The sequence below is a fragment of the Prosthecobacter sp. genome, assembly GCF_044236155.1.
Taxonomy (GTDB): domain Bacteria; phylum Verrucomicrobiota; class Verrucomicrobiia; order Verrucomicrobiales; family Verrucomicrobiaceae; genus Prosthecobacter.
Genome location: NZ_JBIIHA010000001.1, coordinates 286,871 through 344,541 on the forward strand (window position 1 = coordinate 286,871; position 57,671 = coordinate 344,541).

A 57,671-nucleotide genomic window follows, 5' to 3' on the forward strand; every position below is an offset into this window, starting at 1 on the left:
TGGCGAGATCGACATGAACGGCCGCATCTTCTCCCACGCCGATGCCCAGGCGGTTGCCCGCGCTTTCGAGCATCACCACCAGCCTCGCGAGCCGGTCACGCTCGAAGAAGTGCGATTCGCTGATCGCCCAGGGCAGCAAGGCCATGCCGTGGCTCATTTTGAAGTCCACCACGGTCTCATCCTTCGGCATGGCGGGCGCCACGAGAGCGCCGGTGTTGTCTCCGTGCAGCACCATGAACTCACCCATCATCGCATCGCCCGCGCTGCATCCGGCGATCACGCCTCCGCGGGCCAGCAAACGCTTCATCGCATGCCATTCCGGGGTCTCGCGTTCATTCGGGCGATAGCGCTGGATGATCCGCGCCTGGCTGCCGCCGGTGAAAAGGATGCCGGTGGCGTTGTCGATGGCCTCCACCGTTTCTTCCGTCGAGGTCTCGCGAGTGATCACACCCACCTGCACATCCGGCGACCAAGCCCGGAGAGCGCTCGTTTTGCCGACGATCTCGGATTTCACCTCCGCGCCCTGCTCCGTGGCCGCGGTCGCGATCAGCACGCGAGGTTTGCCCTTGGCTGAGGCGAGCTTCAAAAAGCATTCATAGACCCCGCGGAGGTCATCATCGAGCCCGCCGCCCACGATGAGGAGATGCCCGGCTTTTTCACGGCGGATGTTGGGTGACTGGCAACTGACAAGGAAAAGGGCGGCGCAGAGGCCGAGACGAAAAAGAAGCTTGGAAAGGATCATCTAGTAGTAGCGCTCCAGTTTGCGCCGGCTGTCGCGATCAAGCCGGGCGACATCCGGGATGAGGTAGCGCGTGCCCGCCTTGTCGATGATGACGAGGCGGGTGCCTCCGAGGTTTTGAATGCTTTCATCCGTCTCGATGCGGAAGACGGTGGGGCCGCGGTCGGTCTCGACATGCCAGTCGTGACCGTCATTGGCCCGCTTGATGGTGGTGATGGATCGAATGACCGGAACGAAGTCGCGTTTCGCGAGCGCGGTTTCGAGCACCTGGCGCTGCTCCGTCTCCAGCGAGGCCGGATCTTCCACGCAGGCCAGCTCTCGACCGCCTTCGCCGACGAGGGAAATCCAGTGCTGCGGCTCGGTGAGAGGAAAAAGACGCACCGGGCGCACATTTTCATGCCGCGTGCCGGCGGCATCGGTGAGCGTGAGAGACTGGCCGGAGAGGGAGAGCTTCATGCGTGGTTCACCTCCTCCATGGCGGCATGCAGGCGGGCGTAGGTGCCGCCGCTTTTCATGAGCGTGTCATGCATGCCGGTTTCGCTGATGACCCCGTTTTCGAGCACGACGAGGCGGTTGGCCTTCCGCAGCGTGCCGAGACGATGCGCGATGGCGATGGTGGTGCGGCCTTTGACGAGGTGATCGAGCGCGGCCTGGATCTCACGCTCCGTTTCGGTGTCCACGGAAGACGTGGCCTCATCGAGAATGAGGATGGCTGGATCGACCAAAAGGGCCCGCGCGATGCTGATGCGCTGCCTTTCGCCGCCGCTCAGCTGCTGGCCGCGCTCGCCGACCATCGAGTCATAACCATCCGCGAGCTTCAAAATGAAGTCGTGCGCCCTCGCCGCCTTCGCCGCGGCGATGATTTCGGCCCGCGTGGCATCCGGGCGGCCATACGCGATGTTTTCCGCGATGGTGCCAAAGAACAGATACGGCTCCTGCAACACGAGACCGAGGTTCCGGCGGTAGTCCATGACATCGATTTCGCGCAAATCGTTGCCATCGACGATGATCGCGCCCTCGCTGACATCGAAGAAGCGGCACACGAGATTGATGAGCGTGGTTTTTCCCGCGCCGCTGGGGCCCACGAGGCCGATCATTTCGCCGGGAGCAATCTTGAGGCTGAATCCACGGATGATCTGGCGGTTGCCGTGACGGAATTTGATGTCGCGGAACTCGATCTCGCCGCGCAGACGTCCCACCTGGCGCGTGTCCTTGTTCACCGGCATGTCCGGTTTCACATCGAGGATCTCAAACACGCGGTGCGCACTCGATGCCGCACGCTGCGCGGAGGCCACGAAGCGGCTCATCGAGTCCAGACGGCCGTAAAACTTGCCCACATAAAGCACAAAGCCAGTCAGCACGCCGACGGTTGTGTGCTCGTGTGCCACGCACCAGGCTCCCACGGACCACACGACTAGCAGGCCGATGTCGGTGAGGAAATAGATTGTCGGCTCAAAGAACGACCAGGTGCGGTTCACGCGGTCATTCGTGTCGAAGATGTGCTGGTCCTGCTGGCGGAAGCGCTCGATCTCCCGCTTCTCCTGCGCGAAGGCCTTCACCACACGCACGCCGGGGATGGTGTCGGTCAGCACGCTGTTCATCGCGCTCCAGGCGCGGCTGGCCGCAGCGAAACCGCCACGCAGCCGGACGCGCACCCATTGCACCAGCCAGGCCACGACCGGCAGCGGCCCCAGCGCGGCGAAGGCCAGCATCGGATTGATCGAAAACATCACCGCCGCGGTGAAGACAATCGTCAGCATGTCGCAGGCGAAGTCGATGAAGTTGATCGAGATGAAGAGCGAGATGTTGTCCGTGTCCGAGCCGATGCGGGAGATCAGGTCGCCGGTGCGCTTCTTGTTGAAGTAGCCGAGCGAGAGCGTTTGCAGGTGCTCAAAGGTGGCGCGGCGCATCTGGCTGGTCACTCGCTCCGCCAGCCGGGCGACGACGTAGGTCGTGGCCCACTTCAGCATCCAGGTGAGCACCGCCGCGCCGAGCAATCCGCCGACAAAGCGATACACGCGTGCCGTGTTGATCTCCTGCGTGGCGCTTTGCAGTGGAATGAGCACGTCATCGACGAGCGACATCGTGAGCCAGGGACCGATCAAGCCCGCGCCGGTGCTCGCCACGGTCAATCCGAGGCCGCAAAGCATCAAACCGATCCACGGGCGTGAAAAGCCGAGCAGGCGCAAAAGCGGCTTCGAGGCGAGTTTGGGCTCGCTGGCCGGCTCGGTGGCAAAAAGCTCTTCTTCGTCGTCTTCACCTGCCTCGTCCGTTTGCCCGCTGGAGCCTCGCAGCTCGCGAAAGCGGGCGATGAAGGCCTCAATGTCCTTCAACAAGCCGGAAGTCAGCCGCCAATGCCACGCGTCCGAACTGCTCGTTTGCAGATGCAACGCCGCGGTGGGCCCCATTTCCTCCAACACGAGGTCTTGGACATCCTCGAGCTTCCATTCGCGAAACGACGCGGCCTCCACGTGCACCAGCCGCAGGTTTGTCAGCACGATCAGCCCAGCGTGAAAGTGCAGATTCCAGTCGAGGTCCGTCTGCAGCTTCGCGACCATGCGCTCTCCCGGAGCCAGCCGCGATTCGGCATGCTGGAAAAGAGTTGGAGAGGCGTCTCGAAGGTCGTGAGGCAAGGGGTGGCGTATGGAGCGACGATTCCCGGTGAAGTCAAACCGGCTGAAAGAAATCTGCCGAAACGCCGTTTGGCGGCGCGAATCCGTCCTTGACGCCTCGTCAGGACAAGGATTCTTCCGCGCCCCCTCTTCCTGCTTGTCCTCCGAATCCTCATCCAGCGAGCCCCGCACGACTCTCGTGCGGAAAATCAATGCCCTCCGCGGGCCGAACATCTGGGCGCGTGACACCATGCTCGAGTGTCGCGTCGAGTTCCCTGAGATTCCCGCTTTCGTGCCGAACTGGACGGACTGGCTCGTCTCGTGGCTTCCAGCACTGGAGCCAGCATTCAAAGAAGCCGCGAAGCCGGACGCGGACACGCTCGCCAGGCTGCTTGCGGACATCACGCTGCATCTCCAGAGCCGGACCGACCTCCAAGTGAGTTTTGGCAAGGTGATGCCGACTTCCGAGGCCCGCGTGCTACGCATCATCACGCAATTTGACGAGGAGGCCGTCGCCAGGGCCGCGTTTGAGCTCGCACGACGGCTCATCGACGCCGCGCTGCACGGCGAGACGATGGATGTGAACGCTGCCATCGAAAACCTGCGTGATCTCGCGCACGACATCTGCCTGGGGCCGAGCACTCGGGCGATGGTCGATGCGGCGAAGCTGCGCGGCATTCCGGTGCGTCGTTTGACGGAAGGCAGCCTCGTGCAGCTCGGCTGGGGCTCGAAGCAGAAGAAAATCCTCGCCGCCGCCACCAGCGAGACCAGCGCCATCGCGGAGGACATCGTGCAGGACAAGGATCTCACGCGCCGCCTTCTTAACGAAGTGGGCCTGCCCGTGCCGCAGGGCCGCCCCGTGCGCTCCGCCGAGGATGCGTGGGCCGCCGCGAATGAAATCGGACTGCCGGTGGTCGTGAAGCCACGCGATGGCAATCAGGGCCGCGGCGTGGCGTTGAATCTTTTCACCCGCGAGCAGGTCATCAAGGCCTACGAGGCTGCGAAGGAGGAAAGTGACTCCGTGCTCGTGGAGCAATTCGCCGAAGGTGAGGACTACCGCGTACTCGTGATCGGCAAGCAACTCATCGCCGCCTCGCGCCGCATGCCCGCGCATGTCATCGGCGATGGCGTGCAGACCATTCAGGAGCTCATCGCCGAGAAAAACCGCGATCCGCGCCGTGCCGCCGATCACGCGGCCGCTTTGAGCAAGATTCGCATCGACGCCGTGGCCATGCAGGTGCTCGCCGAGCAGGACGTGACGCCGGATTCCGTGCCTGCAAAGGGCCGCATGATCCTCATCCGTCGCAATGCGAACCTCAGCACCGGCGGCACCGCGGCCGATTGCACGCCCGAGGTGCATCCCACCATCTGCGCCGCCGCCGTCGAGGCCGCGCAAACCGTGGGCCTCGACATCTGCGGCATCGACATGATCGCGCCGGACATCTCCGCGCCGCTCAGCCCGCGCAATGGCGTCATCATCGAGCTGAATGCCCGCCCCGGCCTGCGCATGCATTTGTATCCTTCCGAGGGCGAGCCGCGCTCCGTGGGCAAGGCGGTGATCGATACCATGTTCGCGCCGGATTGCAGCGGACGCATTCCCATCGTCGCGGTGACCGGCGTGAATGGCAAAACGACCACCACACGCTTCGTCGCCCATCTCATGCGCACGAACGGCTGGCGCACCGGCCTCACCAGCACCGACGGCGTCTTCGTCGATGATCGGAAGATCGACAGCGGCGACTGCAGCGGACCGAAAAGCGCTCGCAGCATCCTGGCGTATCCGCTTTGCGATGCCGCCGCGCTGGAAACCGCCCGCGGTGGCATCCTGCGTGAAGGCCTCGCCTTTGATCATTGCGATGTCGCCATCGTCACGAACATCGGCTGCGGCGACCACCTTGGCATCAACGAGATCGACACGCCGGAGCAGCTCGCCGAGGTGAAGCAGTGCATCGTGGCCGCCGTCCCCGCGCATGGCACCGCCGTTTTGAACGCCGCCGATCCGCTCGTCGTGAAAATGGCCGAGACTTATCCGCGGCGGACCATCTTCTTCGCTCTCGATGCGGAAAACGCCGTCATCGTCCGCCACCGCTTCCAAGGTGAGCGTGTCCTCTTCGCTCGCGATGGTCAGATCATCCGTGCCGAAGGTCCACGCGAGGAGGTCTTCATGCCGCTGGATGAGGTGCCGCTGACCCGCGGAGGCAAAATCGGCTTCCAAGTCGAAAACACCCTCGCCGCCATCGCCGCCATGTGGGCGCTTGGCGTGGATGACGAGGTCATCCGAAAAGGTTGCCGCACCTTCGTGCCGAGCCTCGATCAGAACGCCGGACGCTTCAACGTGCTCGATTTGAAGGGCGTGACCGTCATCGTCGATTACGGGCACAATGTGGACGCGCTCAAGGCACTGCTCGAAGGCCTGCGCCAGTTCCCGAACGAACGCCGTCTCGTGGTTTACACTTCCGCTGGGGACCGTCGTGACGCCGACATCATCGAGCAGGGCCGCCTCCTCGCCGCCGAGTTCGATGAAGCCTGGCTTTACGAGGGCGACTACGTCCGCGGCCGCGAATCCGGCGAAATCATGCGCCTCCTCGCCAGCGGTCTCGAAGGCTCCTCACGCGTCGAATCCATCCTCGGCCACCTCAAAGCCGTCGATCTCGCCCTCGCCTCCGCCCAGCCCGGTGACCTCGTCATGATCCAAGCAGACACTGCGGACGAAACCGTGCAGCATTTGAAGGCAAAGCACGGCGCGCGCTGATTATCCGCTGGAGGCGGGATGAAATGCTTGCCAGATCGCTCTGCTTTCGGCTAGTAGAGGCCCTCCTCCATGACCACCACCACCGCCATTCTTGCCAGCATCGGTTGCGGCTATCTTTGCGGCTCTGTGCCGTTTGGCTACCTCGCCGGGAAACTGAAGGGCATCGACATCCGCCAGCATGGTAGCGGCAACATTGGAGCCACGAATGCGATTCGCGTCCTGGGGAAGGGGATCGGCATCCCGGTCTTTATTCTCGATGTGATCAAGGGATGGCTGCCGGTGTGGCTGGCGGCTGGCTGGCTCGCCCAAACCGGTGCGGATGTCGAGGTGGTCACCGTGGGCAAGGTGCTGACCGGTTTTGCGGCCGTGCTCGGCCACATGTTCACCTTCTGGCTCGGCTTCAAAGGCGGGAAGGGCATCGCCACCACCTGCGGTGTGCTGGCGGGCATCTCGCTGGCCGGCATGATTGGCGGCTGGATCGGATTTTTAACTTTCCTATTCGCATTCCGCTATGTTTCGCTCGGTTCGCTGGCCGCCGCGGTCGGTGTGCCCACGGGGATGGCGGTGCAGATGCATCGTGAGGGCCGCTGGGACTATGTGCTGCTTGGATTCGGCATTGTGGTCATGATTTTGGCCTTTGTCCGTCATCGCTCGAACATCCAGCGCCTTCTCGCCGGCACCGAGAGCAAGGCATTCACCAAGAAAAGGCCGCAGGCATGATCCAGTCCGCCACAGTCATCGGCGCCGGGAGTTGGGGCACCGCGCTTGCATCCGTGTTGTCGCTGCGCGGCCTGGAAGTGCAGTTCTGGGGCCGCGATGCAGAATTGATGGCGCAGATCCGCGAAATGCGCCGCAACGAGCGCTACCTGCCCGGTCTGCAACTGCCTGAAAACATCACCGTAAGCTCGGATCTCGCGGCCTTGCAGCCCGCGGACATTCTCGTGTTTGTGGTTCCCTCCAAGGCCATGCGGACCACCGCGGAACTCGTTGCCAAGAGCAAGGCGGCGTCGAAGGCTCGCGTGCTGGTCTCCTGCGCGAAGGGCATCGAACTCGAAACCGGCCGCCGCATGAGCGAGATGATCGGCGAATCGATCCCCGGCGTCCCGCTGGCCGTATTGACGGGGCCGAATCATGCCGAAGAAGTGGCGAACCGGCTCGCCACCGCCGCCGTCGTGGCCTGTGCGGATGACGAGATCGCCAAGGCGGTGCAACATTGCTTCACGCTGCCGTTTTTCCGCACCTACACCACGGATGACATCACCGGCGCCGAGTGGGCCGGAGCGATGAAAAATCCGTATGCCATCGCCGCCGGCATCGCCCTTGGCTTGAAGCTCGGCGACAACGCCATCGCCGCGCTCGTCACGCGAGCCCTTGCCGAGATGGTCCGTCTCGGCGTGGCTGAAGGCGGCAGGATCGAGACGTTTTACGGCCTCAGTGGTGTCGGAGATCTGATGGCGACGTGTTACTCCGAGCACAGTCGGAATCATCGCGTGGGTTTGTTGCTGGGCCAGGGCAGGCCGTTGGATGAGATCATCGCCAGCACACGCATGGTCGCCGAAGGTGTGCTGAACACCGCTAGCCTCCACCGGGCCGCGAAGGAGAAAAACGTGCGCACGCCGCTGCTCGACGAGATTTACGCCGTCCTTCACCAGGGCAAGCCCGCAAAAGAAGGCATGAAGGCGCTTCTCTCGCGTGATCCGCGTCCGGAGGCGGATTGATCATGCGGTCGGCAGCACCTGCGGCTTCAGCACCGCCACCTGCATGGGTTCGAGCACGGTCTTGAGCTTCTCAAATATCGCGTCGTCCTCGTAAGTGCCCACGATGGCGCCGCCGCTGCCCGTGAACTTAGCGCTGGCTCCCACGCTGCGTGCTGCTTCAACCATGTCCACATTGCCCTGGCTAAGTTTGCAGATGCGGCGTCGGAGATTGAAGTTCTCATTCAAAATCGGACCAATCTCGCGTCCGCGTCCGGCCACAAGCAGGTCGCGCACCTGCTGGGCGTAGCCGGCCCAGGTATTCATCGCATTGACCACCTCACTGTCGCCGATGTTCCATCGCGCGCGCAGATCGTTGTGAAGCACCTCGGTGCCCTCGCTGAGACGTGTCGTGTAAGCCACATAGACCGGAGGTAGCGAGGCGGGGTCGAGTTCCTCATAGAGGCCGTGGCCGTGCTTTGCGATGTGATCCCGGTCGAAGTTCATGAACACGACCCCCTCGTAGTTCTGGATCACGCGGTCCTGCAGTCCAGCCGGGATGCCGAGTTCCTCATTCTCCACCGCCAGCACGAGGCTGGGGATGAGCTGTTTTGGAATCTCCACGCCGTAGAATTCCATCAAGGCGCGCCAGCAGGCCGTGATGATCGCGCTGGAGCCGGCCATGCCCACCTGCGGCGGGATGTTTGTGCGGTAGCGCAGCGTGAAGTTGCGGTCGTGCATCGGGATGCCGTGCTTCTGGCAGTATTCGAAGAAGCGCTTCACGCCCGCCTTCAGCAGGCGGATGCCACCGTAGTAACCGAACTGCCGCACGTTGCGCGTCAGGTCTGCGATGCTGTCGAACACAGAATCATCCCGATCACTTGGTGAAATCCGCAACTCGGGCGACTCGAACAAGGTCACCTCCGCCCAGAAGTCGCGGATGATGAAGGAGATTGTCTTGCCGAAGTAACCGTCCGAAGGATTGCCGATCAGGCCGGCACGGGCAAAAGCTTTCTTTTTGAGCAGCATGGCTGGGTGGTCAGGTTGGAGGGGTAGAAAAGCTACGAGGAGCTCCTTCCGCTGACAAGATCAAACGCACGTTGATTCGGCCCTGATTCGAGGCCAAAAGCATTTCCAAACAATGTCCGATCCAAACGGCTACGAACTCCTCGACAGCGGCGCGTTTCAGAAGCTCGAACGCTTCGGAGGCGTCGTGCTGTCCCGCCCCTGTGCCCAGGCGGTCTGGCGGCAGACGCTTCCGAAGACTGACTGGCAGAAAGTGACCGCCACCTTCTTCCGCGACGGCGGCAACCAGTGGCGCGGACGCGACAAGCTGCCCGAGACATGGACCATCGAGGTCGATGGCACGAAGTTTCAGCTCAGCTCCACCGACTTCGGACATCTTGGAATCTTTCCTGAGCAGCGCGACCAGTGGCGGCGCATCCGTGAAACCTGTGCTGCCTATCGCAAAAAGCACGATCGCGCGCCGCGGGTGCTGAATCTCTTCGCCTACTCCGGCGGCAGCACGCTCGCAGCGGCGCATGCGGGCGCGGAGGTCTGCCATGTGGACGCTTCTAAGGGCATGGTGGACTGGGCACGCAAAAATGCCGCGCTCAACAGTCTCGACGACAAGCCAGTCCGCTGGATCGTCGATGATGTGACGAAATTTCTCGAGCGCGAGCATCGTCGCGAGCGGCAATACGACTTGCTCATCCTGGATCCTCCCAGCTATGGCCGTGGCGCGAAGGGGGAGGTCTTCAAAATTGAAAACGACCTGCCGCCGCTCCTCGCGCTGCTCGGCAAACTGCTCTCACCCGAGCCGCTCGGTGTCCTGCTGTCGTGCCACACGCCGGAACTGACGCCCATCTCGCTGCACCACCTGCTGCTGCAGCAATTTGGCCGGAATGGCGGCATGCTGGAGCACGGTGAGATGCAGCTCCGCGGCACAAAGGACGTTCTGCCCGTTCCCAGCGGCAGTTTTTGCTGGTGGCTCGCGTGATTGAGCATTCGACATTCCGCATTCGTCATTCGACATTTTGCCAATGCTTTCCTTTCTCCTCCGCCGCGCCCTCAGCAGCGTGATCGTGATCTTTTGTGTGATCTCGATCACGTTTGTCCTGGCCCGCATCACGAAAGGCGGCCCGTTTGACAAGGAGAAGGAGCCGCCGCCGCACATCAAGGAGGCGCTGCTCACGCGCTACAAGCTCAACGGCACCGTGTGGGATCAATACACCGCTTATGTCGGCTCGCTCGCGCGCTTCGACCTCGGTTTGTCCACGCGTTACCGCGACTGGCGTGTGTCGGAGCTTTTGCGGCAGAAAATGCCGAACTCCTTCGCGCTCGGCACGCTGGCATTTGTGATCGCCAGCGGCGCTGGCGTGCTGCTCGGCAGCCTGGCGGCGATGAGGAAAGACACATGGATCGACCGCACGGCCATGTTCGCCGCGTTGCTGAGCATTTCGATCCCGTCGTTCATCAGCGGCCCGTTTTTGATCGCCGTGGTCGCGTTGTGGCTTGGCTGGCTGCCGGTGGGCGGCTGGGGGACGGCAAGCCAGATGGTCCTGCCCGCGGTCTGCCTCGCCGCGCCTTACGTCGCCTATGTCGCCCGCTTGATGCGCAACAGCCTGCTCGATGTCTTGAAGAGCGATTTCCTGCGCACCGCGCGCGCCAAAGGCCTCTCGGAGACACAGGCCGTGGCCGGCCATGCGGTCAAAGTGGCCATCCTGCCCGTTGTCACCTTCCTCGGCCCGCTCGCCGCTCATCTGCTCACCGGATCAATGATCGTGGAAAGTGTTTTCAACATCTCCGGGGCCGGCATGATCTTCGTGAACTCGATCCAGAACCGCGATGTCTTCCTGCTCGGCGGCGCGGTCATCGTTTACTGCGTTCTGCTCGTGCTTTTCAACCTGCTGGTGGATGTGATCTACACGCTGCTGGACAAACGCATCAAACTGTATGCCTGATGCCGCCGCCCCAGCACGAATCGCCCGGCCGGACGGCTGGCAGATCCTGCGGCGAAACCGCGCCGCGATGATGGCGCTCTGGTTTCTCGCCGCGCTTTCGCTCATCGCCATCATCGTGCCGGTTCTGCTGCCGGCATCGCTGAAAATCACCAGCAGCGCCTCCTTCACGCCGCCCTCGGCGCAGCATGTCCTCGGCTCGGATGTGAACGGCCAGGACATGCTCTACCGTCTGCTCTCCGGAGCCCGTGTCTCGCTCGGCGTTGGTGTGGTCGGCGCGCTCATCAGCCTCGTCATCGGCACGCTCTACGGCATGATCAGCGGCTATGCGGGCGGGCGTGTCGATGCGTTCATGATGCGCGCCATCGAGGTGCTGCAGTCCGTGCCGCGCATCCTTTTCATCATGATCCTCATCGCCGCGCTCGATGATTATGTGAAGGAATGGGTTGATGGCTGGCGTCTTGCCGCGCAGGCGCACGACTGGCCCCGGTTTGCATCCGCCATGAGTGACTTGAAGGCCTATTCGAAGGTGCTGGTGATGATTGTTTCGCTCGGACTCGTCGAATGGCTCACCATGGCGCGCATTGTGCGCGGCCAGGTGCTCGTGTTGCGCGAGATGACTTTTGTTACCGCATCGAAAGCGATGGGGCAGGGGAGCTGGGGCGTGTTGCGGCGTCATCTGCTGCCAAATCTCAGCACCATCATCCTCACCTACCTCACGCTGACGATTCCCGCCGTCATTCTCGACGAATCCTTTCTCAGCTTCCTCGGTCTCGGTATCGAGGATCCCGCCGCGAGCTGGGGCTCTCTGCTCAAGGACGGCGCGCAGGTCATCAACCCGCTCGAAAGCAAATGGTGGCTCCTCGTTTTTCCCGCCCTCCTCATGTCCGCCAGTCTGCTCGCGCTCAACTTCCTCGGTGACGGCCTGCGCGACGCGTTCGACCCGAAGAGCGCGGAGTAGGCTGCCAAACATCGAAAGCGCCGGCAAAACAAACCTGCCACAGGCCGTATCAAGCTCCATGTTCCGGCATGTCCTCTGGTTTGCTGTCTTAATCACCACCTCATGGGCTGGTGACGATGCGCTGGCCACGAAGGTGGACGCTCTGATGGCAGTGAGGGGCACGCAGGCTGACGATGCCACGTTTCTGCGCCGCGTGTGGCTCGATTTTGATGGTGGCATTCCCACGGCGGCCGAGGCACGTGCCTTTTTGGCCGACAAGGCGAAGGACAAGCGCGCAAAGCTCATCGAGCGGCTCATGAACGCATCCCGTTTCGCCACGCGCATGGCGGACGCGTTTCATGTGATGCTCATGGAGCGTCGCGGCGAAAATGACGCGTGGAAGGCCTGGCTGACGGAGTGTTTCAAAACGAACAAGCCTTGGGACGCGATGGTGCGTGAGATGCTGGCACCGGATTTTCTCGACGAGAAGAAGCGCGGCGCGGGCTACTTCATCACGCGGCGGCTGGAGAAGGTCGGGCAGCAGGACACGGACTATCCGGGGCTCACGCGCGATGTCGGCCGCATGTTCATGGGTATCGACTTGCAGTGTTGCCAGTGCCACCGGCATCTCAGTGTCGATGATTACAAGCAGATCGACTTCAACGGCCTCTTCGCCGTCTATCAAAACCTCAAGCTGCAAACCGCCGACGAGAAGCACAAGACGCCGTGGGTCAGCGAGGGCCTCATCGCCGCGAAATACGAGTTCGTCTCCGTTTTGACGGATAAAAAAGGCCAGACAGCGCCTCGCGTCCCATTTGGCGAGGAGGTGATGATTCCCGCCTCCACGGGCGACGACGCTTGGCTGGTCAAACCTGACCGCAAAACCAAAGAAGTCGGCCAGCCGAAGTTCAGTCCGCTGCGGGAGATCGCCACGCGCCTGCCAGCGCCGGAGAACGCGCTATTTGCCAAAAACATCGCCAACCGCGTCTGGTGGCTGCTCACGGGCAAAGGCATCGTCGAGCCGCTCGATCTCCACCACACCGAGAATCCGCCTGCGCATCCCGAATTGCTCGATCTGCTCGGCAAATCGCTCACCGAGCACCACTTCGACCTGCGCTGGCTCATCCGCGAGATCGCGCTCACGAAGCACTACCAGCGCGCCGATGCCACGCAGCGTCATCTCATCGCCGAACAGCAGTTGCGCGCCTTTCTCACCGCTACCGGCGAAGCCGAACGCCTCGAAAAGAACACGAAGCCTGATGTGAATGTCGATGCGGCCAAATACAGCCTCGCCGACTTCCAAAAAGCCTTCGCCGCCGCGCTGGCAAATCCCGCGAAGGAGCCCGAGCTCGCGGCGAACCCCTCGCTGCGCAGTGCGCTCTTCCTCCGCAACAGCGATCACGTGCAGTGGGCGCTGAAGCCGCGCGCAGGCAATCTCATCGACCGCCTCGCGAAGCTACCCGATCCCACCGAGGAGTTGTATCTCACCGTCCTCACACGTCTGCCTGAGGCGGATGAAACGAAACAGCTCCACGACTGGCTGGCCAAACGCAGCAACAACAAGCAGCAGGCCCTGAGCGATTCTGCGTGGGCGCTTTTCAGCTCGACCGAGTTCTTTGTGAATCACTAAGGCAGGCTTTCTGAGCCGTGGTGGGATAATGATTGCCCTTTGGCGGCATTTTTGATATTTCCCGCAGATCATTCGCTCAGCATGAATGTCTCCGTCTTCATCGCGTTGGCTGGTTTTGTCTCGTTAGCACGGGCGGAGGTGGGTTTGAGCCCGGATCGTTGGATTGATCTCGCGGGCCATCGCGATGCGGTCAGAGAGTCGGTGTGGCTGCCTGCTGGCGGCGGGCAACTGCTCACCGCAGACTGGGGTGGGCAGATCATGCTGTGGGATGTTCCTCGGGGGCATAATCTGGACACCATGAGCGTCGGTCCCGGCTTCGTGCGCTCCTTGCAGGTGATTGATGGCGGGAATCGCTTTGTCGCATGCACCAACGGCAAGTGGGTCGTCGGAACCACGCAGCCGCTGGCGTTGCAGCATTCGCAGAAGGCTCCCAGTTACTACTACGCTGTCACAGCGAGCCCTGACGGGCAAAACATCGCCGCGCTCGTCGCTGGCAAGCACGTCGATCTGTTCTCCGCGCGAGATGGCAGTCCGCAGGGCGGCTTTGACCTGTCGGAAACAGTCGAGACGCTCGCCTATCTGCCAGACGGACGTCTGCTGATCCCGTCCACGAAGAATGAGTTTTCAACCTTCAACGGTCTCAAACCCGCTGAGGCGCTGAAACTGCCCGGCAGCGTCGGTCGTGTCGCGCGAATGGTGGTATCTCCCGATGGCAAAAACCTCGCGCTGATCACGCGCGCCGAGTTGTTTGTGATTCCACTCACGCCAGGCCAGTCGCCGCTGCAGATCAGCCCGCAGGCTGGCACGTTGCCCTCATTGAGCTGGCTGGGAAATGCTCAGATCCTCACGGCGAGTGATGACGGCATGCTCCAGCGATTTGATGCCATCTCCGGGCGCAAGCTGGATGAGGTGCGATTTGAGAAGGGGCAGTGCAGTACCGTGGCGGGCAGTGGCGAGGGCGACTGGATCGCGATGGGCGGCAGCACGTATTCGGACCCGAGCGCCCGACCTTCCCGCCAGATGACGGGAGACAACCGCGTGCGCGTGCTGGCGCTTCAAGAGAAGGTGCCTGTGGTAGCGGCGAAGGCCACCACACCGCCGCCGCCTGCTGCCGGGGCTGCGACTTCTGTCAGCGCGGGTTACGTTGCCGCTCTGGAGAAGGAGATGCAGCAAGCCGCTTCCCAGGAGGACCTCTACCTGGCGCTGCTTTTCAAACAGGAGCGCGACCTCGTCCTCAACCGTGCCGCCCTGCCAACACCTGCGCATGAGGCGCTGCGGGCACTCCGCGCCCGATTTGTTCCATGATTCGATTCGCCGCCATTCTTGCCTGCCTGCTTGCTCTAAACGTGCGGGCCGAGGAGTTCATTACCACACGCGAGGAGGTCGATCTGTTTGCCGATCAGCCGTGTGAGCTGACGTGGGACATCCACGCTCTTCCAGAGAGCAAGGTGGTCATCCGGGGGCAGGTTTTCCAGGCTTCATCGAGCCTCGCCGTGCCGTTGAAGGACTTGAACTTTGAACTGCCTGCGCAGGTCAAAGCAGGAGAAATCGCCACCCAGGCGCGCCAGACCCTGTCACTGCCGAAAGCCGCTCGCGTGGCCGTTTTCATCGTGAAATGGCAATCGGGTGACGCAGCGGGCAATGTCGTCGTCCGCATTTTTCCCGAGCGCGTGTTGCCGGTGTATCCACCCGTCACGATCGACGAGCACGAGGCGCTCCAGCCGCTCCGCACGGCCTTTGAGGCCGACAAGATCGTCCCGAGCACCGATTGGAAAGGCATCCGCTTCACCCGGGCGAAATCCTCCGCCGAGATCGAGCCGCTCAAGTCGCAGGCTCTCGCTGCGGACCAGTGCCACGTGGTTTTCGCTGATCTTCCCGGCCTGCGTGGCACCACGCTCGTCAAACCTGCTGGAGCGGGCCGCCTCATCATCGTGCCCACGGCCTTCCTGACCCGTTTTCCAACCTCGCCCCTCGTTCAACAAACCATCCTCGACCTCAGCAAACCATGAAAACACGCCTCATCCTCCTCGTCGGCAGCCTGCTGTCATTCGTTTCACTCACCGCTGCTGAGCCGGCACCGCTCAGTGTTGCTGTGCTAGGACTCGGCGCGGCCAAAGACGCCGAGGCGGAGGCCGAAAAGCTCACGCTGCTGCTCGGTATGCACTTGTCGGCCAATCCTGAGCTGCAAATGGTCGAGCGCGCCGAAATCGACAAAGTGCTCGGCGAGCAGGAGCTCTCGCTCACCGGCACGATCGACAATGCCACCGCAGCAAAGATCGGCCACATCACCGGTGCGCAGGTGCTGGTCAGCGGACGACTCATGACCGTCGGTGGGAAGCGGATGGCGGTGGCGAAAGTGATCGGCGTCGAGACCAGCCGAGTCGTTTCAGTTTCGGGCGAGTTTGCCGACGCCAATGGCATTGATGCAGCGGCGAAGAAGATGAGCGATGACATCGCCGCACGCCTGCGTGATCCAAAGGCGGCCTTCACCGCGCAGGAGGAGACCTGGGAGGCGATGATCGCCCGTCTGAAGAAAACGCTGCCAGCCGGAGGTGCGCGCCCGAGTGTGCGGATCGCCATTCCAGAGGAGCACATCTCCCGCCGCGTGCCAGATCCCGCCGCGCAGACCGAAGTTCAGCGTGTTTTGCAGGAACTTGGCTTCAAGCTCGTCGAAAGCGGCCCCGCCGACTACACCATCGAGGGAGAGGCATTTAGCGAACGCGCCGGGCAGCGTGGTCAGATGATCTTCTGCAAAGCCCGCCTCGAAGTGAAGGTCGCCGACGCCAAACGCGAAAAAATCCATGTCGATCGCCAGACCAGCGCCGCTGTCGATCTCGCCGAGAACATCGCCGGCAAATCCGCGCTGCAAAAAGCGGGCCGCAGTGTCGCTGACCGCCTTGTCACCGGATTCTTCGCCAAGCTGTGATGAAAAAGGCCTTCATCGCGTTCGCAATGCTCGTCGGCATTGCTTGGGGAGATATTTACCGCCCGGATGGCATCTGGAAGGCCGCGTGCATGGGCGATGTCGCTGCTGTGCGAGCGCTTTTGGCCAAAGGCTCGGATATCAACGCCCGGGATCCGCGTGGCTTCACGCCACTGATGCACGCGCTGAACACCTTTCAGACGCAGATCGTCCCGGAATTGCTGAAACTCGGCGCGGATGCCAACGCGCGCGATTTCGACGGCGTCACGGCGCTCTCGATCTGCGCTCGTAACGCGGACGCGGCCACGATGCGGCTGCTGATCGCCGCAGGAGGCAAGATTGACGCCAAAGACCTTGCTCAGAACGGAGTAGCGCGCGTGGCGCTGCTTTATGGCACAGCGGAGGTTTTCCAACTGGTCCTCGATGCGGGTTTTGATGTGAACACGGCGCTGGAGATCAGCGACGGATACGACCATATCAAACCGCTCCATGTGGCGGCGGGTGGTGGCAACACGCCTGTCGTCGAACTGCTCATCAAGAACGGCGCGGACATCAACGCGCTGTCCGGGCAGTATCGCAATCCGCCTCTTATCAGTGCTGTGCGTGGAGATCACCCGGCCGTGATTCGGAAACTCATCGAGCTCGGCGCAAAAACCGACCACGTGAACACTCTCGGCAACGGTGCCTTTCATTTTGCGTCCTACTTGCCGACTCCACAGTGTTTTGAGCTTCTCCTGGCAGCGAACGCTCCGCTCGCGGGCAAGCAGGCTGAAATCCTGCGCGATGCCTGGCACTGGGGCGATGCCGGTGTTCTGCAAAAACTCGCCGCGAAGGGGCTGAAACCGCCTGCGGACGATCCCGTGGCGGCCTTGCTGGCCGCCATTCGCAAAAGCGACCTCTTCGAGGTGAAGCGCCTGTGCGCGACCGGCTTTTATCATTTCGACAAAGACGCGCATTGCGTGCTCGCGCCCGCGGCAGCCGTGGGAAACCGGGCCATCCTCAATGAGCTGCACACACACGCCGGCAATGGGAAGCATCTCAGTTGTGCCGATGCTGCCAAGCTCACGCAGCTTCATCACACGGTGATCGGCGGTCATGCGGACGCCATGGAGTTCTATCTCAAGAACAAGACCAAGGTGGATGTGGCAGACTACGCTGGCCGCACGCCGCTCATGATGGCCGCCATGCTCGGCCGCGTGGAAATGATCGAGCGTTTGGTGCAGGCGGGCGCGCGGAAGACAGCCTTTGACGAGCGCCGCCACAACGCGCTCGATCTCGCGCTGTTGCACGGTCAGACAAAAGCCGCTGCAGCGCTGAAGGCGCATGGCCTGAGCCCGACTCCAGAGGTCGAACCCGTGGCGGAGGAGCCCGCCCTGCCTCCCGTCCCGAAAACCAACGGCACTCTGCCGCTGCTGACCGCTGCGCTCACGCCACTGAGCACGACGCATGAGGCCTGGCATCAAAGCATCGACGCGACGCATGATTTTGCCGCCCTCCTGCAGGCACAGCTCGAAAACGAAAGCGGTGTGAAGTGGGTGGAGCGCACCGAGATCGACCGTGCGGAGAAAGAGCTCACGCTGAACGGCAGCGGCCTGATTTCTCCTGCACAGAGTCTCGCCATCGGCCATTGGGTGAAGGCGGATGTGCTCCTCACGGGCAGTCTCAGTCCCGATGAGGGACTGGGCCGCCAGATCACGCTGCGGGTGATCGACGCGCTGCGTGGCGATGTGCTGGCGCGGCGAAAGTTTCCCATCCAGCAGCCACCCGCTGCTCCATTCACGATCACACCCGAGGTGCTGCAGCAGGCAGGGAAAGCGGCGCGTGAGATGCTCTCGGAGGCACGCCTCCGGCTCGCCGCGACACGCCAGCAGACGGTGGTGGCACCGCTGTTCATCGGCAACCGCACCCAGCACACTTCACGTCTCGATCTGCAGGCTGCGCGCTTGATCGAGGTGTTCCAAGCCGCCGCGAGTGGCAAGAAACTGCGCATTTTGAATCTCCATGGAACGTCGGACGCTCATTCGGAGGCAGAACTCGCGGTCAGCGGTCTCGCACAGCTCGAAGGCAATGCCTGGCAAAAAGTGGCGGATCATTATCTCTGGGGCTGGATCGAGGAAACGGGCCCTCTCACCACGCCCTTTGCCGAAATGCCTGTGAAGATCACCTTTGAGCTGTCAGGCGGTCAGAAGTTCAGCGCCGACACCACGGTGCCACAGCTCGAAACCGCAGCGAAAAAGCTCGCAGACGAGGTTTTGAGCGCGTTGCCTGCCGCTGAAGCCACAGACGGCCGTAAAGCGGCCAAGGTGTTGTTTGATCACGCTACGGAGTGGATCGCAGGACAGGGCAACATGCCGCTCGGTGGCGTCATTCCCGCCTGGACGCTGAACCGCTGGCGACAAAGCGTGAAGCTGCTCGACGCGGCGCGATTCTTCGCTCCGGACGATGGCAAGATCGCTGCGCGCTGGCTTATCGAGCGCTGGAACAAGGCGGTGTACTTCAGCCCCTCGCGCGAGACGGCCACGCCGCATCATTTCTGGAGTCTCTGGCAGCGAAAGGCGGACTGGGATGCGCATGTGGCGCGTTTCGGTTTCAAGGACTTCCCGGCGTATGAATTCGAACTGGCAGGGAAGCTCCCCTTCGCCTCCGGCAAGGGTGCAGCTGACTATCCGAAGCGCTGCTGGCACGGGCTCATTTCGGAGATCGTTCGTTTTCTCTCCAACAACAACACGTCGATACCGGACGGCCTGCCGCCGGACGTGCGGCAACGCTGGCTGCGGGAGATGAGTGTCGAGAGCACACGCCGCTTCATGAAGCTCGTCGGCGACCCCGATGTGAAACAGCCGCTGCCGTTTGAGGACTACTTCATTGGCAAAGTGGACCTGTATCTGCCTTTGGATGCACGACTGGAGGTGGCGAAAGCCGCGTTCGCGGAGGCGCGGAAGGAAAAGGCGGGTGAGAATCCCGGCTATGTGATCGACATCCGGAATCACCTGCTGCGCCATTTTGACGAGGCTGGTCAGCGCGATGCTGGGCTGGCCGCGCTTTCACTGGCGGGCATCCGTGTGACGGGAAACAACCTGCCGCTGATGGAGAGCGCCAAAAGCCCACCCCCAGCTTCTCCGACGCCGATGGCTGCCAAACCTGCCACGGCAAAATCACCGCGCTTCGATGTGAAGATCGAGCCTTTGCCGCTGACCGGCCCCTGGGGAGACTCGCGCAACTATCGTGTCGAGGCCGCCTTCTCCGCCGGTGCATTTGCTTTGCTGAATCTGCAGTATCAGCCGCATCGCCAGTTTGGTAACGAAACCATGATCGCCGCCTGGGTGCCACCGGGGGCCAAACTCCTGCCACTCGAGCCATCGCCGTTCAAAGAGCAGTTTCGCGTCGATTTTTTCGCCGAAGCACCAGGCGTGCTGTGGATGAGCGACCCGAATCGTGGCATGAGCCGCATTCATCTTCCCACGAAGCGCCTTCACACCTTCAAAGCCTCCGACGGCGTGCCTTTCAGCCACGGCACACACGGTGCCTATGCGGGGGATGAATTTTTCGTCTCCGGGGAAAAGCAGCCAGACCAGCCGGTCATCGCCGCTTATCACGCGCAGCGCGGCTGGCGGCTTGTCCCGACGGACTGGAAGATGACAACCGTCAGGCGACTCGCGGGCTATGGCAGGCACTTGTACTGCCGCTCGGATGTCAACGGACGCGCGTTCAGCCTGCGCGTCCATGACACGATGTCGGAAACATGGACCGTTTTATCCGCGCCAGCCTCCCACAGCGGCGGCAAGGCCGATGCCGAGGGACTCTGGGTCATGGCCGATCAAAACGTCTCCCACATTCCACCCGATGGCAGCGCGCCGGTGTCGATTTCGCTGCCAGCCGATCTCCTCGGCCACAACTACGCCATGCTGGAGCACGATGGCGAGTGGTTGTGGATCGCGGCGGAGTATTTTCGTCCAGCGGTTCCCCCGCAGACCGGGCAGAGACGTGAAAACTATTTGCTGGCCGTCCACAAGCCGACCCGCAGCTATCGCGGCTGCATTGATCTGCCCGCTGACTCGAGCCTCACCGGCCTGATCGTGACTCCGCAGGCCCTTTACGCAGTCAGCCGCCGCCCAGGTGGCAAGGATATCGACGGCAACGACCTGCCGCCCCCGATTTTGTCCATCGATCGTGCGGCATTGCTGCGCCAGGCGGCCGCCCGGTGAACGAATTCCGCTGCCACGCCGTATTGGCACCATGCTCTGCACGCCACGCGATCACACCTTCTCCCGCCGAGCCTTCCTCGGCGGCGGGTTGGGAATGCTGGCGTCGCCGCTTTTCGCGGAGGCGATGAAGAAGCGGGATTTGCAGGTGCTGTTTGTGTGGCTGGACGGTGGTTTGTCGCAGCTTGAGTCGTGGGACCCGAAACCGAACACCGAGTTCGGCGGGCCCTTCCGCAGCATCAAGACCAGCGTGCCTGGCGTGCACTTCAGTGAGTTGATGCCAAAGCTGGCGAAGCAGGCGCACAAGCTCTGCGTGGTGCGCAGCATGTCCACGAAGGACAACGCGCACTCCTCCGGCGTGGACCGCATTCAGCGCGGTGATCCGAAAAACCGCGGCGTGCCGTATCCGCACTTCGGCGCGGGCGTGGCGAAGCTGCTGGGGCCCGGCGCGAGCGGATTGCCGCCGTATGTATGGATCAAACCGGGCAGCGGTGGCTTCAAAGCGGAGGACGCGGGCTTCCTCGGGCCGAAATACGGCTCGCTGGCCTTCGGCGATGGCAAACCGCCGGAAAACCTCCTGCGCCATGCCGAGGTGAGCGCCGACCAGGACGCGGCTCGCAATGAACTGCGTGCAATGCTCGACAAACGCTTCGCTGCGAAGCATGACAAGCGTGTCGTCGAGGCCAACGCGTCCGTCTTCGACATGGCGGAGAAGTTGATGGCCCGTGCGGACATCTTTGACACATCCAAGCTGCCGGAGCGCGATCGCGACCGCTATGGGCGTCACGACTTCGGCCAGCACATGCTCGTGGCGCGGCAGATGCTGGAGGCGGGTGTGCGCTTCGTGAAAGTGACGAGTTACGGCTGGGACACACATGGGGACCACTTCAATTCGCAGACCACGATGATCCCGAAGTTCGACCAGGCCTTCAGCTCGATCCTGGAGGATCTGGAAGCCAGCGGGCTGCTCACGACGACGCTCGTGCTTTGTTTGAGTGAATTCGGCCGCACGCCACGCATCAACGGCCATGTGGGTCGCGACCACTGGCCGGAGGCGTGGAGCATCGCCATGGCGGGCCACGGCGTGAAACATGGTGCTGTCATTGGAGAAACGAATGACAAGGGCACGGAGGTGAAATCGCGGCCCTACGACATCGGAGCGGCGTTCCACACCTGGTATCAGGCGCTCGGCATTGACTCGCACAAAGTGGAGTTCGATAACGCCGGGCAGCCGCTACCCATCGCGCATGATGAGATGATGGCGATCAAGGAGGCGCTGGCATGAAACTGGAGCCGAAACAGGTCGCCGAGTTCAAATCGGAGCGTCAAATCAGCGCGGCTCGATTCAGCCCGGATGGCGCGTTGCTCGCGTCGGTGGGATATGAGCCTGTGGTGCGGCGCTGGACCTTTGATGGCAAGAATCTGACGCCGTTGGGCCCATTGGCTGGTTTTCACGGTTACACGACCGCGCTGGCGTTTCATCCGAAGGAACCGCGTTTGTTCGCGGCGGACTCTTGGGGGCAGTTGGCGTGTTTTGAAGGCGAGAAAGTCGTCTGGCGGCTCGAAACAGCTCACGACGGCTGGTTGCGGCAAATCGCGACTTCAATCGATGGCGGTCGAATCGTGACCTGTGGCAAAGATGGCTTCGTTCGCGTGTGGAATGCCGCTGATGGCAAGATGTTGGCCGAATACCAGGTGGGCGAAGATGTGTATGCGCTGACGATGAACCATGAGATCACGTTTGGCGACATGCGCGGGCGGATTGAGACCTGGGACGCGGCCTTGAAGAAGAAACTGCGCTCGTTTGATGCCTCGGTCCTCTACAAGCTGGATCGCATTCAGGATCTCGGCGGCTTGCGAGTCCTGCTGCACATCGACGGCGGCAGAACTTTGCTCGCGGCGGGAACGACGCCGCAAAATGGCGCCACGCCGCAGAGCATTCCGACGATTTTGTTCTTCGACACGGCCACGGGCAAACTCACGAAGACTGTCACGCATGGCACGAACAAGGAAGGCTATGTTCACGATCTTGTGCAGCATGCTTCTGGCTGCTTGATGGCGGTGAGTTCTGGCACGCCGGGTAGTGGGCAGCTTTTTCTGCTCGATCCGGCGGAGAATGAGGCGTTTCACGAGAACAAGAAGATGGCAAACTGTCACGCCCTGGCACTGCATCCCGATGGCAGGCATTTCGTGGTCACGTCAACCAACCGGGACAGCAATGGCAACGGCAAGTCGCTGGCGAAGGATGGCAGCTACAAGACGAACGCATCGCCGCTGCATCTGTTTGAGGTGTGAAACGGTGCGGCGGACTTCAGAACCTTCCGCCTTTTTGTACCTGGGCATTTTCTGCGGCTTTGATGAGCATTTGCAGATGCTCGTCGTGGGGGTGGATGGCCGCAGCCTCATGGTAGTGGTCCAGTGCACGGTGCGGCAGCCCTGCTTGGTAATACACGAGGCCCAGGGCCTTCCGGGCCTGCAGATCGTGAGGCATGACAGCGAGGATGCCGCGGAAAACAGAGACTGCTTCATCATAGCGCCCCACGCTGGCGAGTCCTAGCCCCAGAGTGAATGCAACCGGGGGCTTGCTGCCTGCAGTGTTGTCCATTTGAATCATTTTGACCGTGTTCTCCAAGGACTCCTTGGGCCTGTTGAGCCGCAGCAGAGAGTTGGAGAGATTCAGCAGACCGTTTTGGAAACGAGGCTCGATCTTGAGCGCGGCCTTGTAGCATTCGACAGCCTTTTCCTCTTTGCCGCCCTCCGAGTAGGCCGCGCCCAGATTGCCCCAAGTGCGGTATTTGTTGGGACTTTTCGCCACGGTATCCTCCCAGAGGCTTTCGCGGGTGCGCCACACTTCGTTGCGCAGGCAGGTGGACCATGCGAGCGCGGCCACCCAGACTGTGAGAAGACCGGACGCCAGGATTTGCGCGTGACGCCATGAACTTTTTCGAACCCAATCGAGCAGGCATGCGATGAGCACGAAAATGCCGATGGATGGCAGGTAGGAACGATGGTCGGCCATGAGGTCCGGCAGCGGCACGAGGCCGGAGGAGGTCGATACCGTGATGAAAAACCACAGCACGAACACGAACATCAAGCGCGAGCGACTGTCGTCGCGCTGCCTGCGCCACCACAGCCAGGAACCTGCGAGCAGGGAGAGAAGCACGAGTCCGCAAAGGATCACGGACTGTTCGAACAAGGAACGATGCAGCGGCCACTCGGGATCGATGTTCAGGCCGGAGGGCCAGAAGATGCGGCGCAGGTAGGTGGCGAGGACGGTCACTTGGGTGACCAGGTAGTGCCAGTGGCTCAGAGGAGCATCGCGTGAGTTCACGATGTGGAAGGCATTTGCGAGGCTGAAGGAGTCACCATGCAGGGCTGCCGAGGCCATCAGGACCTGGATGGGAATGAGAGGCAGGCACACTAGCAGCGGCCACGCCCGTCTGGCTGCGGCGAGCATGGGCGTGCCGAGCACGAGATAGTCGAGAAGCACAGACATGAGCGGAGCTGTGAAGGTGCATTCCTTGCTCAGCATGCCGGCCAGCACGGCGAGCACCGAGGCAGCAGTCCAAAGCGGGGCACCTCTTCTTGAAGTCGCCTCCAGGGAGTTGAAATAACACCAGAGGGTCAGCAGGAAAAACAGCGTGCTCAGCGAGGTGAAGCGCTGGATGATGTAGGTGACGGATTCGGTGGCCAGGGGATGCGCCGCAAACAAAAAGGCGGCCGCTGCAGGGATGAACAGGGCGGAGCGAGGTCCGGGCTCACGCTTCTTCAGCAGCACACGCAGCAGCGCATAGATGAGGAGTGAATTGAGCGCATGGACCAGGATGTTCACTGCCCGGAACCAGCGCGGGTTGAATTGATCCAGCAGGTAGTTGAGATGAAACGTGGCGTAGGCAACAGGACGCAGCACAAAATTCACGGAGAGGTCCGGATCTGAATTGGCGAGCAAGGGGAGTCGCACGAATTCCGTGAAGCGGGTCGGGTAGCTGAAGCTTGTGCTGTCTCTGAAGAGTGCGTTGTCCTTCAGGTACGTGTGGTCGTCGAAGACCATCGGGAAATCGGCCGTCCACACATACAAGGACGCGCACAACGCCATGAGCGCTATGGCGACAAGCACATGGGGCATTCGCTTCTCTTGCGGAGGGGGCTGAGTCGCTGCCGAATCACACGGCGGCGCGGATGTGATGGCATCAACAGCAGACAAGGTGACGACAGTCTTCTGCTGGCGTTGTTTCTTGGATGAACGGCTGGTGCGCTTGGACATGAGGTTTTGATGGATTTACCTCATTTTGCACCGAAACGGCGTCTTCAGGCAAAGGACACAAAGTGTCGCGACCACCGCCACACGCTGCCCTTTGCCTCAGGAGCCGTGATCTCGCACCCACTGGCCGGCGCGCAGATAAAGCTCCGCCGCGCTGCGCAGGTGCAGCTTCTCCTTGATGCGGGCACGGTAGGTCTCGACTGTGGATTCGCCGAGCCCGAGGGTCTGGGCGATCTCTCGTGTGCTCCTGCCTCGGCCAAGCATCTGGAAGACCTCCAGCTCGCGGTCCGCCAGCGTTTCCAGGCCTTCCAGTTCAGGCGGGGTGCGCCTTTGAGTCAGACGGTCAAGAAGTTTGGCCGTCATCTGCTTGCTGGCGTAAACCTCACCCTTCATCACGCAGCGGATGGCTTTCAGCACTTCCGTGGAGGCCTCATTTTTGGTGATGTAGCCTTTTGCCCCGGCTCGCAGGGCACGCTCGGCATACAACTCCTCGTCATGCATGGAAAGCACGAGCACGTTGACCGCCAGGTCCTGGGCCTTGAGGTCTTTGAGGAGCTCGAGGCCGCTTGAGCCTCTCAGCGTGATGTCCACGATGGCGATGTCGGGCTTGGTCTCATGCACCAGCCGCATGGCGTCGCGGATGTTGTCAGCCTCGCCGCATACGGACATGCCGAGGTCGCGGTTGATCAACTGGACGAGGTGGTCTCTGAACATGGGATGATCCTCGACGAGCAGGACTTTGCAGCGGTTCGCGGATTTGGTTTCGTTGTTTGGCATGGTCTGCTCAGGCTGAATGTTGGACAGGAAGACGACAAAGGACACGTGTGCCCCCCTCCGGAGCGTCTTGGAAATCGAGCAGCGCGCCGAGTGCCTGCGCCCTGTAGCGCATGGTTCGCAGTCCCATGCCATCGGCTTTGCCGGCCTTGTGACGGGTCATGCCGGAGCCGTTGTCATCGATCTTGAGGATGAGCATGTCATCGGCGAGATCCAGGCTGATGGCGATGCGCGTGGCTTTGCCATGACGCACGGCGTTTGCCACCGCCTCCTGGGCGATGCGATAGAGGTGCATGGATGCCTCCGGGTCTGCGAGATGAGATTCGACGCCTTCCGTGACTTCGATGGTGACACCGGTGAGCCTGCCAGTCATTCGTGCGAGATCTGACAAGGCTGCTGCGAGTCCGCTGCGATCCACATGCACAGGAAAAATGCCCCGTGCGAGGTTTCGTGCCTCCAGCACCGCCTGCTGGATGGAATCTTCGATCATGGCCGCGTCCCGCGCCTCGGTGACATTCTTTGCCTGCAGGTCCTCTGTCAGCACACGTGCTGCGCAGCCGATGGCCGCGAGGTGCTGGCAAAGTCCGTCATGCAAGTCCTGGCCGATGCGTTGCTGCTCGTGCTCGCTGACGCTCACGATGTCATGTTCGAGCTGCCGGCGCTCTTCCAGCATGCGGATGTGCGCCTCGTCGGCCTCCTGCCGGTTTCGCACGGCCATGACCGCGAAAACGACGACGCAGAAATAGAATTCGCGGTTCATCAGCGCCCATGCATAGCCGAGCTGTGTCTCGTAGGGATGATCAGTTTCATTGGCCAGCCACCAGGCAACGCCGGCCAAAGCCGAGATGATCAGACCGGCTGTTGCGCCCGACCACCACACCGCCAGGATGATCGGGAAGGCATAAAAGATGAACAGACTTACCTCCCAGCCGGTGATGTCATCCAGCCAGCCCATGAGCAGGGTCAGCAACACGGGAAGCAACAAACTCACCCACATCGGCCGCGCCCGCATCCAGCGGGTGATCTTGGAGGGGAAGTCCTCCACAGCCTTGCTCGACTCCTCAGTGAGCGGGGATATCAATGAAACTGCTTTCATAGCCTTTCATTAACACGTTTCACCTCGCGCAGGAAGTCCTGGTAGTCACGGATGTAGTCCTGCGGTTCATAAGCCTGCGAGGCCAGCACCATCAGCACTGAATCTTGGGAGTGCAGATGCGTTGTGGCCCAGATCATGGGCGGCACGAGAACACCGAACGTCGGGCGGTTCAGGCAGAACTCCTCGCGATTTTCTCCGTCATCCACACGCAGATGGCATTCTCCGTGGGTGCAGATGAGAAACTGGCCGCAAAGGCGGTGCGCATGCTCCCCACGGGTTTGGTCATCTGGGATGGCGTAGGTGAAAAAGCAACGCTGGGGCTGAAACGGTAGTTCTTGCGCGAAATCCACCACAGCGAGGTGGCCGCGGTCGTGATCCTGCACATGACGCAACTCATGCAGACGCACGCCGCGCACGGAACAGGTTTCGATGATGGCTTCACGAATCATGCGGCTCCTGGAAGTTGGTTGATGACTCGGCGCACATAGCTTTGCGGTTTGCCGGAAACCGTCATGAAAGCCCGGCCAAGATACTCACCCATGATTCCAAGCATGAGCAACTGGGCTCCGGAAAAGACTGCCAGCGCTCCCATCAGCGATCCCCAGCCCGCCTGCCGTGTTCCGAAAATGAGCATCTCTGCCAGAACCTCCGCCAGAATGACCACCCCGAAGGCGCAGAGCACCAGGCCGAGAAGGCTGGTGATCCGCAGCGGCATGATGCTGAAATCAAACAGCAGGCTCAGCGCCAGCCGCGCCAGTTTGCGCGGTGTGTAGCTGCTTTTGCCGTCGTGCCGCTCCGCGTGCTCCACTGTCAGCGTGGCGATTCGGTTTGTCGCGCCGAGGATCAGCCCGTCGATGTGTGGATATGGGCTGCGGTGGCTGATGATCCGCTGAGCCAGTTCCCGGTGCACGGCACGAAAACTGGAGAGGTAAAGACTTCGAGGCTTGCCGAGAAGAAGGGTGGCGCAGCGATTTGTCAGACGGCTGCCCAGGTTGCGCAGCTAGTGGTGTTTTTTGTCTGCGTACTGCGAATACACCACCTCAGCTCCAGATTCCCGCAGATGTCGCAGCAGCCGCACCGCCTCGGCGACGGGATTCTGCAGATCATCATCAAGATTCACGATGAACTGGCCGCGTGCATGCCGCCAGGCTTCGAGCACAGCCGCGTGCTCACCAAAATTGCGCGACAATTCCACCAGTGTCACCGGTGCTGGGAAGGTGGCGGTTAACTCCTTGGCGCGCGTGAAGGTGCCGTCCGCGCTGCCGTCATCCACGAGCACGAGTTCCCAGGAATCCTCGAACCTTTCTTTCCGGAACGCCTCCAGCAGTGCTGGAAGGCAGCCGCCGGTGTTGTGCAGTGGCACGACGAAACTGTGGACGGGGGAGCTCATGCTCGTGATAAGCCGCCTGGTTGAATTCGGCGAGCGACGGCGAAGATGGAAGTGCCAAACGGCAGCGCGAATTGGCGGCAGAACCACGCATCAATGGCACCCGCTCGAAACAGCAGGTCGTTCAAGCGGCCCAGATTCATCCGCAGGTCGGAACTGCTGCCGGGTTGATTCTTTGCTGGCATCACGCGGCTCCAATGGCGCCACAACAGCAGCGGCAGAAAGAGCCAGGCATTCCAGGGATGAATCATCTCGATGTGAAGGCTATGAGATTCGAGTAAAGGGCGCACGTGACATGGTTTGTAGCGCCTTACGCCACAGATCGCCTGATCGTGTGCTCCTCGCAGACAATCGAAGGCTGGCAGGTTCAGCAGCAGCAGGCCGCCCGGCTTCAGAACGCGTCGCATTTCCTCCAGGGCGAGACTTTCATCCACAGCGGCATGATAAAGCACATCAAGGCTCAGTACGGCGTCGAACACGCCGTCAGGGAAGGGGAGGTCATGCACTGAGGCATGCGACACAGCCCGCAATCCGCGCTCGTGGCAGAGTTTCACAGCATGCGGCGAGAGATCGACGCCCTGCGCGTCAAAGTGCGCCAAGTGACAAAGCATTCCGCCCGTGCCACAGCCAGCATCCAGCACGCGTGAGCCGGACGGCAGCCCGCACAGGGCTCGCAACACCTGACGGCGCAGAACACGGTGCCACCAGTGCCGGTCCTCCACCTGTCGCAGCAGGTCATGTTCCCGGTCATCCATGATCAAACTCCTCCAAGGCCTCGCACACCGTGGAAATGGCCTCGGCCTTCAGCCACGGATGCAGCGGCAGGCTCAACACCTCCGCCGCCAGCTTTTCACTCACAGGAAATGCATGATCGCAGCGGAAAGCCGCCTGTTGGTGCAGCGCCGCAGGGTAATGTACTGCCGCTGGAATCTTGCGCGAATGAAGATGCTGCAGCAGAGCCTCGCGGCGCGAGGAACGCACGACAAACTGATGGAAGGCATGCTCGCAGTGCATCCGCGTCACCGGCATCCGCAGCGCGTGGCAGGAACCCAGCCGCACGACGTAGTGCGTGGCGATCTGGCGCCGGTGGCTGACGTTCTCGTCCAGCGCGGGCAGTTTCACACGCAACACCGCTGCCTGCATCTCATCCATCCGGCTGTTCACACCCTCCTGATCGCTCAGATAACGTTCCCGCCATCCATATTGCCGAATCAGGCGCAGGCGTCCGGCCAGTTCATCATCATTGGTCGCCACTGCTCCAGCGTCACCCAATGCGGCGAGATTCTTGGTCGGATAAAAACTGAAGGCCGCCGCCCGGCCTAGCGTGCCAGTCGGCCGGTCCCGCCAGAGCGCCCCGTGGGATTGCGCACAGTCCTCCAGCAGCAGCACGCCGTGATCTGCCGCTATTTTTTGCAGGCGCTCCCATGCCACGGGTTGCCCGTAAAGATGCACCGCCAGCACCGCCTTAACTCCATGGCCTTCTGAAGTGCTCAACACGCTCTCCAGCGCCTCGGGGCAGATGGTGAACATGTCAGCCTCCACATCCGCTAGGAGCAGTGCCGCGCCGCTGCGATGGATTCCGGCTGCAACAGCCGATGGTGCGAAGCAAGGCACCACCACCTTGTCACCGGGGCCGATGTCATGCGCACGCAGCATCACCTCAATGGCATCAGTGCCACTGGCCAGCGCGATGACATGCCGCACGCCCAAATAATCGGCAAACTCGGCCTCAAACGCGCCCACTTCGTCGCCCAGGATGTAGTGGCCGCTTCTCACGACACGTTGGACGGCCACTTCGATCTCATGCTGGTGTCGCAACTGATCTTCCTTTGGATACGATGGAAACAGCAAATGAGAGGACAAGGGCATGGGGAACAGCACCCTTCACTGTGCCTGCATCGTCGCAAATGACGCCACAAGTGGCGTTCAGCGCCACAGTCTCACAGCAGCCCGCCTGCTTTCACGTCGAGATACTTGTTCGCCAGCGCCACCGGGAGCATCTGCGCGGATTCATCGACCGTGAGTACGCGGCGTGCGCGCAGGGATTCCAGCAACTGGCGGCGCTCGCCGAAGTAATGCGTCAGCGCACCGTATTGCAGCGCGTCGTGCAGATGGTCGATGGGTGCCTCGGCGCGGTTTTCCAGCTCCTGTTCGCGTAATGTGGCCGCGAGCACGAGATGGCGGCGCTGCATGGCGCTGGCTGCGGCGGCCAGGGTCGCGCCATCCTCGCTGCGCAGGTTGGTGAGCATGATGACGAGAGCACGGCGACGTTGCAGCGTCATCACGCGTTCAGCGGCCTCGATGAAATCGCTCGGCTCGGCGCTGGTCTCGTAGTTGTAGAGATGGTTCAGAATCTTCGGCATGCTGTGCGCGCCTTTGACCGGCGGCAGCCAGCGCTGCACACCACCGAAGCCCACCACACCTACTTCATCGCCTTGGCGTAATGCGATGAATGCGATGAGCAGCATCGCGTTCAAGCAGTGGTCGAATTGACTGAGCCCGCCGTCGAGGGCACGCATGCGGCGGCCACAGTCCGGCACGAGCAGGATGGTTTGATTGCGCGTCTCTTCGAAATCACGGCTCACGAGCGTGGAGCGGCGTGAGGTGGCCTTCCAGTCGATGCGGGAGAGTACATCCCCATCCTGGTAGTCACGCAGTTGATGGAAATCGAGCGATGCACCCATGCGGCGGCGTTTGATGATGCCCATGGTCTCCACGCGGTTCGCCATCGCTAGCATCGCGAAGCGCACAACGGGCTCGTAGTTCGGATAGGCGCGTGTTTGGCTCTCCCCGGCCACGAAATGCAGGTTTCGCCACAGTCCGAGCAGCGAACTTGCCAGCACATGAGCGGGTGTGAAAGCATGCTGGCCACGGCGCACAAAACGCGCCTGATAAGTGATCGCCGCATGCTCGCCCGCAGGCACGTGCACCTGGTGCGGCAAGCCCTCGGCCTCCGCAGCGGTTGGAATGCCGTCAAACACCTCGATCGCCAGCGTGCGCCGCGTACCGTGCGTGACGCTCAGCGTGACCCGCGAGGTGACTCCGAGTGCAAAACGGCCTAGCACGGAGCGCGTGCCGGTCACGCGGCCGCGACGCGGTAGGCTGAGCGCGTCGAGTAGCATCACCAGCAGGAGAGCGCCGCCCGTGATCTGCCACAGAGCGGCAAACTTTTCCCACACGCAGGCTGCCACCGCCAGGACGAGCCAGGCGACGAGCAGTTTGAGCAGCAGGGCAGTGGGGCGCATGTGGGTGGTGAAAAAAGGAATCAGGAGGCCAGCGGTGCTGGAATGACGAAACTAGAATGGCGAATGACGAAGCTGGCGGCAGATCGCATCATGAGATTCGGCATTCGGATTTCATTCGTCATTCCTCATTCTGGTTTCGTCATTGTCACACCCTCGGAGCCTCCACGGTCTTCAAGAGCGACAGTAGCATGTCATCCACGCCTTGTCCGCTGATGGCGATCTCGGGCGCGAGCTGCACCCGGTGGCGCAGCACGGGCAGCACGGCACGCTTCACATCTGCCGGCGTGATGTACATGCGTCCTTCGAGCAGTGCGTAGGCTTTCGCCGTGCGCACGAGGCTGATCGCGCCGCGTGTGCCGGCCCCGAGGGAGATGGCGCTGTGCTGGCGTGTGGCACGCACGATGTTCACCGCGTAATCGACGACTTGTTCGACCGCCTGCACCGCCGCAGCTTCTTCTTGAGCCGCGATGATGTCCTCCGGCCCGCACACCTGCTGAACACTCGACGTGGAGAGCCCGCCACCGGATGCGCGGGAGGAAACGGCCTTCACCACCCACGTTTCGTTCAGCGCGTCCGGATAATCGATGAGTACCTTCAGCAGGAAACGGTCGAGTTGTGCCTCCGGGAGCGGATAGGTGCCCTCCTGCTCGATGGGGTTCTGCGTGGCGAAGGTCATGAAGGGCGGCGCGAGTGTGTGGCTCTCGCCGTCGATGGTCACCTGGGCCTCCTGCATCACTTCGAGCAACGCGGACTGCGTCTTGGCCGGTGCGCGGTTGATTTCATCTGCCAGCAGCAAATTGGCGAAGACCGGGCCTCGACGCACGCGGAAGGTGCCGCTTTGCATGTCAAACAGCGTGTGGCCGCAGACGTCTGAAGGCATCAAGTCCGGTGTGAACTGGATGCGCCGGAAACTGCCACCGAAAGTGTGGGCCAGGGCCAGCACGAGATGCGTCTTGCCCAGGCCCGGCTTTCCCTCCAGCAGCACATGGCCTCCGGCGAGTAATGCAGCGAGCACTTGCGAAAGCACCTCTTCCTGTCCCACGAAGACCTGACCCACCGCGGCGCGGATTTGCTGGAAGATGGCGGTGCTTTTCGGCACGACGGGCGGTGAGTAGCCGGTGGGCGGCGGCGCATACACGGCGGATGGTTCGGTGGGGATCGGGTTCATGGGTGTGATGGGTGATGAGTTTAAAGTGCGCGCCGGATGGCCTGAAGATCGCGCATGAGGGCCACGAAATTGTGGCCGGTGTCAGGCGGGGGCACGTCGAAGGCTGCGGTGACACGTTTGACTGGCAGGCCGGTGCGGCGGGCGATTTCCTCCGCGAGCACGTCGTTCATTTGGCGGCTGCCGTCATCGAGCGAGCGGTGGCGTTCGCGCACGCGCTCCCACACGGCATCACGCGCCGCATTCACGAGCAACGCACCGCGCCGCATGCGCCAGAAGAATTCTCCCAGCGCGCCGATGTGGCTGGCGAAGTGACGTGTGGAGTCGAGTTCCGCCTCCGCCAGCGGTCCGAAGCGCGGCATCTGCTGCCACAGCCAGAAGACAAGGCACAGGGCCAGCGCGATGACCGCCATCCAGCCATGCTGCCAGAGAAGTCCGAGGAAACTGCCTGAGGTGGCGGCCACGAAGAGCACTTCTTTGGTTCCACCTTCCCCCACAAGCGCGGCGAGCCAGCGCGCATGATCGCGCTCGCCGATCCAGCGGTTGCGGAAAGGGCGTGCATGCGCCAGCACCGTGACGCTGCCCATGCCGTGCTTCAAATGTAGCGCAAGCGACTCGTTTTTGGATCCGGCGGAAAACTCGCCAGTGCGCAGCTTGCGTTTGAGGATCAGATGCTGGTGGCCGCCGAGGCTGAGCGAGTACTTTTGGCCGTTCCATTCCACTTCGAGGACGGATTCGAGGCGTTTGGCGAGTTCCTCCTCCTTCTCTTCTTTGCTCTGCTTCTTTTTCTTCGCGTCGTCCTTGTTCGCTGGCGCGGAGTCTTTCTTTTCGTCCTTCTTGGACGTTTTTTCCGGGGCAAACAGGCCGCTGGTCAGTGCGCTGATCTCGTCTTCAGGCAGACGCCGTTGCACGCCGATGCCCAGCCGCTCCAAGACCGGGTCTTTTTCCTCCTCAAGCAACAAGGAGGCGATGAATGAGCCGAACTGCGATTCAAAGTCGTTGTATGGCCGCGTGCCGCCGAGGCAGTAGATGAGATGGCCGCCGTTGAAGGTCCAGTTGAGCAGTTGTTTTGCACGGCCCTCCGGCAGGCCGCTTTCGCCAGAGACGAGGATCACTGCGTCGTTCGCGGGCAGCTTGGCGAGAGTCTTTGTGCCGTGCGCGTCATGTCCCAGCTCGTCGAGCAGGCGTTCGGCAGCGAGGAAGGGATTCACACGCGCCTTGCCGCGATAGCCGAGGATCTTCTCGTAGTCCTCCCAGTGCCCGCTGCAGCCACAAAGAAGCATGGTGGCGGCCAGCGTGTTCAAACCGCGGAAAAAGAGCTTCATGCCGCGCCTCCTTTCTCCACAAACGGCCACCGGTCGCACAACGCGTTCATTTCAGCCTCGGACACCGGCAGCACGGCATAGGCCACTTGCACCCAGGCTCCGGTGAGCTGCTTGAAGTAATCCGCCTCGGCCTTTTCGCCAGAGCGCAGCACCTGGACGACACAGTCCTCCTCCGTGTCGCTGTCCGTGATCGGCACCTGGCGACGCGTCACCAGCCAGGACAACGAACCGCGATAGAGCAGGCTCAGCGCCTCCTTAAAGTCACCTGCGGCCCACGCGGCACGGGCGGCGGCCACGATGTCGTCCGGCAGGCTCTCACGCGTGATGTTCATGCCCATGATCACCTTCGGCGCTTTGACGGGCGCCTTGCTCGCGCCGCGTGAGATGAACAAATGTCGGTTGTTCACGAGGTAAATGACCAGCCACACCACCAGGCCCGTGATCAGCACCCAGAAGAGGATTTCGCCGATGGCGTCGAGGAAGTCGAGGCGCGGTTTCTCCTTCTCGTCGGGCTCAAACTCGAAATCTGGAACCCAACGTTTGGAGTTCACCTTGTGAACCTCGAAGTCGGGACTCTCCTTCACTTTTTCAATGACCTTCGCAGGATCATCGCCCTCGGCCGCATGCAGCGGCGTCTGCATGCCCGCGAAAAGAAACAGCGAAACCGCGATGGCCGCCGCAGCGGATGTCAGACGCGTAGCCATGCGGCGGAAGGCCAGTTCCACGTCCCAGCCTTCGATGCGCGTGCGGCAGTTCAGATACAGGCCGAAGCCAGCGCCGACATAAAACGGCTCGACCAGCGTGACGACCACCATGTGACAAATGGCTCCCCACCAGAGGAAAGCATCCGGGATGGTGTTCTCGACATCGAACGCGCTCATGAGGCCGTCCCAGTCTGGTGTGGCCGATTCTGGCAGCAGGCCATAGGTCCCCCACATGAGTCCGATCCAGGCGACGAACTCGATCTTTGAAAACGCATACGAAAGCGAGAAGCCTGAGCCGCCACCGTCCATCGCGAGTGTTTTGACGCGACGATTGGCCGCCGCTCCACGTAAACCCTCCAGCATCTGCGCTGGCAACGCGAAACTGCGGATGAACGACAGCCGCCGCCACAGCAGCGCGGGCAGAAAATTCATGAACCAGAGACGCGGCCACTCCTTCCACGTCTCGACAAAGCCGGGCCGCACGCCGAAGGCCGCGCGGCTCAGGAAGAACAAGGGCACGCGGTCGTAGAGCGGCTTCAGCCACCACACCACCAGCGGAATCCACACTGGTACGGAGCGCATGAGCACGCACACCACGATCCACAGCGGGAAGACCGTGCTGGCCCAGAGCGCCATGATGCGGCCGAAATCACGCCGCACCATCGCGCAGCCGAGATCGACAGCCTCCCATGGCTGTCGCGGACGCAGCGTCACCGTCATGTCCTCAAGTCGCATCCGCCTGTCTCCTTCCGCTGAACATTAAAAACACGGCCACCAGCAGCCAGCAGATGCCGCCTGCGGTGAATTTGATGACAGGCGGCCAGTCTGAGGGCGACCAGAATCCCTCCAGCACCGCCGCGAGGCTTGTCAAAATGGCCGCGCCGATGAGCAGCGGCAGCGCCTTCCGCCCCGCGAGCACCAGCGCCGCTCTGCGCTCCAATCTTCCCGGCCGCAGCACGGTCAGGCCCACGCGCAGGCCGGCCATCGCGGAAATCACGACGCCTGTCAGCTCTGGCGCGCCATGCGCGATCACCCACGTGTAGAGCGTCAGTGGATTGCCGGAGTAGTGAACGTAGCCGAACACGGAGCCGAGGTAGATCGAGTTGAACAGCAGCACGAACAGCGATCCCACGCCGCCGAGGATGCCTCCGGCGAAGGTTTTGAAATCGATGCTCACATTATTCCAAATGTAGAAGCAGAACGCCGCGAAGCCGGAACCGAAGCTCTCGCGCACATAATCGGAGGGCTTGCTGGCCTCGCCATACATGCTCTCGATCTGCACCATGCCCTCCGGTCCGAGCAAAGACATGGCCCATTCGGGATGCGCGGGCGTGATGGCGGCGATCAAAATCGCCGGAAGATAAAACAACGCCGTGCACCACCAGAACAGCTTCCACTCTGCGCGCACCGCCTGCGGGAACTCCACGAGGAAAAGCCGCACAAAGGCCTCCCAGCCACCGGAACTGCGGCGCTCTAGCACGCGGTAGCCGCGGATGGCCAGCGCGTTTAGCTTTTGTGTGAGCCGCTGGGGGCTCATGCGGTGCTGCGCCACGCTCAAATCATGGCACACCTGCCGGAAAGTCGCGGGCAGCTCCACCACATCCTCACGCGGCTTCGCGTGCTCCACTTCCGTGAGCAGTTGCTCCAGCTTCTGCCAGCGCCGCTCGATGTGTTTTTCAAACTGGGCCGGAGTCATGATCGAAACAGCGGTGCTCCTTTCAGCGGCGGCGGCGTGCCGCGTTTGTCCTCTGGTTCCTGGAGCCAAAGGGCCATGCCGCAGAGACGGCGCAGTCCCTCGGTGCCTGGAGCGTGAGTCAGAGGCTCTGCCAGCGTGGAGAGCTCCAGGCGTCTCTCATCCGCCCAGAGGGGTGCACGTTCGATGAACTGCAGCAGCGCCGATTGCTCCTCGCGTGTGAGCACCTGCGCCGGTGCACGGCGCTCGGCGCGGATCTCGACCGCTGGCGTCGGGGAGGGCGGGGGATCGGCATACGTCACCACGGTGTTCGCCACGAGGTCGCCGAGACGTTGAAAACGCTTCGTGAAGAGCATGCACACGATGCCGGTGAGGTAGAGGCCGGGCATGAAGTCCACCACGCGCAAAAAATTCCTCATCACGGCCTGCGCCAGCGTCACCGGCCCGCCGGTCATGCTCATCACGCGTAGTTTCATCGAGCGTTGCCCCGGTGTCGCGCCCTTGGCGCCCGCCTCGAAGATCACATTGTAAAACCACTCCATGAAAAACATGAACAGCAGCATCAGGCCGCCCGTCAGCTCCATGCCGATGCCCGGCAGCACCAGAAACAGCGCCGCGATCCACACGCCGAGGTAAATCCCCAGCCGCACCAGCAGGTCGATCGTGTAGGCCATGCTTCTCACCGCCGGCCCTGCGACGCGGAGCTGAATCTCCACGCCGTCCGCGAGTTCGACTGGTTGCAAGGTGTCCGCGCGTGCCGCTGCCATTGGCGTGGAATGAAGCGGTGGCGTTTGATTTTGACAACCACCGAATTTTTTTCGTAGCCTGCTGCAAAGCCGGACAATTCCCGGCAGCCAGCCTCACCCTCAAATCATCCGCCTCATGGAAAATCCCGCCAATCCCTACTCCAGCCCTGCCGCCAACCTTTACGGAGCCGCCAGCGGTGGTGGCGCGGATGCCGTCTCCCCGGGGACAATCGCCCAGCTCGCCGGGACGAAGCCCTGGGTGCGCTTCATTTCGGTGATGCTCTGGATCGGCATCGGTTTCATGATCCTCGGCGCCATCGGCATCGGATCGATGATGGCATTTGGCCTGGCGCAGAAGAACTCGGCCAGCCCCTTCGGCGGCATGGAAATGGTCTTCATCGCCGTCATGTATGGCGTCCTGGCTTTCATGTACATTTACCCTGCGGTGAAGCTCTGGTCCTTCGCCAACCGCATCGGCTCCCTCGGCGCAACCCGCTCGGTGGCCGACCTGGACGCCGCGCTGGCGGAGCAACGCCGCTTTTGGAAGTTCCTTGGCATCATGATCATCGTCATGATGTGCTTGTACCTTGTGATCATCATCGGCATGATCGGCTTCGGAGCCACCGCCGCTCTGAAGGCAGGAGCCATCCCGCGCTGATCACCCCATCAGCGCCACAGCGATCGGATCGACGAGCGGTTTTCCCGAACGTGTCAGCCGCACGAATTGCTCGTCGAAATCCAGCAATCCCTGCTCACGCAGCGTTTCCAGCATCTTGCGTGACTCCGCGGTGATCAAATCCAGCGGCAGGCCGCGTGCGGTGCGCAACTCGAGTCCGAAACGCTCCGTGCGGCGGTTTTCCGGCGTGAGTTCCTCGATGTCCGTCGCTGTGTCCTCACCCGCCAGCGTCATCTCCATGTAGCGCGGCGTGTCCTTCACATTGTGCCATCGCTTGCCGTCCACGGTCGAAAACGCGCCAGGCCCGATGCCCAGATAATCCTCACCGAGCCAGTAGGCCTCGTTGTGAACGCTTCGATAACCCGGCCGCGCATAGTTTGAGATCTCGTAATGCTCAAATCCGCCCGACTCGATCATGTCGATGGCCAGGTTGAAGTAATCCGCGTCACGATCCTCATCCAGGCGAAACTCGCCCGTTTTCAGCCGGCGGAAAAAGTCCGTGTCCTCCTCGTAGTTCAGGTTGTACGCGGAAATGTGATCCGGTCGCGACGCCAGCGTGTATTCCAACGTGTTTCGCCACGCGTCGAGGCTCTGGCCTGGGATCGAAAACATCAGATCGAGGTTCAAACTCGGAAATTGCGCGTCGCACAGCACGCCCCATGTCTCCTCAGCCTCCGTTGGCGAATGATCGCGCCCCAGCGTCTTCAGCGTGGCTTCATCCCAAGCCTGCACGCCGAGAGAAACCCGCGTCACGCCCAGATCGCGCATCATCGCCGCTTTTGAAGCCGTGATATTGCGAGGGTTCGCCTCCATCGTGAACTCGACGACATCCGACACATCCACACGCTCGCGCATGCCGCGCAGCAGCCGCTCCATGTGTGTGTCGCTCAGCATCGTCGGTGTCCCGCCGCCGAAAAAGATCGTTTTCGGCCTCAACGGCTGCTTTTCCATCTCCTTCAGCAGTGCATTTACAAACGCAGTCATGTCCGTCCCGCCCGGCGTGTGCTTATGAAAGCTGCAATACGGGCAGATGCGGTGGCAGAACGGGATGTGGACGTAGAGGTGGTGCACGGGTTGCTAGAAACTGGATGTTGGATTCTTGATGCTAGCAGAGATTGCTTGCTCAAGCATCTAGCATCCAGCATCTAGCACCCGGATGTCCGACGAAACCCATCACGAACGCGAACTCGGCGGCCAGTTGCTGGCCGCCGTGTCGCGCTCGTTCTACCTCACGCTAAAAGCGTTGCCCAAAGAGCTGCGTGAACCCATTTCCCTCGCTTATCTCCTTGCCCGCACCGCTGACACCATCGCTGACACTGCGAGTGTAAGTGCCGAAGTGCGCCTCGACTGTCTCGAACGCTACCGTGCGCTCGTTCGCGGCGATTCCGCCGTCGAATCGCTCGCCAGCACGCTGCGCGAGCAGTTTTGCCCGAAGCAGGAAGACGACGCCGAGCGCCGACTGATGGAGAAATTCGCCGACGGCATCGCTTGGCTGCGCACGATGCAGCCCACGCCGCTCGCCGCGATTCAAAACGTGCTGGAGCACATCATCGACGGCCAGATGCTCGACATCCGCCGTTTCCCATCAGACGGACAGCTTCGCTCACTCGCCTCCGCAGAAGAGCTCGATGACTACACCTGGCTCGTCGCCGGTTGCGTCGGCGAATTCTGGACCCAGCTCTGCGCCAGCGAGCTTCCAAGCTCACTCGATCCCGCCGTCAGCGTCGCCCAGATGCAGGAATGGGGCGCACGCATGGGCAAAGGCCTGCAACTCATCAACATCCTCCGCGACATCGGTGAAGACACCCGCGACGGCCGCAGCTACCTGCCCTGCAAGCCTGACGAGATTCAAACCGAGTGGCGCAAGTGGTTGCAAACCTGCACCGAGCATCTCGAATCTGGCCTACGCTATGTCCAGCACGTCACCCACGGCAAACTCCGCTACGCCACCGCCTTGCCTTTGCTCCTCGGTATCCAAACGGTCGCGAAGATGCGCAACGCCTCATGGGACCAAGTCATGAGCGGCCTCAAAATCTCCCGCATCGATGTCGCCAGCATTCTCGCACAGGCCGCCATTGCCTGTCGCAACGAGGAGGCCATCGGGAAGCTGTATCGGAAGCTCGCGGCTTAGTCGCGCTTGAACCACCCCTTCACCTTCGAGAAGAAGCCCGGCTTGTCCTGATCGAGGTTTTTTGCTTCCGGATCAGGCGTTGTCGCAGGCAGGGGAGTGGGCATTCTTTGATCCCAACCGCCGCCGATGGCCTTGATGAGGCCCACGGTGGCGATCAGTCGCTGACCGGCGATCTGCGCCGTGGCCCGCTGCGTGGTCAAAGTGGTGCGATTGGCCTCGATCACATCCAAATAAGGGCTGGTGCCAGCTTCATAGCGCGTTTTGGCAAGCTGGGCGGCCTTTTCGGCGCTGGTGCGTGCCCTTCCCTGCGCATCGGCCTGGCTGCCAAGGTTGCGAATGGCGGACAAACTCGACTCCACATCGGCGAGAGCACCGAGGAAGGTCTGGCGGTAGTTCGCGAGCGCCTCGTCATGCACGGCCTTGGACTTCGTGAGGTTCCAGCGGTTCTTGTTCCCGGAAAAAAGCGGCACGCTGATGCTCGGCCCGAGGCTCCACATGAGCGAAGTGGGCTCGAACAGGATGTCGATATCACCGCTTTGGAAGCCGCCGCGGCCCATCAGCTTGATGCTCGGGAAAAACTGCGCCTTCGCCACGCCGATGCGGGCGGTGGCCGCTTCGAGCGCACGCTCGGCCTGCGAGATGTCTGGACGGCGCTCCAAAAGATCGCTCGGCATGCCGGTGGGGATGCTGGGAGGTGAGCTGAGCAAGCCATTGCCTGCGGAGACGTTGAAACCGGAGGCGCTGGTGCCGATGAGGATGGCGAGCACGTTTTCGAGCTGATCACGCTGCGCCTGCAAAGCAGAGATCTCCGCCTCCGCAGTCGCCACCTCCGTTTCAGCCTGTGCCTGTTCCAATTCACTGCCCGCACCGGCTTGCACGCGTGCCTTGGCAATCTTGAGCGCCTCGTTTCGCCAGCCCACGGCCTCGCGCACGATGCGCATCTCGTTGTCGAGCGTGCGAAGTTTAAAGTAGTTCACGGCCACCTCCGCCTGGATGCCGAGCAGGATGTTGTGAACGGCATCCGCTGCCATCGCCGCATCGGCACGAGCACCTTCGTTTTGACGACGGATCTTGCCCCACAGATCCAGCTCCCAACTGAAGTCCAACGGCGCATTGTAGGCCGGACCATCATAGCGCATACCATTCAGCGGAAACGGCGATGGCATGTTCTCCGAGGTCTGCTGCGTCTCGGCGGACAATGGCAGACTGACCGTCGGGAAGAAATCCCCACGCGCCATGCGGGCCGCGGCGCGAGCTTGATCAAAGCGGGCGATGGCGGCTTTGAGTTGCTGGTTGTTCGCCGTGGCGGCGGAGACGAGCGAATTGAGCCGAGAATCGCGAAACACGGTCCACCATGTGCCTTTCGGCAGATGCGCTGAAGGAGTCGCCGCACGCCAAGTAACGCCTTTGAACTTCGGCGGGGCCGCAGTGGCCGGTCGTTCATAATTCGGGCCGACTTGGGCTAATGCCGAAGTGGTGAGAGCAAGAAGGAGAAGCGAGCGCATAACAAAAAATCAGTGCGAGGTGGCGAGCGAGGCGTTGGTGGATTCAACAGCGGCGTCAGCGGCTTTCTTCCGCTTGTGACCGAGCATGACGAGCACGTAAAACACCGGCGTGAGGAACAGGCCGAGGAAGGTCACGCCGATCATGCCGCTGAAGACGGCGGTGCCCATGGCACGGCGCATTTCAGCACCGGCACCGGTCGAGACGACGAGCGGATACACACCGGCGATGAAGGCGATCGAGGTCATCAAGATCGGGCGCAGACGCAGGCGGCAAGCTTCGAGAGCCGACTCGAGCGGGGTTTTGCCATGGTCGTAGTTCTCCTTCGCGAACTCGACGATGAGGATGGCGTTTTTGCAGGCGAGGCCGATGAGCACGATGAAGCCGATTTGCGTGAAGATGTTGTTGTCGCCGCCCATGTAAAACACGCCGATGAGGGCGAAGAGCAAGCACAGCGGCACGATCAAGATGATGGCGAGCGGCAAACGCAGGCTTTCATACTGCGCGGCGAGCACCATGAAGACGAGCAGGATGCACAGCGGGTAGATGTAGATGGCCGTGTTGCCAGCGATGATCTTCTGGTAGGTCAAATCGGTCCACTCGAACTCGAATCCGCCCGGCATGGCCTCTTTGACAATGCTGGCGATGAGATCCTCACCCTGCCCAGAGCTCAGCGGCGGCAAGGCGGAGCCGCTGATGTCGGCGGCGAGGTAGCCGTTGTAATGAAACACACGGTCGGGGCCGAAGCTCTCATTCACCTTCACAAGCGAGCCGATGGGAACCATCTCGCCGGCCATGTTGCGAGTTTTCAGTCGCGTGATGTCGCTGACGTCATCTCGGAACTTCTGTTCGGCCTGCGCCACAACCTGATAGGTGCGGCCAAAGCGGTTGAAGTCGTTCACGTAAAGGCTGCCGAGGTTGATTTGCAGCGTCTCGTAAAGGTTCGCGAGCGGCACGCCCTGCGACTTGGCTTTCTCGCGATCCACATCGGCTTCGAGCTGCGGCACGTTCACCGTGTAACCGGTGTAGGTCATGCCAAACTTCCCAGAGCCCATGGCCGCGCCAATCAAGCCCTGCGTGGTCTTGTAGAGCTCGGAATAGCCACGGTTGCCGCGGTCCTCGATCATCATCTTGAAACCGCCGGCCGTGCCGATGCCATTCACTGGCGGCGGAGGCAGCACGAGCACAAAGGCATCCTGAATACCCATGAACTGCCCATTGAGAGCACCGGCGATGGCGGCGCTGTTGAGATCGGGTGTCTTGCGCTTTTCAAAGTCATCCAGGCCCACGAAAACAATGCCGCTGTTTGGGCTCGCACTGAATCCGTGGATGCTGAGGCCGGGGAAAGCGATGGCGTCCTTCACGCCGGGTTGCTTCATCGCAATCTCGGACATGCGGCGCATCACCGCATCCGTGCGGTCGAGCGATGAACCTTCTGGAAGCTGTGCGAAGCCGATGAGGTAGGCCTTGTCCTGCGCGGGCACGAAACCTTCCGGAACGATTTGGAAACCCTTCATCGTGGCCCACACGAGGCCGCCGTAGATCATCAAAGCGATGATGCTGAGGCGGATCGTGCGCTTCACGATGCCGACATACACATTCGACGACCACTCGAAGAAGCGGTTGAACGGACGGAAGAACCATCCGAGCAGCAGATCCATCGCCTTCGTAATCAGATCCTTTTTGTCGTGATGGCCTTTGAGAAGCAAAGCGGACAGCGCAGGCGAAAGCGTGAGCGAATTGACCGCCGAGATGACCGTCGAGATGGCAATCGTGACCGCGAACTGTTTATAGAACTGTCCGCTGAGGCCGCTGATGAAGGCGGTGGGGATGAAAACCGCGCAAAGCACCAGCGCGGTGGCGATGATCGGCCCCGTGACCTCCTTCATGGCCTGTCGCGTGGCCTCGACGGGCTTCAAGCCGTTGCGGATGTTTCGCTCGACGTTTTCGACGACGACGATGGCATCATCCACGACGATACCGATGGCCAAAACGAGGCCGAAGAGGCTCAAATTGTTGATCGAGAAGCCCAGCGCATGCATCACCGCAAACGTGCCGACAAGCGACACCGGCACCGCCGCGAGCGGAATGATCGACGCACGCCAGGTTTGCAGGAAAATGACCACCACGATGACGACGAGAAGGATGGCTTCGATGAGCGTGTGAATGACCGCGTCGATGGATTTATCCACGAAGACCGTCGGGTCGTAGGCGATGGCGTAATCGACGCCTTCGGGCATTTTTTGCTTCAACTCGGCCATGCGAGCCCGCACCGCCTGCGAGACAGCCAGCGCATTCGAGCCCGGAAGCTGGAACACGCCCATGCCGACGGCCTTTTTGTTATTCAGCAAACTGCGCAGCGCGTATTCGCCGCTGCCCATCTCCGCACGGGCCACATCGCGCAGACGCAGTTTTTCGCCATACGGGCCGGTTTTGACAATGATCTGCTCAAACTCCTCTTCGGTGATGAGGCGGCCTTTCGCATTCACCGTTAGCTCAAAGGCCACATCCTTCGTCGGCTGCTGGCCGATGGTGCCCGCCGCGACCTGGATGTTCTGCTCCCGGATGGCATTCACGATGTCGCTGGCAGTCAAACCGCGTGCGGCGGCCTTGTCGGGATCGATCCAGATGCGCATCGCATACTCGCCACCGCCGAAGATCTGCACCTGGCCGACGCCGGAGAGCCGCGAGAGCTCGTCCTTCACATTCAGCGTGGCGTAGTTGCGCAGGTAGATCTCATCGTAGCGGTCATTCGGCGAAAGCAGATGTACCACGAGCGTCATGTCCGGCGACGACTTCACCGTGGTCACCCCAAAGCGGCGCACCTCCTCCGGCAGCTTCGGTAGCACCTGCGAGACACGGTTTTGCACCTGCACCTGCGCCAGATCGAGGTCCGTGCCGATCTTGAAAGTCACGGTGAGGATCATGACGCCGTTCGCCGTGCTTTGCGACGACATGTAGAGCATGTTTTCGAGTCCATTGACCGTCTGCTCAAGCGGCGAGGCCACTGTCTCGGCAATCGTCTTCGGATTCGCACCCGGATAGTTCGCCGTCACAATTACCGTCGGCGGCACGACCTCCGGATACTCGGAAATCGGCAGTTGAAACAACGAGATCGCGCCGAGGATAAACGTGAGGAGCGACAGCACGCCCGCGAAGATGGGGCGAGTGATGAAGAAGGACGAGAAGTTCACGGGAAATGACGAATGAGGAATTCAGAATGACGAATGAATGACCAAGGCCGAATGACGAACTCGTGAAGGCAGATCACCTTCATCATTCGCCATTCTGGTTTCGTCATTTCGCGCCGGACACAGCCGCCTGTTTCGCCGCATCGCCTTCAACCGGCGCGACCGGCATCCCCGGCATCGGGAGGCGGGCTTGGCCGTTGATGATGATCTTGTCGCCTGCGGTGAGGCCGCTGCGGATGATGCGTTTACCGTCGATGGCCGGACCGATGACAACGGGTTTATAGACGGAGACGGCGGGCTGCTTCGACTCGTCCACACCGAGCACATATTTGTTGGCCTGATCGGTAAGGATGCTCTTTTCATCGACGAGCAGCGCTTTGTATTTCGCCGTCATCGGAAGACGGATGCGGGCAAAGAGGCCGGGCGTTAGCGATCCATCCGTGTTTTGAAACTCAGCACGGAGCACCATGCTGCCGGTTCCGGCATCGAGGCGGTTGTCGAAGGACTCGACGTGGCCGTGATGCGGAAAATCCTTCTCGTTGGAAAGTTGCAGTTCCACCGGCATGCGACCGTCGCCATTGGTGAAGGTCGTTTTGTCGCGTTGGAGGGCCTGCAGCTTGAGAAGGCTGTTTTCGTCGATGTCGGCATACACATAGACCGGATCGACGGTGACGATGGTCGTGAGCAGCGTGGTGCCCGCGGTGACGTAGTTGCCGGTGGTGGTGATGGCACGGCTGATGCGGCCGGAGATCGGCGCTTTGACGGTGCTGTGCTCGAACTCGATCTCGGCGCTGTGCTCTGCCGCCTTCGCGGCCTCGAGAGCGGCCTCGCCTTGCTTGTACATCGACTCACGCGTCTCCGCCTGCTCCGGCGCGATGGCTTTGGCCGCCAAAAGACCCGAGACGCGGTCAAACTCACGCTTCATGGCCTGCGCATTGGCCTCAGCACGCTGCACCTCGGCTTTTGCGGCCCGGAGTTTGGTCTCAAAGGGCCGCTGGTCGATGGTAAACAGCACGTCGCCCTTTTTCACGAGGGCACCAGCCTGGAAATGCACCTGCGTGATGTAACCAGCCACCCGCGGACGCAGTTCGACGGTCTCCACGGCCTCGACGCGCCCCGTGAACTCCTCCCACTCGACGAGTTCTTTCTGCTCGACCGGTGCGAGGGTCACCGGTGCCGGCGGCATCTGCATTCCGCCGTGGGCACCACCCGCAGGCGGTTTGCCACAGGCGGCGAGGAGCAGCACGAGAGGGAGGAGGTTTTGAGGTTTCACGGGGCGCGTTGGTTTTGGGGTGGGAAAGTTGACTGGTTGGTTAAATTGAATGCAAAAAAAGGCTCATTCCTCGTCTTTCACGCCGAGGATGCGGCGGGCACCGGCCTCCATCTCATTCAGATGGCTGAGGTCGTTCCAGATGCGGGCGTGCAGCAGCAAACCTTCGCCATAAGCAAACAGGATGCGTGCCAAGGCCGGCGCGTCCGGCGCGTCGATCACACCCTGGAAATGCGCATCGCGCAAAGCGCTCTCGTAGTAGCGGATGAACTGGGCGAGGATCTCCTGGAGCTTATCGCGCAACTTGTCGTCCGTGGTGCTCACTTCCGCGCCCAGCGAGTGAATCGGGCAACCGAGCACTCGACCATGTTTTTCCTGCATGGCCTCCTGTTCCTCGCGGAATTCCCGGAAGCATCTCCAAATGCGCTCCAGAGGCTGAATGACCGGAGAAAAGGTCTGATCGAGCTTTTTGCGATGCTCCGTCCAGCCATGATCGAGAGCCGTGAGCGCCAGTTCGGTCTTCGATTCGAAGAAGTGGTAGAAGCTGCCCTTCTTCACCCCGGCCTTCTCGCAGATGTGATCGACGGAGGTCGTTCCATAGCTCCCGGTCCAGATGAGCTCGCTCATCGCTTCCATCAGGCGTTCTTTGGCGTCGGAGGTTCGTCCCATTCTCGGTCTAAAGCCGAAACTAGACGATTGGTCAACAATTTTTCCACCCACAGGGCTCTCTGTGTTTGCTTAACTTTCACGAGCCTGTCAATGTGTGCCATTCCTTCACTCCATGGACGACCAAGCCACAGTTCTCATCGTCGATGACGAAAAGCATACCCGCGACGGTCTGCGTCTCTCCTTGGAGGACGAATTCGACTGCTACGTGGCTTCGAACGCGGCCGAGGCGATGGAATACCTCAAAAACGACCGCATCGACGTGATGCTGACCGATCTTCGTCTCGGTGAGGACGACGGGATGAAGCTCCTGGACGCCGCCCTCGCTCTGCCGAAGCCCCCCGTGTGCATCATGATGACCGCCTATGGCAGCGTGGACACTGCGGTGGAGGCGATGCGGCGCGGAGCCTACCATTTCGTCACCAAGCCGCTGAACCTCGACGAGGTGGAGCTACTCATCAAACGCGCCCTGCGCAGCCGCAGCCTTGAACACGAGAATGTGGCCCTCAAGCAGCAGGTGGAGCGCAAGTTCTCCATCGAGGGCATCCTCGGCCAGGCCGAGGTGATGAAACCGATCATCGAAACGATCCAACAGGTCGCTCCCTCGCGCGCGACTGTTTTGATCGAAGGTGAAAGCGGTACTGGCAAAGAACTCATTGCCCGCGCCATCCACAACCTCAGCGGCCGGCCAAAGGCGAATATCGTCGCCGTGCATTGCGCCGCTCTCTCTCCGCAGATTCTCGAAAGCGAATTGTTCGGGCACGAAAAAGGGGCATTCACAGGCGCTCAAGAGCGCCGCATCGGTCGCTTTGAGCAGGCAAACGGCGGCACGCTTTTCCTTGATGAGATCGGTGAGATCGACGCCAGCACGCAGGTGAAACTGCTCCGCGCCCTAGGCGAGCAGACAATTGAGCGCGTCGGCAGCAGCAAGCCAGTCCAGATCAACGTGCGCGTCATCGCCGCCACGAATCGTGATCTCGCGAAGATGGTGGAGGAGGGCAAATTCCGCGAAGACCTCTACTGGCGGCTGCGAGTGGTCACCATCCAGTTGCCACCATTGCGCATTCGCAAAAGCGACATCCCCGTGCTGGCCGATCATTTCCTCAAGGAACTCGCCAAAGCCAATGGCAAGGCCTACAAGCCGCTGGGTGACGACGCGCTGCCAGCGATGATGAAATACGACTGGCCCGGCAACATCCGCGAGCTGCGCGCGGCCATCGAGCATGGCGTCGTCATGAGCAACAGCAGCCGCGTGATGCTCAAGCACCTGCCTTCGTATCTTTTGAACCCGGGCAGTCTCGGCATCAGCCTTCGCGCGCCGAAAACCAGCAACGCCACCGCGCCTGAACACGCTGCTCCGCCGAGGAGCGATCTCGACATCAACGAGGCCGAGCATCAGTTGATCCTCACCGCGCTCCAGCGCAGTGGCAATAACCGCACCGTCGCCGCCGAGCTACTCGGCATGAGTCGCCGCACCCTCCAACGCAAGCTCAAGGACATGAACATGGTCCGCACGCATCGCCGCCGCGTCCAGCCCGAGACGCAGCCTGCTCAGACTCAAGCATCGTAAACCGTCGGGTCTTCGAGGCCGGCGAGCTGAAACGCCTCGATCCGCTCCACGCAGGTGCCGCATTTGCCACAGTGCACTTCGCCACCTTTGTAGCAGGACCACGTCTTTCCGTAATCGACGCCGAGCGAGGCCCCGAGCTTCGCAAGCGCCGCCTTGTCGAGGTGAATGAAGGGGCGCAGCAACTCAGTGCGCGCGTAGGTGCCCTCGCGCATTGCCGAGGCCATTCCGTGCATGAACGGCTCGCGGCAGTCAGGATAGATCGCATGATCGCCCGCATGCGCTGCGATGACGAGTCCCTCCGCGCCACGGCTCTCCGCGATGCCGCACGCGATCGCGAGCATGATGCCGTTGCGGAACGGCACGACGGTCTTCTTCATGTTTTCGTCGGCGTAGTGCCCCTCCGGCACCTCACCGCCGCTTTTGAGCAGATCGGAGGTGAAAAGCCGGTTCACAAAATCGAGTTCGATCACATCGTGGTGCACGCCGGTTTCGCTGCAATGCCACGCGGCCAGCGGAATCTCACGGTGATTGTGCTTCGCCCCGTAATCGAAACTCACCGCGCCCACGACTTCGTGTTCCGACCGCGCCCAGTGAAGCGCCGTGACCGAGTCCATCCCGCCAGAGAGCAGCACGAGCGTTTTCATTCGGGCAGCCGCAACGTTTCGTCGAGATCGGGAAAGCGGGCCTCGCAGGTGAGCTGGATGCCTCCACGGGCTCCAAATTTGCCACGCACGACAACTTGTTTCGGCGCGCAGGCCTTCACGATGTCGTCGAGCACGCGGTTCACGATCGCCTCATTGAAGGCGGCATGGTTGCGATACGAGGCGAGGTAAAACTTCAGCGACTTCGTCTCCACGCACTTCGCGTCCGGAATGTAATAGATCTCAAGATGTGCGCTGTCCGGCTGACCGGTGACGGGGCAGATCGAGCTGAATTCCGGCGCGCTGAGATGGATGCGGTAGTTGCGGCCCGGCGTGCGGTTCGGAAAGGTCTCCAGCACCGCCACATCCGGCGACGCAGGCAGGCGGTTTTCCGATCTTCCGAGCAAGGTGAGGTCTGTTTCTTGAGCCATGTGCGCTCAGAATGCGAGAGAGAGCCAGGATTGCAAATGCGATGAGCCGTGAGGCCAAGATTGCCCGATAGCTTTCCAAATCTGGAAGCGTTTCTGGATTTAGAATGCTCCAAGAAGCCTCCATTCCCATCACCGATGACTCCCTCGCGCCCGGCACGGAGCGCACCCTGGCCATCCTCGAGCTCCTCGGCCGACATCGCGCCGGGCTGAGCCTCACCGAGATCGCCCGCGAGCTCGACCTGCCGGTGAACTCCGTCTTCCGAATCACCGGCACGCTGCACAGTCGTGGCTACCTCCAGCGCCGCGAGGACGACAAGCGCTTCGTGCACACCAACAAGCTCTTCGACCTCTCCCGCCCGCAGGTGCGCGAGAAAAGCCTCGTCGTCTGCGCCCTCGAATCCCTCAAATGGCTGCGCGATGCCTCCGGCGAGACCACGCAGCTCCTCACCAGCGTGAACCACAAAATGACCGTGCTGGAGCAGTGCGTCTCCTCGCAGCCGATCAAAGTCAGCAGCACCGTCGGCCTCCAGGTGCCCATGTTTTCCTGCGCTCCCGGCAAGGCCGTGCTCGCGCATCTTCCCGCCGCCGAACTCGACGCCTTCTTCGCCAACGTGAAGCTCAAAGCCTACACGAGCACCACGCTCGCCACTCGCAGCGCCCTGGAGGCTGATCTCGTCAAAACACGCAAGCGCGGCTACTCCACCGATGTCGCCGAAGGCCTCGAAGGCATCCACTGCGCCGCTGCCGCCGTGCTCGACGCGTATCGCTACCCCGTCGCTGCCGTCACCGTCATGGCCCCGAGCTTCCGCGTGAAGCGCGATCAATTCGAAAAACTCGGCCACCTCTGCATCCAGGCCGCCGAAACCATCACCCGGAGGCTCCTGGCATGAAATCCGAACGTAAAACGAACTTCCAAGTTCGTTCTCTCACCACTCTCTTTCGTCGCCACATGATCGAACTTGGAAGTTCGATCTACATCCTCGCCGCGACCACTCTTTTCGCCGCACCGACTCCGCAGCAACTCGATTTCTTCGAGTCGCGTATCCGCCCCATCCTCGCGCAGGAGTGCTACGAGTGCCACAGCACCGCCACGAAGCAAAAAGGCGGCCTCCTGCTCGACTCCCGCCCCGGCTGGCAGGCGGGCGGCGACTCCGGCGATGCCATCAAGCCCGGCGATCCGCAAAACTCGCTGCTCATTCAAACCCTCCGCCACGAGCACGAAGACCTCAAGATGCCCAAAAACGGCGCCAAGCTCGACGCCAAGGTCATCGCCGATTTCGAGCAATGGATCATCGAAGGCGCACCCGACCCACGCGATGCTCCACCGAGCAAAGAGCAGGTCGAAAAAGAAACCGCGTGGTCTGCCACGCTCGCACGCCGGAAGGAATGGTGGGCCTTCCAAAAGATCAAAACTGAAAACTCAAAGCTCGAAACCATCGACGACTTCATCGACGCCGAGCTGAAGAAACAAAACCTCCCCGCCGCTCCTCCCGCTGACGCTCAAACACTCCGCCGCCGCATCAGCTACATCCTCACCGGCCTCCCACCGTCGGACTTGTCCGACAAGTCCGACACGTCAGACCAGATCAACGCTCTCTTGAACTCCCCCGCCTTCGGAGAAAAATGGGCCCGCCACTTCATGGACTGGGTTCGTTACGCCGAGTCCTACGGCTCCGAGGGAGACCCCGCCATACCTTACGCCTACCGCTACCGCGACTACCTCATCCGCGCCTTCAACGACGACGTTCCCTGGCCGCAGCTCGTCAAAGAAGCCATCGCCGGAGACCTCCTGCCAAAGCCACGCATCAAAAACGGCCTCAACGAAAGCGCCATCGGCATCGCCCAGCTTCGCATGGTGCTGCACGGCTTCTCGCCCGTCGATTCGCTCGATGAAATGGTCACCTTCACCGACAACCAGATCGACACCGTCACGAAGGCCTTCCAAGCCCTCACAGTGAGCTGCGCCCGCTGCCACAACCACAAGTTCGACGCCATCAGCCAGACCGACTTCTACGCCCTCTACGGCATCTTCACCAGCACCCACCCCGCCGTCATCGACGCCAACGCCCCCGGCACCGGCGACGCGATCCGCGCCGAACTTCAAAAACTCAAAACCCAGATCAAAGAGACCCTCATCACCGATTGGCTTTCGAAACTACCGTCAACAACGTCAATACAGTCAATCAAGTCCCCCTCAAAGCCCGCCTTCACCTTCCACGGCCTCAAACACACTCCACCCGGCGAATTCACCCTCACCGAAAAAGGCCTCCGCATCCACCCCAGCGGCTACATCTCGAACACGCTCACTCAAAAAGACCGCGCCGTCGTCTTCACGGATCGTTTCCAATGCGAAGGCGGCACGCTGTGGTTCCGCGTGGCAGGAAACGGCGGCGTGAAGGCCAAATACGTCGTGCAGAACTACCCGCGCACCGGCACCATTCACAAAGCCGTCGAACTCAAAGACGCCAAAGACGAAAAACTCGCCTGGCGCAGCCTCGATCTCGAATTCTGGAAGGGCGACGAAATCTTCCTCCAGCTCGCCACCGCCGCCGACATGCCCGCGGAATACAAAGCCGACGAACCCTCCTGGTTCGCGTTGAACGACGCCATCATCACCAACGACGGCCAACCGCCTCCCAATCCCACTCCATCCAAGGCCGCCCCCCGCCAACTCGTCACCGCTTGGCAATCCAACACCCTCTCCGATGCCGACGCAGAAGCTCTCGACGCTCTCATCCAATCCAACCAACTCTCCACTAAATCCATCACGCCACTCCTCCGCCGCTACCGCGACCTCGAAGCCAAGCTCCCGCTTCCCACCCGCGTGCCCGGTGTCATCGAAGCCGATGCCAAGGACGCGCCGCTCTTTGTTCGCGGCGATCACAAGCAGCCTGCGGAGCTTGTTTCGCGCCGTTTCCTTGAAGCGCTCGATCCAAAACCCTTCGCAACAAAGCAAAGCGGTCGCCTCGAGCTCGCCGAGCGCATGGCGGACATGAAAAACAACCCGCTCACGGCCCGCGTGATCGTGAACCGCATCTGGCATCACGTCTTCGGTCGCGGCATCGTCGCCAGCGTCGATAACTTCGGCAAACTCGGCGATCTCCCGACGCATCCCGAGTTGCTCGACTTCCTCGCGCAGCGCTTCATCGACTCCGGCGGCAGCATCAAAAGCCTGCTGCGTGACATCTTGAACTCGAAGACCTTCCAAAGAAGTGCTCAGTCCTCAGTTCTCAGTGCTCAGTTGGACCCGGAGAATAAGCTGCTTTCACATTGGAGCACGCGTCGGCTCGAAGCGGAGGCCATTCGCGATTCCATCGTCACGCTCTCCGGCAAGCTCGACCGCACGCTTTACGGCGAATCCGTCGGCAATGGCGACGAGCGCCGCAGCATCTATGTCAAAGTCATTCGCAACTCGCTCCCGCCCTTCCTCACCACCTTCGATGCGCCCGTGCCCTTCGCCACCCGCGGCAAACGCGATGCCACCAACGTCCCCGCGCAATCGCTCACACTCCTCAACGATCCCAACGTCATCAGTTGGGCCCGCAGTTGGGCACTGCGCACGATCAACGACGGCAAAAATCGCCCCGACGACCTCCGCATCCGCCAGATGTTCCGCGAGGCCTTCTCCCGCGAAGCCACCGACGACGAAGTGAAGCAAGCCACGGCCTACTTGACCTCTCTCCAAGCCGAAACGGCCCAAGAAGCCCAAAAACTCGCCGAACAAGAAAACCAGCTCGCAGCGCTCAATCGCCAGATCAGTGCCTTGCTGGCACCCGCACGCGAAAAACTCCTCAAAGCCGTCAATCCAGTCACTCCCGTCAAACCGGTCCCCTCCCCACTCGCCGAATGGACCTTCGACAAAGACCTCAGCGACACCTCCGGCAAACTCCCGCTCACGCTCACCGGCAACGCCCGCATCGAAAACGGCGCTTTGATCGTCGATGGCAAGTCCATGGCTCAAAGCGGCTCGCTGCCGAAAACACTCACCGCGAAGACCCTAGAAGCCTGGGTGCAGCTTGATGACCTCAAGCAGCAAGGCGGCGGCGTCATCAGCGTGCAGCACAAGGATGGCGGCTTGTTCGACTCGCTCGTGTTTGCCGAGAAAACACCTGCGCACTGGGTCGCTGGCAGCAACTTCTTCGAGCGTAGCGAACTCTTTGAAGGCAGCGCCGAGACCGAAGCCGCCACACGCCCCGTGCATGTCGCCGTCGTGTATCAGGCCGATGGCACCATCCGCGGCTACCGCGAAGGCCAGCCCTACGGCCGCACCTACCGCAAAGCCCCCGGTGCCACCTTCGAGGCCGACAAAAGCCAGATCCTCCTCGGCTGCCGCCACGTCAGCCCCAGCGGCAACCGCGGCCTCCGCGCCCGCATCGACCGCGCCCGCCTCTACGACCGCGCTCTCACGCCTGAAGAGATCGCCCAAACCTCTCGGATCGAAGCGAACACGATTCGTGAGTCTGATGTCTTGGCTGCTCTGAGTGAAGCGCAGCGCCTACAACTCGCCCAACTTCAATCCCAACGCGATGCGATGAATCAAGCTCTCGAAGCCGCTCGCACAGCGACGAGCAGCGATGACCCGCAGGCCCAAGCGTGGACGAGCCTCGCGCAGTCGCTGATCAACCTCAAAGAATTCATTTACCTGCGATGAACACAATGAATCGACGCACTATTCTCTCCCGCGCGTCCACCGGCTTCGGCATGGCCGCGCTTGCGGGGCTCATGCAGGAGGAAGCGCAGGCTTCGCTCGTGCATCGCGCCAAGCGTTTCGCGCCGAAGGCACGCAGCGTGATCTTTCTCTACATGAGCGGCGGCGTGTCCCATGTCGATTCCTTCGACCACAAGCCGATGCTCAAGAAGTTCGAAGGCAAGCCGATGCCGGTGGCAGTGAAGAAGACGCAGTTCAACAACAACGGCACCGTCCAGCCCTCGCACTGGGACTTCAAACCGTATGGCCAGTCCGGCATCGAGGTGAGCGACCTCTTTCCGCAGATCGGCGGCGTGATTGATGACATCTGCCAGCTCCGCAGCATGACGGCGAAGTTCAGCGAGCATGCGCAGGGAAACTTTTTCATGCACAGCGGCTTTCCCTTCCTCGGCTTTCCCAGCGCCGGAGCATGGACGAGCTACGGCCTCGGCTCCGAGTCACGCGATCTGCCGGGCTACGTCGTGCTGCAAAGCGGCGGCGCGGCGACACCGCATGGCGGCGTGGGCCTTTTCAGCAATGGCTTCCTGCCAGCGCAGCATCAGGCCAGCATCGTGAAGGCCGACGAGGCCGAGGCTGTCGCCAACATCCGCCCGCGACAGCCCCACGACCTCCAGCGCCGCCAGCTCGACTTCATCGGCGCGATGGATCGGCGCTTTGCCAGCACCACGCAGCATGACACGCACATCGAGGCCGCCATTTCGAACTACGAGATGGCCTGGCGTATGCAGGCCGCCGTGCCCGACCTCTGCGACATCTCTGGCGAGACCGAGGCGACGAAGAAACTCTACGGCCTCGACGATCCCGAGCCGAAAAAAGCCGCCTACGCACGCCAGTGCCTGCTCGCTCGCCGACTCGTCGAGCGCGGTGTGCGCTTCATCGAACTCAGCACCCTCGCCTACAACCTCGGCGGCGGCAACGCGGCCAATCCGTGGGATCATCACGGCGCGATCAAGGAAGGCCACGGCAAGATGGCGAACCAGATCGACCAGCCCATCGCCGCGCTCATCAAGGACCTCAAAGCCCGCGGCCTGCTCGACAGCACGCTGCTCGTGTGGGCGGGAGAGTTTGGCCGCACGCCCTTTGCGCAGGGCACGAACGGCCGCGATCACAATCCCTACGGCTTCACCGTCTGGATGGCTGGTGGCGGTGTCAAAGGTGGCCACATTTACGGCGCGACGGATGAGTTCGGCTACAACGCCACCGAGAACGTCTGCACCGTCTATGACCTCTGGGCCACGGTGCTTCATCTGATGGGTCTCGACCACGAGCAACTCACCTACCGCTTCGGCGGCCGCGATTTGCGGCTCACCGACGTGCATGGGAATGTACTGCGGGACATCATCGCGTGAATTGAAATGACAAAGGGCTGCCTTATGGCAGCCCTTTGATGTAATTGATAGCAGACGAAAGTGCGATGCTTCGTGGGATCACGCGTCCAGCTTCCACGGGCCACGATATTCGCGGGTGAGGAGCTTGGCGGCGTCAGCATCGCCGATGATTTCTTCCTTGGCGGGGTCCCACTTGATGGAGCGGTTGGTGAGGAAGGAAATGAGGGCGAGATGGCCCGGCGTGGCGCTGTGATGAGCTGTTTCGACCGGTGTGACGGTCGGCTGACGGCTCTTCACGCAGTCGAGGAAGTTGCGGTGGTGGCCCTTGGTCTCGTAGAGGCGCGTCTTGATGACATCGTCGCCCAGTTTCGGCGCCTTGGCGACTTCAATGACCTCGCTTTTCGGATCTTTGTCGTTTTTGCGCTTCTTGATCATCTGCTTGAGCGCTGGATTGGAACAATCATACGCGCCGCCGCGGTTCACATAGACCCAGCCGTCTGTGCCTATCCACTTGGTGCCCATTTGGATGTCGTTGTGGCCGCCAGCGATGATCATGGTGATGTCGCCCGCATATTTTGCTTCGGCACGATACTTCGTGGCGGTGTTCCAGATGTCCGTGCGCGCTGGCATGTCCACCTGCACTGGCTTCACCTCGATCGGGCCGCTGTTATCGCAATCCATGCCCCAATGCGCGATGTCGCAGTGATGGCCGATCCAGTCGAGAAGTTGACCTCCTCCGATGTTGTAGTCCCAGCGCCAGTTTTTGTGCACGCGGCACTCGATGTAGTCCTGCATCGCCGCCGGGCCGATCCACATTTCGTAGTCGAGTTCGGAGGGCGGCGGCGTAACGCTGCGCTTGTCCTTGGTCCCGGCGAAGTCGTTATGACCCGAAGGAAGGCCGACATGCACTTCTTTGAGCTTCCCAATGAGACCATTGCGGACGATTTCAGCGCCGATGCGGAAATTGTCCTCGCTGCGCTGCCATGAGCCGGTCTGCCAGATGCGACCGTGCTTCTGCACGGCCTTCACGATGGCCTGCTGCTCGGCGATGGTGCGTGCGAGCGGCTTCTCTCCGTAGATGTCCTTGCCGTTCTTCGCTGCCTCGATGGAGGTAAGCGCATGCCAGTTGTCTGGCAGCGCTAGCATAACGGTGTCGATGTCCTTGCGGGCAATCACCTCACGGTAGTCGTGGTAGCCTTTGCAGTCCTTGTTTTTGTAGGCGCCGTTGATGGTGTTGAGCGCCTTTTCGAGGTTGCGCTTGTCGATGTCGCAGGCGGCGACGATCTGGCAGTCCTGCTCTTGGAGAAACTTGCCTGTGTTGCTCGGTCCCATCATGCCCCAGCCGAAAACGGCCATGGTGATTTTGTTGGAGGGAGCGTTCTGTCCGAGCACGCTGGCCGGGATGATCGTGGGAAAGCCGATGGCAGCCGCAGTGCGGCCGATGAATTGACGACGGGAGGAGACGGGGATGCGTTTCATGGAATAATGAGGGTTGCTGGTTTGCTTTTAATCGAAAGTGTGGAGGCAAGTCCAGCCGCAAATCAGAACATGATGATCGTGAGCTTCTTCGGGCCGTGGGCACCGAGGATGATGATGCGCTCGATGTCGCCGGTGCGGCTGGGGCCGGTGATGAGGGTGGTGAGGCTGGGCCAGGCGGTGCCGTAGCGCTGCTGGATGAATTCGTAACCGGCTGGAAGATCGGGCAGCAGCTGATCACGACGGGCGAGCACGACGTGATGCTCCGGCAGGACGCTGAGAGCACGGCCGCCGCCGCTGCGGGCGGTGAGGAAGACGCTGCCGGTTTGCGCGATGAGGGCATCGCACTCGGTGATGCCGACGTCGCAGGCTTCGAGCTCGAAGCGGTCGTAGCCGTCGGTGGCATCGAGCGTGGGCAGTGCTGGCAAAACGGCCTGCGTGAGCGTGCCGCGATGCGTGGCGATTTTTTTCCAGCCGTGTTTCGCGGCGAGTTCAGCGAGTTTGGCCTTCGCGGCGGCTTCATCGGCGCAGGCGTGGAATTCAGCGCGGAGGAATTCGGCGGTGGCGGCGAATTGAGGCACCAGATCGTGCACGGCAGGCAGGACGGCGCGTTTTTGAGCGGCGGTGGCTTCGAAGGGCTGCGGCGTGGTGTCGGAGAGGGCTTCTTCGATGCGGGCGAGGATGAGTTCGCGGGAGGTAGTGGCTTCGATGGGGCGTTTGGGGGAGGCGTGAGGCGTTGTCGGACGGGTCGGACTCGTCTGACTGGTCGGACGAGTGTGGTGCGGTGGCAGGTTTCGGGACTTCCACCAGTCTTTGAAGCTCTGCGGAGCCATCGCGGGGGCGTGGCGCGTTTTGGTCCACGCGCGCATCGGATCGAGCGGCGTGGCGGAGATGAGGCGGTGAAAGGGCTGCGCCAATTTCGCGAGCTTCGTGCCGATTTGATACACGACGGGCTTGTTGATGCTTTTGGCGAAGAGACGCCAAGCGAGGCCTTCGAGTGCGTCGGGCTTTTCGCGCACGGCATTGCGGCGGTTTTGGAGGAGGTGGTGATGGAGGTCGATTTTGACCGGGCAGGTGGCGGTGCAGGCTCCGCAGAGGCTGCTGGAGCCGCTGAGGTGCTTCCAATCCTGCAAGCCGCGCAGATGCGGCGTGATGACGCTGCCGATGGGGCCTTGATAGGTGGTGCCGTAGCTGATGCCGCCGATGTTTTTGAAGATGGGGCACACATTCAA

46 protein-coding genes (2 of these 46 running past the window's edge) are annotated in these 57,671 nt (G+C 61.6%); 19 read left to right on the forward strand and 27 right to left on the reverse strand.

The window, feature by feature from the left end:
- The 3 genes in view from ACILSE_RS01160 to ACILSE_RS01170 are tightly spaced (each overlapping or abutting the next) and all read right to left on the reverse strand, a layout consistent with a single transcriptional unit that may run on beyond the window.
- Window positions 1–742, reverse strand: partial view of a cyanophycinase gene (locus tag ACILSE_RS01160; RefSeq protein ID WP_395715502.1) — the 5' portion only. It extends 362 nt beyond the left edge of the window; 742 of the gene's 1,104 nt are visible here — the first part of the coding sequence; it begins with the start codon at window positions 740–742; its stop codon lies off the left edge, out of view.
- Window positions 743–1,195, reverse strand: a complete 453-nt coding sequence (locus tag ACILSE_RS01165; protein WP_395715503.1) for a DUF1854 domain-containing protein — start codon at window positions 1,193–1,195, stop codon at window positions 743–745.
- On the reverse strand, window positions 1,192–3,372 hold the full coding sequence (locus ACILSE_RS01170; protein ID WP_395715504.1) for an ABC transporter ATP-binding protein: 2,181 nt from the start codon (window positions 3,370–3,372) through the stop codon (window positions 1,192–1,194). Before ACILSE_RS01170 ends, ACILSE_RS01165 begins: the two co-directional genes overlap by 4 nt.
- 136 nt (window positions 3,373–3,508) lie before the next feature.
- On the opposite strand from ACILSE_RS01170, the gene cphA reads away from it, so the two are divergent.
- The 3 genes from cphA to ACILSE_RS01185 all read left to right on the forward strand — a co-directional run bounded on the left by cphA (window position 3,509) and on the right by ACILSE_RS01185 (window position 7,821).
- Window positions 3,509–6,103, forward strand: a complete 2,595-nt coding sequence (gene cphA / locus ACILSE_RS01175; RefSeq protein WP_395715505.1) for a cyanophycin synthetase — start codon at window positions 3,509–3,511, stop codon at window positions 6,101–6,103.
- 69 nt (window positions 6,104–6,172) lie between these two features.
- Window positions 6,173–6,823, forward strand: a complete 651-nt coding sequence (gene plsY, locus ACILSE_RS01180) for a glycerol-3-phosphate 1-O-acyltransferase PlsY (protein WP_395715506.1) — start codon at window positions 6,173–6,175, stop codon at window positions 6,821–6,823.
- Window positions 6,820–7,821, forward strand: coding sequence for an NAD(P)H-dependent glycerol-3-phosphate dehydrogenase (locus ACILSE_RS01185; RefSeq protein ID WP_395715507.1), 1,002 nt, complete (start codon window positions 6,820–6,822; stop codon window positions 7,819–7,821). Before plsY ends, ACILSE_RS01185 begins: the two co-directional genes overlap by 4 nt.
- Here the strand turns inward: ACILSE_RS01185 and ACILSE_RS01190 are convergent, their stop codons facing one another.
- Window positions 7,822–8,826 (reverse strand): mevalonate kinase, encoded by a 1,005-nt coding sequence (locus ACILSE_RS01190; RefSeq protein ID WP_395715508.1) that lies wholly within the window; start codon window positions 8,824–8,826, stop codon window positions 7,822–7,824.
- Window positions 8,827–8,938: 112 nt separating this feature from the next.
- On the opposite strand from ACILSE_RS01190, the gene ACILSE_RS01195 reads away from it, so the two are divergent.
- From ACILSE_RS01195 to ACILSE_RS01240, 10 genes are all read left to right on the forward strand, one after another.
- On the forward strand, window positions 8,939–9,796 hold the full coding sequence (locus tag ACILSE_RS01195) for a class I SAM-dependent methyltransferase (RefSeq protein ID WP_395715509.1): 858 nt from the start codon (window positions 8,939–8,941) through the stop codon (window positions 9,794–9,796).
- 43 nt (window positions 9,797–9,839) lie between these two features.
- Window positions 9,840–10,760, forward strand: coding sequence for an ABC transporter permease (locus ACILSE_RS01200; RefSeq protein WP_395715510.1), 921 nt, complete (start codon window positions 9,840–9,842; stop codon window positions 10,758–10,760).
- Complete coding sequence (locus ACILSE_RS01205) at window positions 10,753–11,718, forward strand: ABC transporter permease (protein WP_395715511.1); 966 nt, start codon at window positions 10,753–10,755, stop codon at window positions 11,716–11,718. Before ACILSE_RS01200 ends, ACILSE_RS01205 begins: the two co-directional genes overlap by 8 nt.
- Before the next feature lie 58 nt (window positions 11,719–11,776).
- Window positions 11,777–13,327, forward strand: coding sequence for a DUF1549 domain-containing protein (locus ACILSE_RS01210; RefSeq protein WP_395715512.1), 1,551 nt, complete (start codon window positions 11,777–11,779; stop codon window positions 13,325–13,327).
- An 81-nt stretch (window positions 13,328–13,408) separates the two neighbouring features.
- The gene (locus ACILSE_RS01215; RefSeq protein WP_395715513.1) at window positions 13,409–14,632 is read left to right on the forward strand and encodes a WD40 repeat domain-containing protein; all 1,224 of its coding nucleotides are present in this window, start codon (window positions 13,409–13,411) and stop codon (window positions 14,630–14,632) included.
- A complete protein-coding gene (locus tag ACILSE_RS01220) occupies window positions 14,629–15,336 on the forward strand; it encodes a hypothetical protein (RefSeq protein WP_395715514.1) in 708 nt (235 codons plus the stop codon). Before ACILSE_RS01215 ends, ACILSE_RS01220 begins: the two co-directional genes overlap by 4 nt.
- A complete protein-coding gene (locus ACILSE_RS01225) occupies window positions 15,333–16,253 on the forward strand; it encodes a CsgG/HfaB family protein (protein ID WP_395715515.1) in 921 nt (306 codons plus the stop codon). Before ACILSE_RS01220 ends, ACILSE_RS01225 begins: the two co-directional genes overlap by 4 nt.
- Window positions 16,253–20,455, forward strand: a complete 4,203-nt coding sequence (locus tag ACILSE_RS01230; protein ID WP_395715516.1) for an ankyrin repeat domain-containing protein — start codon at window positions 16,253–16,255, stop codon at window positions 20,453–20,455. Before ACILSE_RS01225 ends, ACILSE_RS01230 begins: the two co-directional genes overlap by 1 nt.
- 31 nt (window positions 20,456–20,486) lie before the next feature.
- Window positions 20,487–21,737: a DUF1501 domain-containing protein gene (locus tag ACILSE_RS01235; RefSeq protein ID WP_395715517.1), complete on the forward strand. Its 1,251-nt coding sequence runs from the start codon at window positions 20,487–20,489 to the stop codon at window positions 21,735–21,737.
- On the forward strand, window positions 21,734–22,747 hold the full coding sequence (locus tag ACILSE_RS01240; RefSeq protein ID WP_395715518.1) for a WD40 repeat domain-containing protein: 1,014 nt from the start codon (window positions 21,734–21,736) through the stop codon (window positions 22,745–22,747). The genes ACILSE_RS01235 and ACILSE_RS01240 overlap by 4 nt, the downstream gene beginning before the upstream one ends.
- Window positions 22,748–22,763: 16 nt before the next feature.
- Here the strand turns inward: ACILSE_RS01240 and ACILSE_RS01245 are convergent, their stop codons facing one another.
- The 14 genes from ACILSE_RS01245 to ACILSE_RS01310 all read right to left on the reverse strand — a co-directional run bounded on the left by ACILSE_RS01245 (window position 22,764) and on the right by ACILSE_RS01310 (window position 36,869).
- Window positions 22,764–24,716, reverse strand: a complete 1,953-nt coding sequence (locus tag ACILSE_RS01245) for a tetratricopeptide repeat protein (RefSeq protein WP_395715519.1) — start codon at window positions 24,714–24,716, stop codon at window positions 22,764–22,766.
- A 96-nt stretch (window positions 24,717–24,812) separates the two neighbouring features.
- Complete coding sequence (locus ACILSE_RS01250; RefSeq protein ID WP_395715520.1) at window positions 24,813–25,490, reverse strand: response regulator; 678 nt, start codon at window positions 25,488–25,490, stop codon at window positions 24,813–24,815.
- A gap of 7 nt (window positions 25,491–25,497) precedes the next feature.
- On the reverse strand, window positions 25,498–26,583 hold the full coding sequence (locus ACILSE_RS01255) for a sensor histidine kinase (RefSeq protein ID WP_395715521.1): 1,086 nt from the start codon (window positions 26,581–26,583) through the stop codon (window positions 25,498–25,500).
- Window positions 26,580–27,032, reverse strand: coding sequence for a sugar 3,4-ketoisomerase (locus ACILSE_RS01260; protein WP_395715522.1), 453 nt, complete (start codon window positions 27,030–27,032; stop codon window positions 26,580–26,582). Before ACILSE_RS01260 ends, ACILSE_RS01255 begins: the two co-directional genes overlap by 4 nt.
- On the reverse strand, window positions 27,029–27,493 hold the full coding sequence (locus ACILSE_RS01265; protein WP_395715523.1) for a hypothetical protein: 465 nt from the start codon (window positions 27,491–27,493) through the stop codon (window positions 27,029–27,031). Before ACILSE_RS01265 ends, ACILSE_RS01260 begins: the two co-directional genes overlap by 4 nt.
- A 90-nt stretch (window positions 27,494–27,583) precedes the next feature.
- Window positions 27,584–27,973, reverse strand: a complete 390-nt coding sequence (locus ACILSE_RS01270) for a glycosyltransferase (RefSeq protein WP_395715524.1) — start codon at window positions 27,971–27,973, stop codon at window positions 27,584–27,586.
- Window positions 27,970–28,725, reverse strand: a complete 756-nt coding sequence (locus ACILSE_RS01275) for a class I SAM-dependent methyltransferase (RefSeq protein ID WP_395715525.1) — start codon at window positions 28,723–28,725, stop codon at window positions 27,970–27,972. Before ACILSE_RS01275 ends, ACILSE_RS01270 begins: the two co-directional genes overlap by 4 nt.
- Complete coding sequence (locus ACILSE_RS01280) at window positions 28,718–29,839, reverse strand: DegT/DnrJ/EryC1/StrS family aminotransferase (RefSeq protein WP_395715526.1); 1,122 nt, start codon at window positions 29,837–29,839, stop codon at window positions 28,718–28,720. Before ACILSE_RS01280 ends, ACILSE_RS01275 begins: the two co-directional genes overlap by 8 nt.
- 71 nt (window positions 29,840–29,910) lie before the next feature.
- A complete protein-coding gene (locus tag ACILSE_RS01285) occupies window positions 29,911–31,215 on the reverse strand; it encodes a DUF58 domain-containing protein (protein ID WP_395715527.1) in 1,305 nt (434 codons plus the stop codon).
- 145 nt (window positions 31,216–31,360) lie between these two features.
- The gene (locus tag ACILSE_RS01290) at window positions 31,361–32,383 is read right to left on the reverse strand and encodes an AAA family ATPase (RefSeq protein WP_395715528.1); all 1,023 of its coding nucleotides are present in this window, start codon (window positions 32,381–32,383) and stop codon (window positions 31,361–31,363) included.
- Between the two features lie 20 nt (window positions 32,384–32,403).
- Window positions 32,404–33,705: a DUF4350 domain-containing protein gene (locus ACILSE_RS01295; RefSeq protein WP_395715529.1), complete on the reverse strand. Its 1,302-nt coding sequence runs from the start codon at window positions 33,703–33,705 to the stop codon at window positions 32,404–32,406.
- The gene (locus ACILSE_RS01300; RefSeq protein ID WP_395715530.1) at window positions 33,702–35,129 is read right to left on the reverse strand and encodes a DUF4129 domain-containing protein; all 1,428 of its coding nucleotides are present in this window, start codon (window positions 35,127–35,129) and stop codon (window positions 33,702–33,704) included. Before ACILSE_RS01300 ends, ACILSE_RS01295 begins: the two co-directional genes overlap by 4 nt.
- A 4-nt stretch (window positions 35,130–35,133) precedes the next feature.
- Window positions 35,134–36,105 carry a stage II sporulation protein M gene (locus ACILSE_RS01305; protein ID WP_395715531.1) on the reverse strand — a complete coding sequence of 324 codons (972 nt, stop codon included), beginning with the start codon at window positions 36,103–36,105 and terminating at the stop codon, window positions 35,134–35,136.
- Complete coding sequence (locus ACILSE_RS01310) at window positions 36,102–36,869, reverse strand: RDD family protein (protein ID WP_395715532.1); 768 nt, start codon at window positions 36,867–36,869, stop codon at window positions 36,102–36,104. The genes ACILSE_RS01305 and ACILSE_RS01310 overlap by 4 nt, the downstream gene beginning before the upstream one ends.
- 115 nt (window positions 36,870–36,984) lie before the next feature.
- Between ACILSE_RS01310 and ACILSE_RS01315 the strand changes: the two genes are divergently transcribed.
- Window positions 36,985–37,506 (forward strand): hypothetical protein, encoded by a 522-nt coding sequence (locus tag ACILSE_RS01315; RefSeq protein ID WP_395715533.1) that lies wholly within the window; start codon window positions 36,985–36,987, stop codon window positions 37,504–37,506.
- Here ACILSE_RS01315 and hemW read toward each other — a convergent pair whose 3' ends face one another.
- Window positions 37,507–38,595 carry a radical SAM family heme chaperone HemW gene (gene hemW, locus ACILSE_RS01320; protein WP_395715534.1) on the reverse strand — a complete coding sequence of 363 codons (1,089 nt, stop codon included), beginning with the start codon at window positions 38,593–38,595 and terminating at the stop codon, window positions 37,507–37,509.
- An 85-nt stretch (window positions 38,596–38,680) separates the two neighbouring features.
- Between hemW and ACILSE_RS01325 the strand changes: the two genes are divergently transcribed.
- Complete coding sequence (locus ACILSE_RS01325) at window positions 38,681–39,655, forward strand: phytoene/squalene synthase family protein (RefSeq protein WP_395715535.1); 975 nt, start codon at window positions 38,681–38,683, stop codon at window positions 39,653–39,655.
- Here ACILSE_RS01325 and ACILSE_RS01330 read toward each other — a convergent pair.
- The 4 genes from ACILSE_RS01330 to ACILSE_RS01345 form a co-directional block, all read right to left on the reverse strand.
- Window positions 39,652–41,160 (reverse strand): efflux transporter outer membrane subunit, encoded by a 1,509-nt coding sequence (locus tag ACILSE_RS01330; protein WP_395715536.1) that lies wholly within the window; start codon window positions 41,158–41,160, stop codon window positions 39,652–39,654. The two genes, ACILSE_RS01325 and ACILSE_RS01330, sit on opposite strands and share 4 nt — an antisense overlap.
- Before the next feature lie 9 nt (window positions 41,161–41,169).
- Window positions 41,170–44,352 carry an efflux RND transporter permease subunit gene (locus ACILSE_RS01335; protein WP_395715537.1) on the reverse strand — a complete coding sequence of 1,061 codons (3,183 nt, stop codon included), beginning with the start codon at window positions 44,350–44,352 and terminating at the stop codon, window positions 41,170–41,172.
- Window positions 44,353–44,455: 103 nt separating this feature from the next.
- On the reverse strand, window positions 44,456–45,622 hold the full coding sequence (locus tag ACILSE_RS01340) for an efflux RND transporter periplasmic adaptor subunit (RefSeq protein WP_395715538.1): 1,167 nt from the start codon (window positions 45,620–45,622) through the stop codon (window positions 44,456–44,458).
- A gap of 63 nt (window positions 45,623–45,685) precedes the next feature.
- Window positions 45,686–46,288: a TetR/AcrR family transcriptional regulator gene (locus tag ACILSE_RS01345; RefSeq protein WP_395715539.1), complete on the reverse strand. Its 603-nt coding sequence runs from the start codon at window positions 46,286–46,288 to the stop codon at window positions 45,686–45,688.
- A 112-nt stretch (window positions 46,289–46,400) separates the two neighbouring features.
- Here ACILSE_RS01345 and ACILSE_RS01350 point away from each other — a divergent pair, with 112 nt between their 5' ends.
- Complete coding sequence (locus ACILSE_RS01350) at window positions 46,401–47,855, forward strand: sigma-54-dependent transcriptional regulator (protein WP_395715540.1); 1,455 nt, start codon at window positions 46,401–46,403, stop codon at window positions 47,853–47,855.
- Here the strand turns inward: ACILSE_RS01350 and queC are convergent.
- Both queC and queF read right to left on the reverse strand, forming a co-directional pair.
- Window positions 47,843–48,499: a 7-cyano-7-deazaguanine synthase QueC gene (gene queC / locus ACILSE_RS01355; protein WP_395715541.1), complete on the reverse strand. Its 657-nt coding sequence runs from the start codon at window positions 48,497–48,499 to the stop codon at window positions 47,843–47,845. The two genes, ACILSE_RS01350 and queC, sit on opposite strands and share 13 nt — an antisense overlap.
- Window positions 48,496–48,927 carry a preQ(1) synthase gene (gene queF / locus ACILSE_RS01360; protein WP_395715542.1) on the reverse strand — a complete coding sequence of 144 codons (432 nt, stop codon included), beginning with the start codon at window positions 48,925–48,927 and terminating at the stop codon, window positions 48,496–48,498. The genes queC and queF overlap by 4 nt, the downstream gene beginning before the upstream one ends.
- A gap of 104 nt (window positions 48,928–49,031) precedes the next feature.
- Between queF and ACILSE_RS01365 the strand changes: the two genes are divergently transcribed.
- From ACILSE_RS01365 to ACILSE_RS01375, 3 genes are read left to right on the forward strand one after another with little or no spacing between them, the layout of a single operon-like run.
- On the forward strand, window positions 49,032–49,817 hold the full coding sequence (locus tag ACILSE_RS01365) for an IclR family transcriptional regulator (RefSeq protein ID WP_395715543.1): 786 nt from the start codon (window positions 49,032–49,034) through the stop codon (window positions 49,815–49,817).
- Window positions 49,814–53,578, forward strand: coding sequence for a DUF1553 domain-containing protein (locus tag ACILSE_RS01370; RefSeq protein ID WP_395715544.1), 3,765 nt, complete (start codon window positions 49,814–49,816; stop codon window positions 53,576–53,578). The genes ACILSE_RS01365 and ACILSE_RS01370 overlap by 4 nt, the downstream gene beginning before the upstream one ends.
- A gap of 5 nt (window positions 53,579–53,583) precedes the next feature.
- Window positions 53,584–54,984: a DUF1501 domain-containing protein gene (locus tag ACILSE_RS01375; RefSeq protein ID WP_395715545.1), complete on the forward strand. Its 1,401-nt coding sequence runs from the start codon at window positions 53,584–53,586 to the stop codon at window positions 54,982–54,984.
- Window positions 54,985–55,062: 78 nt separating this feature from the next.
- On the opposite strand, the gene ACILSE_RS01380 is transcribed toward ACILSE_RS01375, so the two are convergent.
- Both ACILSE_RS01380 and ACILSE_RS01385 read right to left on the reverse strand, forming a co-directional pair.
- On the reverse strand, window positions 55,063–56,442 hold the full coding sequence (locus ACILSE_RS01380) for a Gfo/Idh/MocA family protein (RefSeq protein ID WP_395715546.1): 1,380 nt from the start codon (window positions 56,440–56,442) through the stop codon (window positions 55,063–55,065).
- Window positions 56,443–56,504: 62 nt separating this feature from the next.
- Window positions 56,505–57,671 carry the 3' portion of a LutB/LldF family L-lactate oxidation iron-sulfur protein gene (locus ACILSE_RS01385; protein ID WP_395715547.1) on the reverse strand. 948 nt of this gene lie beyond the right edge of the window, so only the last 1,167 of its 2,115 coding nucleotides appear in the window; its start codon lies beyond the right edge, outside the window; the stop codon is at window positions 56,505–56,507.

Coding starts and splice junctions, on each gene's coding strand:
- ACILSE_RS01165 (WP_395715503.1), bottom strand. CDS start 1,195: ATGAAGCTCTCCCTCTCCGGCCAGTCTCTCACGCTCACCGATGCCGCC.
- ACILSE_RS01300 (WP_395715530.1), bottom strand. CDS start 35,129: ATGACGGTGACGCTGCGTCCGCGACAGCCATGGGAGGCTGTCGATCTC.
- ACILSE_RS01260 (WP_395715522.1), bottom strand. CDS start 27,032: ATGATTCGTGAAGCCATCATCGAAACCTGTTCCGTGCGCGGCGTGCGT.
- queF (WP_395715542.1), bottom strand. CDS start 48,927: ATGGCTCAAGAAACAGACCTCACCTTGCTCGGAAGATCGGAAAACCGC.
- ACILSE_RS01370 (WP_395715544.1), top strand. CDS start 49,814: ATGAAATCCGAACGTAAAACGAACTTCCAAGTTCGTTCTCTCACCACT.
- ACILSE_RS01305 (WP_395715531.1), bottom strand. CDS start 36,105: ATGACTCCGGCCCAGTTTGAAAAACACATCGAGCGGCGCTGGCAGAAG.
- ACILSE_RS01280 (WP_395715526.1), bottom strand. CDS start 29,839: ATGCCCTTGTCCTCTCATTTGCTGTTTCCATCGTATCCAAAGGAAGAT.
- ACILSE_RS01215 (WP_395715513.1), top strand. CDS start 13,409: ATGAATGTCTCCGTCTTCATCGCGTTGGCTGGTTTTGTCTCGTTAGCA.
- ACILSE_RS01270 (WP_395715524.1), bottom strand. CDS start 27,973: ATGAGCTCCCCCGTCCACAGTTTCGTCGTGCCACTGCACAACACCGGC.
- ACILSE_RS01235 (WP_395715517.1), top strand. CDS start 20,487: ATGCTCTGCACGCCACGCGATCACACCTTCTCCCGCCGAGCCTTCCTC.
- ACILSE_RS01345 (WP_395715539.1), bottom strand. CDS start 46,288: ATGGGACGAACCTCCGACGCCAAAGAACGCCTGATGGAAGCGATGAGC.
- ACILSE_RS01380 (WP_395715546.1), bottom strand. CDS start 56,442: ATGAAACGCATCCCCGTCTCCTCCCGTCGTCAATTCATCGGCCGCACT.
- ACILSE_RS01190 (WP_395715508.1), bottom strand. CDS start 8,826: ATGCTGCTCAAAAAGAAAGCTTTTGCCCGTGCCGGCCTGATCGGCAAT.
- ACILSE_RS01210 (WP_395715512.1), top strand. CDS start 11,777: ATGTTCCGGCATGTCCTCTGGTTTGCTGTCTTAATCACCACCTCATGG.
- ACILSE_RS01295 (WP_395715529.1), bottom strand. CDS start 33,705: ATGAAGCTCTTTTTCCGCGGTTTGAACACGCTGGCCGCCACCATGCTT.
- ACILSE_RS01350 (WP_395715540.1), top strand. CDS start 46,401: ATGGACGACCAAGCCACAGTTCTCATCGTCGATGACGAAAAGCATACC.
- ACILSE_RS01205 (WP_395715511.1), top strand. CDS start 10,753: ATGCCTGATGCCGCCGCCCCAGCACGAATCGCCCGGCCGGACGGCTGG.
- ACILSE_RS01220 (WP_395715514.1), top strand. CDS start 14,629: ATGATTCGATTCGCCGCCATTCTTGCCTGCCTGCTTGCTCTAAACGTG.
- ACILSE_RS01195 (WP_395715509.1), top strand. CDS start 8,939: ATGTCCGATCCAAACGGCTACGAACTCCTCGACAGCGGCGCGTTTCAG.
- ACILSE_RS01230 (WP_395715516.1), top strand. CDS start 16,253: ATGAAAAAGGCCTTCATCGCGTTCGCAATGCTCGTCGGCATTGCTTGG.
- ACILSE_RS01255 (WP_395715521.1), bottom strand. CDS start 26,583: ATGAAAGCAGTTTCATTGATATCCCCGCTCACTGAGGAGTCGAGCAAG.
- ACILSE_RS01275 (WP_395715525.1), bottom strand. CDS start 28,725: ATGGATGACCGGGAACATGACCTGCTGCGACAGGTGGAGGACCGGCAC.
- ACILSE_RS01225 (WP_395715515.1), top strand. CDS start 15,333: ATGAAAACACGCCTCATCCTCCTCGTCGGCAGCCTGCTGTCATTCGTT.
- plsY (WP_395715506.1), top strand. CDS start 6,173: ATGACCACCACCACCGCCATTCTTGCCAGCATCGGTTGCGGCTATCTT.
- ACILSE_RS01245 (WP_395715519.1), bottom strand. CDS start 24,716: ATGTCCAAGCGCACCAGCCGTTCATCCAAGAAACAACGCCAGCAGAAG.
- ACILSE_RS01200 (WP_395715510.1), top strand. CDS start 9,840: ATGCTTTCCTTTCTCCTCCGCCGCGCCCTCAGCAGCGTGATCGTGATC.
- ACILSE_RS01185 (WP_395715507.1), top strand. CDS start 6,820: ATGATCCAGTCCGCCACAGTCATCGGCGCCGGGAGTTGGGGCACCGCG.
- queC (WP_395715541.1), bottom strand. CDS start 48,499: ATGAAAACGCTCGTGCTGCTCTCTGGCGGGATGGACTCGGTCACGGCG.
- ACILSE_RS01375 (WP_395715545.1), top strand. CDS start 53,584: ATGAATCGACGCACTATTCTCTCCCGCGCGTCCACCGGCTTCGGCATG.
- ACILSE_RS01240 (WP_395715518.1), top strand. CDS start 21,734: ATGAAACTGGAGCCGAAACAGGTCGCCGAGTTCAAATCGGAGCGTCAA.
- ACILSE_RS01365 (WP_395715543.1), top strand. CDS start 49,032: ATGCTCCAAGAAGCCTCCATTCCCATCACCGATGACTCCCTCGCGCCC.
- ACILSE_RS01250 (WP_395715520.1), bottom strand. CDS start 25,490: ATGCCAAACAACGAAACCAAATCCGCGAACCGCTGCAAAGTCCTGCTC.
- ACILSE_RS01315 (WP_395715533.1), top strand. CDS start 36,985: ATGGAAAATCCCGCCAATCCCTACTCCAGCCCTGCCGCCAACCTTTAC.
- ACILSE_RS01325 (WP_395715535.1), top strand. CDS start 38,681: ATGTCCGACGAAACCCATCACGAACGCGAACTCGGCGGCCAGTTGCTG.
- ACILSE_RS01290 (WP_395715528.1), bottom strand. CDS start 32,383: ATGAACCCGATCCCCACCGAACCATCCGCCGTGTATGCGCCGCCGCCC.
- ACILSE_RS01285 (WP_395715527.1), bottom strand. CDS start 31,215: ATGCGCCCCACTGCCCTGCTGCTCAAACTGCTCGTCGCCTGGCTCGTC.
- ACILSE_RS01310 (WP_395715532.1), bottom strand. CDS start 36,869: ATGGCAGCGGCACGCGCGGACACCTTGCAACCAGTCGAACTCGCGGAC.
- ACILSE_RS01330 (WP_395715536.1), bottom strand. CDS start 41,160: ATGCGCTCGCTTCTCCTTCTTGCTCTCACCACTTCGGCATTAGCCCAA.